The 55,602-nt window shown below is 67.1% G+C and carries 55 protein-coding genes and 1 pseudogene (1 of these 56 only partly in view); 24 read left to right on the forward strand and 32 right to left on the reverse strand.

All coding sequences use genetic code 11. The annotated features are described in order from the left end of the window. Both Q0925_RS01945 and Q0925_RS01950 read right to left on the reverse strand, forming a co-directional pair. Positions 1-842, reverse strand: a pseudogene (locus Q0925_RS01945) (NAD(P)(+) transhydrogenase (Re/Si-specific) subunit alpha); the annotation flags it as partial. 185 nt (positions 843-1,027) lie between these two features. Further along, on the reverse strand, positions 1,028-2,266 hold the full coding sequence (locus tag Q0925_RS01950) for an NAD(P)/FAD-dependent oxidoreductase (protein WP_299331294.1): 1,239 nt from the start codon (positions 2,264-2,266) through the stop codon (positions 1,028-1,030). A 106-nt stretch (positions 2,267-2,372) separates the two neighbouring features. Between Q0925_RS01950 and Q0925_RS01955 the strand changes: the two genes are divergently transcribed. After that, positions 2,373-2,972: a DUF6149 family protein gene (locus tag Q0925_RS01955; protein WP_299331296.1), complete on the forward strand. Its 600-nt coding sequence runs from the start codon at positions 2,373-2,375 to the stop codon at positions 2,970-2,972. Here the strand turns inward: Q0925_RS01955 and Q0925_RS01960 are convergent. Beyond that, positions 2,969-4,279 (reverse strand): NAD(P)/FAD-dependent oxidoreductase, encoded by a 1,311-nt coding sequence (locus Q0925_RS01960; RefSeq protein ID WP_299331298.1) that lies wholly within the window; start codon positions 4,277-4,279, stop codon positions 2,969-2,971. The genes Q0925_RS01955 and Q0925_RS01960 overlap by 4 nt on opposite strands. A 205-nt stretch (positions 4,280-4,484) precedes the next feature. After that, the gene (gene gatD, locus Q0925_RS01965) at positions 4,485-5,729 is read right to left on the reverse strand and encodes a Glu-tRNA(Gln) amidotransferase subunit GatD (RefSeq protein WP_299331300.1); all 1,245 of its coding nucleotides are present in this window, start codon (positions 5,727-5,729) and stop codon (positions 4,485-4,487) included. An 82-nt stretch (positions 5,730-5,811) separates the two neighbouring features. Here gatD and Q0925_RS01970 point away from each other — a divergent pair, with 82 nt between their 5' ends. Further along, positions 5,812-6,258: a hypothetical protein gene (locus tag Q0925_RS01970; RefSeq protein ID WP_299331303.1), complete on the forward strand. Its 447-nt coding sequence runs from the start codon at positions 5,812-5,814 to the stop codon at positions 6,256-6,258. A 1-nt stretch (position 6,259) separates the two neighbouring features. Here Q0925_RS01970 and Q0925_RS01975 read toward each other — a convergent pair whose 3' ends face one another. Beyond that, complete coding sequence (locus tag Q0925_RS01975; protein WP_299331305.1) at positions 6,260-6,913, reverse strand: ArsR family transcriptional regulator; 654 nt, start codon at positions 6,911-6,913, stop codon at positions 6,260-6,262. Positions 6,914-7,442: 529 nt separating this feature from the next. On the opposite strand from Q0925_RS01975, the gene Q0925_RS01980 reads away from it, so the two are divergent. Next, on the forward strand, positions 7,443-8,102 hold the full coding sequence (locus Q0925_RS01980) for a nitroreductase family protein (RefSeq protein ID WP_299331308.1): 660 nt from the start codon (positions 7,443-7,445) through the stop codon (positions 8,100-8,102). A gap of 1 nt (position 8,103) precedes the next feature. On the opposite strand, the gene Q0925_RS01985 is transcribed toward Q0925_RS01980, so the two are convergent. Then, positions 8,104-9,156 (reverse strand): KaiC domain-containing protein, encoded by a 1,053-nt coding sequence (locus Q0925_RS01985; protein ID WP_299331311.1) that lies wholly within the window; start codon positions 9,154-9,156, stop codon positions 8,104-8,106. Between the two features lie 141 nt (positions 9,157-9,297). On the opposite strand from Q0925_RS01985, the gene Q0925_RS01990 reads away from it, so the two are divergent. Beyond that, on the forward strand, positions 9,298-10,119 hold the full coding sequence (locus Q0925_RS01990) for an NAD(+)/NADH kinase (protein WP_299331314.1): 822 nt from the start codon (positions 9,298-9,300) through the stop codon (positions 10,117-10,119). A gap of 33 nt (positions 10,120-10,152) precedes the next feature. Here the strand turns inward: Q0925_RS01990 and carB are convergent, their stop codons facing one another. The 12 genes from carB to Q0925_RS02050 form a co-directional block, all read right to left on the reverse strand. Then, entirely contained in the window at positions 10,153-13,389 is a 3,237-nt protein-coding gene (gene carB / locus Q0925_RS01995) for a carbamoyl-phosphate synthase large subunit (RefSeq protein WP_299331316.1), read from the reverse strand. A gap of 151 nt (positions 13,390-13,540) precedes the next feature. Further along, a complete protein-coding gene (locus tag Q0925_RS02000) occupies positions 13,541-13,753 on the reverse strand; it encodes a hypothetical protein (protein WP_299331318.1) in 213 nt (70 codons plus the stop codon). 96 nt (positions 13,754-13,849) lie between these two features. Continuing rightward, positions 13,850-14,389 carry a DUF5815 family protein gene (locus Q0925_RS02005; RefSeq protein ID WP_299331320.1) on the reverse strand — a complete coding sequence of 180 codons (540 nt, stop codon included), beginning with the start codon at positions 14,387-14,389 and terminating at the stop codon, positions 13,850-13,852. A 49-nt stretch (positions 14,390-14,438) separates the two neighbouring features. Further along, the gene (locus Q0925_RS02010) at positions 14,439-14,690 is read right to left on the reverse strand and encodes a hypothetical protein (protein WP_299331322.1); all 252 of its coding nucleotides are present in this window, start codon (positions 14,688-14,690) and stop codon (positions 14,439-14,441) included. Between the two features lie 60 nt (positions 14,691-14,750). Further along, positions 14,751-14,972: a hypothetical protein gene (locus tag Q0925_RS02015; RefSeq protein WP_299331323.1), complete on the reverse strand. Its 222-nt coding sequence runs from the start codon at positions 14,970-14,972 to the stop codon at positions 14,751-14,753. Between the two features lie 65 nt (positions 14,973-15,037). Next, on the reverse strand, positions 15,038-15,466 hold the full coding sequence (locus Q0925_RS02020) for a type IV pilin N-terminal domain-containing protein (RefSeq protein WP_299331325.1): 429 nt from the start codon (positions 15,464-15,466) through the stop codon (positions 15,038-15,040). Further along, positions 15,466-15,882, reverse strand: coding sequence for a type IV pilin N-terminal domain-containing protein (locus Q0925_RS02025; protein WP_299331327.1), 417 nt, complete (start codon positions 15,880-15,882; stop codon positions 15,466-15,468). Before Q0925_RS02025 ends, Q0925_RS02020 begins: the two co-directional genes overlap by 1 nt. Positions 15,883-16,089: 207 nt before the next feature. Next, a complete protein-coding gene (locus Q0925_RS02030) occupies positions 16,090-17,931 on the reverse strand; it encodes an FAD-binding protein (protein WP_299331329.1) in 1,842 nt (613 codons plus the stop codon). A 2-nt stretch (positions 17,932-17,933) separates the two neighbouring features. After that, positions 17,934-18,818, reverse strand: coding sequence for a succinate dehydrogenase/fumarate reductase iron-sulfur subunit (locus Q0925_RS02035; RefSeq protein ID WP_299331330.1), 885 nt, complete (start codon positions 18,816-18,818; stop codon positions 17,934-17,936). Continuing rightward, positions 18,815-19,195 (reverse strand): succinate dehydrogenase hydrophobic membrane anchor subunit, encoded by a 381-nt coding sequence (locus tag Q0925_RS02040; protein WP_299331333.1) that lies wholly within the window; start codon positions 19,193-19,195, stop codon positions 18,815-18,817. The genes Q0925_RS02035 and Q0925_RS02040 overlap by 4 nt, the downstream gene beginning before the upstream one ends. Further along, the gene (gene sdhC / locus Q0925_RS02045; protein WP_299331335.1) at positions 19,195-19,623 is read right to left on the reverse strand and encodes a succinate dehydrogenase, cytochrome b556 subunit; all 429 of its coding nucleotides are present in this window, start codon (positions 19,621-19,623) and stop codon (positions 19,195-19,197) included. Before sdhC ends, Q0925_RS02040 begins: the two co-directional genes overlap by 1 nt. A 127-nt stretch (positions 19,624-19,750) precedes the next feature. Next, positions 19,751-20,749: a succinylglutamate desuccinylase/aspartoacylase family protein gene (locus tag Q0925_RS02050; RefSeq protein WP_299331337.1), complete on the reverse strand. Its 999-nt coding sequence runs from the start codon at positions 20,747-20,749 to the stop codon at positions 19,751-19,753. A 283-nt stretch (positions 20,750-21,032) separates the two neighbouring features. Here Q0925_RS02050 and Q0925_RS02055 point away from each other — a divergent pair, with 283 nt between their 5' ends. Both Q0925_RS02055 and hflX read left to right on the forward strand, forming a co-directional pair. Next, the gene (locus Q0925_RS02055) at positions 21,033-21,257 is read left to right on the forward strand and encodes a YgaP family membrane protein (RefSeq protein ID WP_299331339.1); all 225 of its coding nucleotides are present in this window, start codon (positions 21,033-21,035) and stop codon (positions 21,255-21,257) included. A gap of 193 nt (positions 21,258-21,450) precedes the next feature. Next, positions 21,451-22,746 (forward strand): GTPase HflX, encoded by a 1,296-nt coding sequence (gene hflX, locus Q0925_RS02060; RefSeq protein WP_299331341.1) that lies wholly within the window; start codon positions 21,451-21,453, stop codon positions 22,744-22,746. Here hflX and moaC read toward each other — a convergent pair. Then, a complete protein-coding gene (gene moaC / locus Q0925_RS02065; protein WP_299331343.1) occupies positions 22,738-23,241 on the reverse strand; it encodes a cyclic pyranopterin monophosphate synthase MoaC in 504 nt (167 codons plus the stop codon). The two genes, hflX and moaC, sit on opposite strands and share 9 nt — an antisense overlap. Further along, positions 23,234-24,673, reverse strand: a complete 1,440-nt coding sequence (locus tag Q0925_RS02070) for an NAD(P)H-hydrate dehydratase (protein WP_299331346.1) — start codon at positions 24,671-24,673, stop codon at positions 23,234-23,236. Before Q0925_RS02070 ends, moaC begins: the two co-directional genes overlap by 8 nt. A 145-nt stretch (positions 24,674-24,818) precedes the next feature. On the opposite strand from Q0925_RS02070, the gene Q0925_RS02075 reads away from it, so the two are divergent. Genes Q0925_RS02075 through Q0925_RS02090 form a run of 4 tightly spaced genes read left to right on the forward strand, consistent with a single transcriptional unit; the run spans position 24,819 to position 29,911 of the window. Continuing rightward, positions 24,819-25,424 (forward strand): ArsR/SmtB family transcription factor, encoded by a 606-nt coding sequence (locus Q0925_RS02075; RefSeq protein ID WP_299331349.1) that lies wholly within the window; start codon positions 24,819-24,821, stop codon positions 25,422-25,424. Between the two features lie 5 nt (positions 25,425-25,429). Next, entirely contained in the window at positions 25,430-27,067 is a 1,638-nt protein-coding gene (locus Q0925_RS02080) for a S8 family serine peptidase (protein ID WP_299331351.1), read from the forward strand. Positions 27,068-27,097: 30 nt separating this feature from the next. Next, complete coding sequence (locus Q0925_RS02085; RefSeq protein WP_299331354.1) at positions 27,098-27,484, forward strand: hypothetical protein; 387 nt, start codon at positions 27,098-27,100, stop codon at positions 27,482-27,484. 42 nt (positions 27,485-27,526) lie between these two features. Next, a complete protein-coding gene (locus Q0925_RS02090; RefSeq protein ID WP_299331357.1) occupies positions 27,527-29,911 on the forward strand; it encodes an ATP-dependent DNA helicase in 2,385 nt (794 codons plus the stop codon). Positions 29,912-29,918: 7 nt separating this feature from the next. Here the strand turns inward: Q0925_RS02090 and Q0925_RS12460 are convergent, their stop codons facing one another. Genes Q0925_RS12460 through Q0925_RS02105 form a run of 3 tightly spaced genes read right to left on the reverse strand, consistent with a single transcriptional unit; the run spans position 29,919 to position 33,291 of the window. Continuing rightward, positions 29,919-30,143, reverse strand: coding sequence for a DUF7576 family protein (locus tag Q0925_RS12460; RefSeq protein WP_422653621.1), 225 nt, complete (start codon positions 30,141-30,143; stop codon positions 29,919-29,921). A 36-nt stretch (positions 30,144-30,179) separates the two neighbouring features. Further along, positions 30,180-31,532, reverse strand: a complete 1,353-nt coding sequence (locus tag Q0925_RS02100; protein ID WP_299331359.1) for a CRTAC1 family protein — start codon at positions 31,530-31,532, stop codon at positions 30,180-30,182. Positions 31,533-31,575: 43 nt separating this feature from the next. Beyond that, positions 31,576-33,291, reverse strand: a complete 1,716-nt coding sequence (locus Q0925_RS02105) for a DNA mismatch repair protein (RefSeq protein ID WP_299331361.1) — start codon at positions 33,289-33,291, stop codon at positions 31,576-31,578. Positions 33,292-33,445: 154 nt separating this feature from the next. Between Q0925_RS02105 and rqcH the strand changes: the two genes are divergently transcribed. Genes rqcH through Q0925_RS02125 form a run of 4 tightly spaced genes read left to right on the forward strand, consistent with a single transcriptional unit; the run spans position 33,446 to position 38,106 of the window. Next, complete coding sequence (gene rqcH, locus Q0925_RS02110; protein ID WP_299331362.1) at positions 33,446-35,563, forward strand: ribosome rescue protein RqcH; 2,118 nt, start codon at positions 33,446-33,448, stop codon at positions 35,561-35,563. A gap of 32 nt (positions 35,564-35,595) precedes the next feature. Continuing rightward, entirely contained in the window at positions 35,596-36,810 is a 1,215-nt protein-coding gene (locus tag Q0925_RS02115; protein WP_299331364.1) for a DUF4013 domain-containing protein, read from the forward strand. 55 nt (positions 36,811-36,865) lie between these two features. Further along, positions 36,866-37,933, forward strand: a complete 1,068-nt coding sequence (locus Q0925_RS02120; protein ID WP_299331366.1) for an mRNA surveillance protein pelota — start codon at positions 36,866-36,868, stop codon at positions 37,931-37,933. A 2-nt stretch (positions 37,934-37,935) separates the two neighbouring features. Beyond that, complete coding sequence (locus Q0925_RS02125; RefSeq protein WP_299331369.1) at positions 37,936-38,106, forward strand: hypothetical protein; 171 nt, start codon at positions 37,936-37,938, stop codon at positions 38,104-38,106. A 4-nt stretch (positions 38,107-38,110) separates the two neighbouring features. Here the strand turns inward: Q0925_RS02125 and Q0925_RS02130 are convergent, their stop codons facing one another. The 3 genes from Q0925_RS02130 to Q0925_RS02140 all read right to left on the reverse strand — a co-directional run bounded on the left by Q0925_RS02130 (position 38,111) and on the right by Q0925_RS02140 (position 40,018). Next, the gene (locus Q0925_RS02130) at positions 38,111-39,112 is read right to left on the reverse strand and encodes an ornithine cyclodeaminase family protein (protein ID WP_299331371.1); all 1,002 of its coding nucleotides are present in this window, start codon (positions 39,110-39,112) and stop codon (positions 38,111-38,113) included. A 43-nt stretch (positions 39,113-39,155) separates the two neighbouring features. Then, positions 39,156-39,437, reverse strand: a complete 282-nt coding sequence (locus tag Q0925_RS02135; protein ID WP_414652084.1) for a hypothetical protein — start codon at positions 39,435-39,437, stop codon at positions 39,156-39,158. 161 nt (positions 39,438-39,598) lie between these two features. Further along, on the reverse strand, positions 39,599-40,018 hold the full coding sequence (locus tag Q0925_RS02140; protein ID WP_299331373.1) for a DUF3054 domain-containing protein: 420 nt from the start codon (positions 40,016-40,018) through the stop codon (positions 39,599-39,601). Between the two features lie 343 nt (positions 40,019-40,361). On the opposite strand from Q0925_RS02140, the gene Q0925_RS02145 reads away from it, so the two are divergent. The 3 genes from Q0925_RS02145 to Q0925_RS02155 all read left to right on the forward strand — a co-directional run bounded on the left by Q0925_RS02145 (position 40,362) and on the right by Q0925_RS02155 (position 43,244). After that, complete coding sequence (locus Q0925_RS02145; RefSeq protein ID WP_299331374.1) at positions 40,362-41,003, forward strand: GNAT family N-acetyltransferase; 642 nt, start codon at positions 40,362-40,364, stop codon at positions 41,001-41,003. Between the two features lie 27 nt (positions 41,004-41,030). Next, complete coding sequence (gene fen, locus Q0925_RS02150) at positions 41,031-42,011, forward strand: flap endonuclease-1 (protein ID WP_299331376.1); 981 nt, start codon at positions 41,031-41,033, stop codon at positions 42,009-42,011. A gap of 63 nt (positions 42,012-42,074) precedes the next feature. Then, entirely contained in the window at positions 42,075-43,244 is a 1,170-nt protein-coding gene (locus Q0925_RS02155) for an AI-2E family transporter (protein WP_299331379.1), read from the forward strand. 15 nt (positions 43,245-43,259) lie between these two features. On the opposite strand, the gene Q0925_RS02160 is transcribed toward Q0925_RS02155, so the two are convergent. Then, positions 43,260-43,535, reverse strand: a complete 276-nt coding sequence (locus Q0925_RS02160) for a PadR family transcriptional regulator (protein ID WP_299331381.1) — start codon at positions 43,533-43,535, stop codon at positions 43,260-43,262. 446 nt (positions 43,536-43,981) lie between these two features. Here Q0925_RS02160 and Q0925_RS02165 point away from each other — a divergent pair, with 446 nt between their 5' ends. After that, entirely contained in the window at positions 43,982-44,683 is a 702-nt protein-coding gene (locus tag Q0925_RS02165; RefSeq protein ID WP_299331383.1) for a DUF7117 family protein, read from the forward strand. A 4-nt stretch (positions 44,684-44,687) separates the two neighbouring features. Here the strand turns inward: Q0925_RS02165 and Q0925_RS02170 are convergent, their stop codons facing one another. Next, the gene (locus tag Q0925_RS02170; protein WP_299331385.1) at positions 44,688-45,575 is read right to left on the reverse strand and encodes a tetrahydrofolate dehydrogenase/cyclohydrolase catalytic domain-containing protein; all 888 of its coding nucleotides are present in this window, start codon (positions 45,573-45,575) and stop codon (positions 44,688-44,690) included. A gap of 105 nt (positions 45,576-45,680) precedes the next feature. Here Q0925_RS02170 and Q0925_RS02175 point away from each other — a divergent pair, with 105 nt between their 5' ends. Continuing rightward, complete coding sequence (locus Q0925_RS02175; protein ID WP_299331387.1) at positions 45,681-46,127, forward strand: universal stress protein; 447 nt, start codon at positions 45,681-45,683, stop codon at positions 46,125-46,127. 4 nt (positions 46,128-46,131) lie between these two features. Here the strand turns inward: Q0925_RS02175 and glyA are convergent, their stop codons facing one another. Then, positions 46,132-47,385, reverse strand: a complete 1,254-nt coding sequence (gene glyA / locus Q0925_RS02180; RefSeq protein WP_299331390.1) for a serine hydroxymethyltransferase — start codon at positions 47,383-47,385, stop codon at positions 46,132-46,134. A gap of 165 nt (positions 47,386-47,550) precedes the next feature. Here glyA and tbsP point away from each other — a divergent pair, with 165 nt between their 5' ends. Together tbsP and Q0925_RS02190 are read left to right on the forward strand one after the other, a co-directional pair. Further along, the gene (tbsP, locus tag Q0925_RS02185; protein ID WP_299331392.1) at positions 47,551-48,369 is read left to right on the forward strand and encodes a transcriptional regulator TbsP; all 819 of its coding nucleotides are present in this window, start codon (positions 47,551-47,553) and stop codon (positions 48,367-48,369) included. A gap of 40 nt (positions 48,370-48,409) precedes the next feature. Further along, a complete protein-coding gene (locus tag Q0925_RS02190) occupies positions 48,410-50,083 on the forward strand; it encodes a YcaO-like family protein (RefSeq protein WP_299331395.1) in 1,674 nt (557 codons plus the stop codon). Here the strand turns inward: Q0925_RS02190 and Q0925_RS02195 are convergent. The 3 genes from Q0925_RS02195 to Q0925_RS02205 form a co-directional block, all read right to left on the reverse strand. Beyond that, entirely contained in the window at positions 50,080-51,216 is a 1,137-nt protein-coding gene (locus Q0925_RS02195; protein ID WP_299331398.1) for a DUF63 family protein, read from the reverse strand. The two genes, Q0925_RS02190 and Q0925_RS02195, sit on opposite strands and share 4 nt — an antisense overlap. Positions 51,217-51,270: 54 nt before the next feature. Next, positions 51,271-51,984 (reverse strand): DUF4013 domain-containing protein, encoded by a 714-nt coding sequence (locus Q0925_RS02200; RefSeq protein ID WP_299331401.1) that lies wholly within the window; start codon positions 51,982-51,984, stop codon positions 51,271-51,273. Between the two features lie 72 nt (positions 51,985-52,056). Next, a complete protein-coding gene (locus tag Q0925_RS02205) occupies positions 52,057-52,464 on the reverse strand; it encodes a CBS domain-containing protein (protein WP_299331403.1) in 408 nt (135 codons plus the stop codon). 128 nt (positions 52,465-52,592) lie between these two features. Between Q0925_RS02205 and Q0925_RS02210 the strand changes: the two genes are divergently transcribed. The 3 genes from Q0925_RS02210 to Q0925_RS02220 form a co-directional block, all read left to right on the forward strand. Then, positions 52,593-53,840 (forward strand): PQQ-binding-like beta-propeller repeat protein, encoded by a 1,248-nt coding sequence (locus Q0925_RS02210; RefSeq protein WP_299331405.1) that lies wholly within the window; start codon positions 52,593-52,595, stop codon positions 53,838-53,840. Between the two features lie 8 nt (positions 53,841-53,848). After that, positions 53,849-54,463 carry a hypothetical protein gene (locus Q0925_RS02215; RefSeq protein ID WP_299331408.1) on the forward strand — a complete coding sequence of 205 codons (615 nt, stop codon included), beginning with the start codon at positions 53,849-53,851 and terminating at the stop codon, positions 54,461-54,463. 99 nt (positions 54,464-54,562) lie between these two features. Next, positions 54,563-55,602, forward strand: partial view of a site-2 protease family protein gene (locus Q0925_RS02220; RefSeq protein WP_299331411.1) — the 5' portion only. 100 nt of this gene lie beyond the right edge of the window; 1,040 of the gene's 1,140 nt are visible here — the first part of the coding sequence; it begins with the start codon at positions 54,563-54,565; its stop codon lies beyond the right edge, outside the window.

Here is a 55,602-nt window from a genome sequence, read left to right on the forward strand (position 1 = left end):
TCGGCGATCATCTCGCCGCTGACGAGTTCCGGCGCCGGCGCGTTGGGAATGGACGCCGTCGTGATGACCACGTCCGACTCCGGAACGACCCGCCCCAGTTCCTTGCGTTGTTGTTCGTAGAACTCCTCGCCCATCTCGACGGCGTACCCTTCATCGTCGCCCGACCCCTCCGTCTCTAGGTCGAGTTCGACGAAGTCGGCGCCTAAACTCTCGACTTCCTGTTTCACCTCTAACCTGATGTCGTAGCCTCGGACGGACGCCCCGAGACGCTCGGCGGTCGAGATGGCTTTCAGTCCCGCGACGCCCGCCCCGATCACGAACGCCTCGGCGGGTTGGACGGTGCCGGCGGCGGTCATCTCCAACGGAAAGAGTTTGGGGAGGCGCTCGGCCGCCACCAGCGTCGCCTTGTACCCGCCGACACTCGCCATCGACGACAGCACGTCCATACTCTGGGCGCGGCTGATCCGGGGCATGAACTCCAGTGCGAAGGCGCTAATCCGGCGGTCACCCAGTTCCGCCCACGTCTCCTCTGCGAGGTCGTAGGGGCCGAGCGTACCGACCACGACCTGTCCCTCGCGGTAGGGGTCCATCGGCTGTTCTGCGTTTGCCGCAAGCGCCCTGACCCGACAGATCACGTCCGCCCGCTCGAACACCGCCTCCCGGTCGTCAACGACCGTACACCCCACCTCACGGTACGCGTCGTTCGACCACTCGGAGCCGACGCCCGCACCGCTCTCGACACACACGCCGACCCCCCGGTCGATCAAGTTCTTTGCCACATCCGGGATGAGTGCGACGCGCGTCTCGTCGACCGCCGTCTCGCCCGGCACACCGACGATCATCCGTCGGTCCTCCGACCCGCAGGAGCCGCCGACGGGCGCGTCTCGCCCTGCCGGACAACGGCATCCCGACATCCGTTACCTCGTCCCATGGGTTCATACACCACGTGCGTGTGGGTCACATATCGTGGAATCTCGGAGTGTTCACATAAAATCTCGGTCGACCCCGGCCTCGGTCGCCGCCTCCCCTACTGCTCCTGTGCAGGTGCGAGGTCGTCGAGGTCGACTGACTGTTTGAGGAGCGCCTCCTTCTGGTCGGCGACGACGCGCTCCTCTTTCATCAGTTTCTTGTAGGCGCTCTGGGGCGAGAGGTCGCCGATCAGAACGCCACCGACGAGTCTGCCGTTCTTGAACGCTAGCCGCCGCCACTCCGTCTCGGAGTATTTTCGTTCGCACTCGTCGTCGCCGATGGTCGGGTGGCCGAACGACAGGAACGGGAAGTCGAAGTGCGTGATCGAGTACGAGGAGACAAACCGGAACGCCTCCGACTCGGGGGCGAGCATGTTCTTCGCGGCGATGGTCCCCTGTGCCTTTGCGCTGTCCCACGATCCGTTCTGTGCGCGTTCCCCGAGGATCGTGTCGTGGTACCGCGTGAGGTCGCCGGCGGCGAAGACGTCGTCGACGTTCGTTTGCATGTACTCGTCGACGAGAACGCCGTCGTCGACCGCGACGTCGGTTCCCTGTAGGATCTCGGTGTTGTAGTTCAGGCCGATGGCGACGCCAACGAAGTCGGCGTCGTAGCGGTCACCGTTGGGGTCGATTGCCGCCGTGACGTGTCCGTCGTCGTCGGTTTCGAAGCGGTCGACACCGCTCTGAAACACCGGCTCGACCCCGCGTTCGCGCATCGCCTCGTGAAGGATCTCCGCGCCCTCCGTCGAGAGGGCGTAGCGCCACCAGCAGTCGCCGCGCATGAGATAGTTGGCGTCGACATCCTGTTCGCCACAGATGGCCGCGAGATCGATCCCCAGCAACCCCGCCCCGACGACGACGCCCGTGTCGGCCGCCCCGGCGTCTTCGCGGATCTCCCGGGCGTCCTGGAACGTCCAGAAGTGGTGCACCCCCTCAGCCTCGCTGTTCTCGACCGGCAGTTCGGTCGGCGTCCCGCCCGTGGCGACGAGGAGTTTGTCGTACTCGATCGTGTCGTCCTCGTGGGTCCGGAGGCGGTGGGCGTCGGTGTCGATGTCGGTGATCAGCGTGTTGAGACGGAGGTCGATATCCCGTTCCTCGTACCACTCGGGTTCATGGATCGAGACGGGCATCTCGGGGAGTTTCCCCTTGGCGAACTCCTTGATCAGAATGCGGTTGTAGAGAGCCTCACCTTCGTCGGTGATGACGGTGATATCGGCGTCCTGCGCTTCGTCACGGAGCGTCTCGGCGGCGGAGCTTCCGGCGATCCCGTCGCCGATTATCACATACGACTCGGTCATATACCGTCCTTTGTGGGTGGGGGTTAATGTCGATTGCTATCCGCGAAATTCGCCGCAATCCCCTCCCACCGGTAGCTTGAAGACCGGGGGGGTCCAACGGCCGGCGATGAAACTCCGCCAGAACGTCCGACACTTCGCCGCCAAACAGGCGCTCACCATGCCGGTCGTCGGCGAGAAGGTCCGTGAGAAACTCGTTGGCCTCCATGTCGATGTCTTCGGCGAGAAGGCCGCCGACGGCCGCCGCACAGAGCGCGAACCGCGCCTCGAGGCCTTCTTCGACCGAACGTTCGACACCTACGTCGACGCCCTCACCGCCGGATTCCCCGAGGCAGAGGCCCGTGAGATCACCCACATCCAGGCCAACTTCGAGTTCTACAACCACGGCTGGACCGAGATGATGGAGTTCCCGGCCGACGAACTGGAGGCCCACCACGACCGTTACGGTGACTTTTTCGACCGACACGGCATCACCATCGCCGACCCACTCGGCGAGTACGGCGGCGACCTTCCCGACGCGCCGTCGACGCCCGAGCGACTCGACGACCCTGTCCACCCACACGCGGAGGGCGGGTTCGCCGACGACGTCTACGTCGAGAACGGCGACGGGGAACCCGTCGTCGGTGGGTGTGAGGAACCCGAGAACGTGGACGTGACCGCCGCCCCTGGTGTCGACGAGGACGACGGCGAGAACGAGGCCCAGGCCTAACCCTCGGCGAACAGATCCGCACACTCGAACCCCGCGACGACCCCGCCGTTGAGACTCCGCTCGGGGTACTGTGCCCGACTCGCCATCCCGGCGTAGTAGACGCCCTCGGCCACCGCCTCGCTCAGGTCGTACGGCACCACCATCTCAAGGTAGCCACGCTCGTACACCGGCGCGACCCGTGGGTTGCGCGCCACGCGGAACTCCTCGACCGACGACCGGCCGAACCCCGGAAACATCTCTTCGATCTCCGAAAGCCACGACTCGCGCAGGGCCGCGTCGTCCATCTGCCACACCGCCTCGTTCCGGTCCTGAACGTAGCTCGCAACGTAGAGTAGATGATCGCCGCCGTATCGCTCCGGCGGTACGAAGTTCGTGTGTTCGATCAGCGCGCCAAAGGGCGCGTCGTGGGCGACGTTGAGCCAGTACGTTTCGGTCAGCGGTTCGGCCATCGTCACCACGGCACACACCGCCCCCTGGAAGTCGATGTCGCAGGTGTAGCCCGTCAACTCCTCCAAAACGTTCGGCATCGTCGCGACGACGACACCATCGGTCGGTCGCGTCTCAGTCCCATCGCCGGTCTCGACGGTGAGCGACTCGACGGTCTTCCCCTGTATCCCGAGGCCGGTCACGCGAGCGCCCGTCCGGACGTTCTCGCGACCCACAGCCTCGACGAGGGCGTCGATCAGCGTCGCGAACCCACCGTCGAAGTAGCCGAGGATCTCGCCGCGTAGGAGGTCACGTTCCCCACGGAATTTGATGCGGCCCAACAGCCACGCCGCGCTCACCTCCTCCTTTCGGTCGCCGAACTTGGCATCCAACAGCGGTTCGAAAAAGTTCTCGTAGACACCACGGGTCGTGTGGTCCAACAGAAACTCCTTGATCGGGACGGTCTCGAAGTCGGCTAGGTCGTCGTATGTGTCGAACCGTGGGCGGCCACCTCTGACGTCGACCTCGAGGGTCAGCAGGCCAAGCCGGAACGTATCGTACAGGCTCAGATGCGGGTACGCGGCGATCTGTGGCAGGGTGTCGAGGGGATGGACGACCCCGTCGACGTAGTAGGCGTTCTTGCCGATCAGCCACTCTACCCGATCGTCGAGCCCCAACTCCTCGGCCAACTCGACGATGGTTTCCTCGGACTTCGAGAGGTGGTGATAGAACTGCTCGATATCGTCTCCCGCCGTCCCGTACGTCGCGGCCAACCCTCCGATGTCGTCGCTCGCCTCTATCACCGTCACCTCGTAGCCGTGGTCTTGGAGTCGGTAGGCGGCGGCCAGTCCCGCGATACCACCACCGACAACGTGGATCATACCACCTCTGTGCCGGGCAGGAGCAAGTGGATTGTGGTCGACCGTAGCTCGGAACTGCTCGGACGCACAGACAGCCTGACGCTCCGACGCGTCCGCCCCGTTCCGGACGACACGCACCGTCTTGTCTGTGACGACCCCCGAGCGGTCGTCCGTTCCACTGTCGGCAACGGACACCGCCACGTTCCGTGGCAACGGGGCATCCCTCTCAGAGCCACGGCACCGATCGCTCCTGTAGTTCCCCGGCCAGCGACTCCTGCATCGCGGCCGCGGGATCCGATCGGTTCGCCAACACCCACATCAGTTTCGCCGTCGCCGTCTCCGGCAACGTGTCGCCGGCCTCCACGACGCCCGCCCCGAGTAGGTCCCGGCCGGTGTCGTACACCCGGTCACAGACGCGGCCGTCGAGACACTGGCTCGTCATCGCGACGACCGTCCCGTCGTCGACGAGGGCCTCGATCCGGTCGATCCAACCGGTTGCGACGTGGCCCAGTCCCGTCCCTTCGATCACGACGCCCGCGGCGTCGTCGAGGTAGGCAAGCGCAGCGGGGTCCATTCCGGGCGTGAACTTGATGAGTTCGACCCCCGTCTCCAACCCGGGGGCGAGAACGAGGTCCGTCCCGCCACGCTCCGGGCCGTCACGCCGGAACGAGACCGTCTCGCTCCCGTAGTCGACGCGACCCACCGGCTCTGCTCCGACCGTCTCGAAGGCGTCGCGACGCGAGGTGTGGTTCTTGCGGACGCGGGTAGCACGGTGGAGCGCACAGGCGTCATCGCTCCCCGACTCGTGCATGCAGACGAGTACGTCCGCCCGGTCGCTTTTGGCCGCCTCCACGGCACACACCGCGTTCATCACGTTGTCGCTTGAGGGTCGATCCGCCGAGCGCTGGCTCCCCGTGAACACGACCGGGACGGGCGTGTCGAGCATGAACGCGAGCGCCGACGCCGTGTACTGCATCGTGTCGGTGCCGTGCATGACGACGACGCCGTCCGCGCCGGCCGCGACCTCCTCGCGAACGGCTTCCCCGAGATCCTGCCACACGCCCGGCGTCATGTTCTCCGAGAGAATGTTGGCGACGACACGGCCGCGGTAGTTGGCCCGCCCAGCGAGGTCCGGCACCGCACGCAGGACGTCCTCAGCGTCGAACTGTGCCGTCACCGCGCCGGTGCGGTAGTCGACGGTTGAGGCGATGGTCCCGCCGGTCGAGATGAGCGAGACGGTGGGGAGGTCGTCGTCGAACTCAATCGTCGACTCGCCGTCGCCGCCGCTACGCCCGTCCACGTCGTGGACGCCCCGTTCCAGCACCTCGATATCGGCGTCGCCGCGGTCGATGCCGACGTTGTAACCGCCGGGTAGCTTCACGACGAAATGCTCGGCCGTGGTCGAAGGCATGAGCACGCCCTCGTTCTCAACGCCGCCGCGTTCGACGCGGACACGGTCCCCTGGGTTCATGCGGCGAGGTACCTGCCGGGTGGACTTGAATCCACCCGTTGCGGGGCGCAAGCCACTTGACCGTCGCCCCCTCAGTCGGGGTATGAGACGACGCGAATCGACGGCCGACGCCGAACAGGCCGACGGATCGACCGGCGGTCGCTCTTGGTTTGGACTCCGCGGCCGCATTCGGGGACTGTTCTCCATCCGACCCTTTCTTCTTGCACTCGTTCTCTCGACCGTTGGCCTCGTCGTTGGCGGGAGTGTCCCCGTTATCGGCGTTGCCGGCCGCTTTCTCGGCATCGCGGTCGCTGGGTTCGTTCTCGCGATCGTCTGGTCGACACGACGCTACGCCGAGGCCGGCCTCGCCGGTGCGCTCGTCGCCGGGTTCGGGTTCGTGTTGTCCTCGCTCGTCACGCCGCTGTTCCCGGTCGTCGCGGAGTACGGCGTTCAGGTCGCCGGTATCGGTACGACCGCCGGCTCGGTCGCGGCGTTTCTCGGGCATTATCTCGGGCGTGACCTGCGGGCCGGAGTGACCCAAGAGCTGTAGCTTACTGCAGTCGCCACTCGCCGTCCATCCGGCCGACCAGACCGCGATCCGCGAGGGTGTTGAGCGCCCCGCGGACGGCGTTTGGCGATGCGTCTGCCGCCTCCGCAACCTCCTCGGTCGTCCGTGCACCCGTCGCCACGGCCGCGAGCACCTCGGCGTGGAACCGACTGTCCGCATCGACCCCGAGATGGTCGGTCAGCCGGTCCAACACCTCCGTGATCCGACCGTACACCCACCGCTGGGCCAATGAGAGTTCGTCCTCGAGGGTCTGTAACCGGTCGAACGCCTCCGCGAGGTCGTCTACCTCGTCGTCGGCGGTCCCCGGCGCGTCCAGCGAGACGTGCCGACACTGGCCGTCCATATCGAGACTGGCACTCGCGGGGTAGGCGCTCTTTGTTCCGAACCCGTACGGCGAGACGCTCACCTCCAACCGGAGGTTGCGCGAGATGTGGAAGTACTTCCGCCGTTGCTCGTCGGTGTGACTCTCAACGAGGCCGGCCTCCTCCAGTTTCTGCAGGTGGTCGATCACCGCCTTCGGGCTGACCCCAAGATACTCGCTGATCTCGGTGACGTAGCAGGGTTTCCGTGCCAAAAGTCGAAGGATGCGCCGGCGGTTCTCGTTGCCGAGGAGATCGAGCAGTACCGCCGAGTCCATGACGTCAGGTAAACGATGGATGCATATAACGACTGTGTATGCCGGAACCGGCCGGTACTGCCGGCCACCGGAGCGGGTGCCCCGGCCCGTGTGCTGGTGTCGCCGTGTCTCCCGACGAAGTAGAGCAACGACCGGGGCGTCTCCACGATCACTGGGGGTGGTCCCGTTCTCGGCATCCTCGGTTTCCCCGTGGCGATAAACCGGGCACGGCTCGTTCTGGCGAACGACCCGGCGGCGTTCCGGCACACTGGGGTGGCCCGGAACGACATGGTTGCGGTGTAGACCACGTGCTCTCTGCCGGAGTGACCGGCGAGACCACCGTCACAGACGGGTCACTCGGGACGACCAACGAACCCTGCACGTTCACGATCAATCCGCGGGAACGTCCGCTGGGTAGCGCCGCTGAGCCCGTTTTCGGCCGGTCGCCAGCCCTGTGATTCGTCCGGTATCGAGACGTGATACCGACCCCCAGCCGGCGAGTTCAGCCGGCTTCACCCGGTTCTTGCCCGCCGAAACCGTACCGTCCTTGATGGAGTTCACAGACCTCACCCGAACCCGCAGATCGGTCCACCAGTACGCCGACACCGACATCGACGACGAGACGCTCGTTGCCGTTTTCGAGGATGTCCGGCGTACACCCTCCTCGTTCAACCTCCAGCCATGGGAGTTTCTCGTCGTCCGCGGTGACGACCTAGAACGGCTCCGGTCGGTGGCGTACGGACAGGAACACGTCACCGACGCGGCGGCCGCCGTTGTCGTTCTCGGGACGCTCGACCCCAGCGACCACGCCGAACGTGTCACCACAGATCTGTTGGAAAAAGGGTATCTCCCGGACGAGGCGGCCGCCGAGGCCCGTCTCGACACCGTCGATGGCCTCGCGGATGCCGACGACGAGACACGGCGCGTCTGGACGGTCCAGAGCTGCTCGCTCGCCGCGATGACGCTCATGTACGCCGCGTGGGACCGTGGCATCGCCTCCTGCCCGATGGGTGGGTTCGACGCCGATGCCCTTCGCTCGGAGTTCGGCGTCCCCGATGACTACGACCCCGTACTGCTCGTCACGCTTGGCTACCCCGCCGCCGACGCCGCCGACATCGAACGCGACCGGAAGTTCCGGCGTGACACCGAGGAGGTCGTCCACCTCGACGAGTTCGACCCCGCCGCCCGCGGGCCGCCGGCCGACGATTAACTCAAAAGATGTTGGCCTGCCGGTAGACGCTCAACCCCTCGCCCGTTATCTCGTACGGCTTTGTCTCCCGGGAGTGGTTCGCGTCGCGGATCTTCTGAATCTCAAGGGCGAGTCGCGTCTCCTGAAAGTCAGACGGGCGGACGTACTGCAGAACGAACACCGCGTCAGCGAGGTACTCGATGATCCCGTAGCGCGAACTGTACGGGTTGTCGCCGCTGGCCTCGCTCGTGACGAGCGTCGTCACCCCGGCTTCTTTCAGCGCACGGGTGAACTGATACACCTCGCTCCGGCGGTCGGAGGGGTGGTCGTACATCATCTCCAACAACGACACAGAGTCGAGAACGAGCCGGTCGGCGTCGAACGCCTTCACCAGTTCGGGCAGATCGCTCCGGATGCTCGTCAGACTGTTCGCCATCTCGATGGGGTCGAGGTGAACGATCGCGAGCCGTCCGTCCTCGGCGTACTCGATGAACGACCAGCCTTTCTCCTCGGCCGTATCGTAGATGCGGTCCGTGCTCTCCTCTAAGGTGATGTAGACACCACGCTTGCCGTTTCGCAGCGCCCGGTCGAGAAACTGCAGGCCGAACGTCGTTTTCCCCGTCCCCGCGGAGCCAATAACCGAGATCAGCGACCGCTCGGGCACCCCCCCGAGGATCATCTCGTCTAACCCTTCGATCCCGAGTTCGATCCGCTCGATCGACGACTCGAACTCCGCGTCGGCGTCGAACCCTTCACCGCCGAACTCGCCCGACTGCCCGCCTTCGCCGCCGAACCCGCCCCCACCGGAACCATCTTGAGGGTCAGGCGCGTTCTCGAAGGCGCTGGCGAAGGTTTCCTCGAACGGCGAGTCACCGTCGGCGTCGTCGCTCCGTGGGGTGCCGCTCTCGGGCACACCCGCACCGTCGTTCTCGGGCACACCGGTCTCCGATCCCACGTCCGCGCCCGTCCCTCCGTCTCCGTCCGCACCCGTGTCGCCGTCGCCGTCGCCGTCGGCGTCGCCATCGTTCTCTCCCGCCCCGAGCGCCCGTTCGAACCAGTCCTCGTCGTCGCTCATCGGCTCTCACGGCCACCCGGGCGTTCGCGGCGGTCGTCGTCGGCCGCTCCCGCGCGGTGCATCATCCTATCGAAGTCCGAACCCTAGTCGCATCAATGTTGTCTCCGGTGCGCTTTTTTTGCCACGGCGCGAGACCGGAGTATGCACGTCGGTCTTGTCGCACAGCGCGACAACGGTCGGGCGGCAGACCTCGCCGCCGACCTCCGGGACCACCTCCACGAGGCGGATGCGTCGGTGGCTGTCGACGCCACCACCGCCGACACTCTCGGTATCGATGGTACCTCCATCGACGCCTTCGACGTCTGCGACCTCGTGGTCAGCATCGGCGGCGACGGAACCTTTCTCTACGCCGCCCGTGGGGCTGACGGCACCCCGGTCCTCGGTGTCAATCTCGGCGAGGTCGGCTTCCTGAACGCCGTCGGTCCGGAGGAGGCGGTCGAGGCCGTTCTCGACGAGGTGGCGGCGTTCCGCAGCGACAGCCTGACCGTCCGCGAGGCTCCGCGACTCGCGGCCCGCGGCGACGGGTGGACGGCGCCCCCGGCCACCAACGAGGTCGTCGTCCAAGGACCGATCCGCGGGCCGGGCGGTGGCGTCGACGTCGACCTCCGGATCGACGGCGCTCGCTACGCCGAGGGTCGTGCCGACGGCGTCCTCATCGCGACGCCGACCGGGAGTTCGGCGTACAACCTCAGTGAGTCCGGCCCGCTGGTCCACCCCGGCGTCGACGGCCTCGTGATCAACGAGATGTGCGCGCGCGAGGGGATGCCACCCCTCGTCGTCGGCACGGACAGCGACATCGCAGTCGACATCACCGGTTCGGACCGGGCGGTCGTCGTCGGCGACGGACGTGTCCTGCACGAACTCGACCCGCCGGCCGAGGTCCGGGTCGGGCTGGCGGACTCGCCGATGCGCGTCGCCGGGCCAGCCACCGACTTTTTCCAGGCACTCGACAAACTCGACTGACAACGGGGACGACGCGGCCCCTCGCGGCGTCGGTTACTCGCCGCCCCAGTCTCGGGTCCGACGGGGGCGGTCCGAGGTGGCCTGTACGTCGATCGGATCGTCGTGGCGGCGCAGGCCCGCAAGCGTCGCCCTCGCGGAGGCGTGTGTCGAGAAGTACGTCACGTCCTCCTCGACGGCGACTTCGAGTGCCTTGCGGTCCCGGGAGACGATGATGTCGACCTCGCCGCTCCGGATCGCGGAACGGAGGTCGTCGAACTCACGGACGTCGAAAAACTCAGCGAAGCCGTCGACCAGTGCCCGCCCCGCCTCGCTGTCGGGGTCGGGGAACTCGTCGGCCGAGAGTTCGACCACAGCCGTCCCCTCCGCGGGGATTGGCTTGCCCGTCGCGGACTGGGCCTTCTCGTAGGCCTTGCCGAACGTATCGGCCGTGCCCATCACCTCGCCCGTCGACTTCATCTCCGGGCCGAGGCGGGGGTCACTCCCCTGCAGGCGGTCGAACGGCAGAACGACCTCCTTGACGCTCACCTTCTCGGGAACCCGTTCGTCGATGTCGAGGTCTTCGAGGGAGTCACCCGCCATCACCTTCGCGGCGAGTTTGGCGATGGGAACCCCCGTTGCCTTCGAAACAAAGGGCACTGTCCGCGACGACCGCGGGTTGGCCTCGAGAACGTACACCGTGTCGTCTTTAACGGCGAGTTGGACGTTCAACAGGCCCACGGTGTCGAGTTCGCGGGCGATCTCGAGGGTCACCTCGCGGACGCGGTCCATCACGTCCGTCACCGCGTCCGCCTGTGGCGGGATCATACACGCCGAATCGCCCGAGTGGACGCCCGCGCTCTCGACGTGTTCCATCACGCCGCCGATCAGGACGTCCTCGCCGTCGGCGACGGCGTCGACGTCCAGTTCCACGGCGTTGTCAAGGAACTCGTCGATGAGGATCGGTTTGTCGGGCGAGACCCGCACCGCCTCCTCGATATACGTTTTCAGGTCGCCGTCGTCGTACACCACGTCCATCGCGCGCCCCCCCAGCACGTACGACGGCCGGACCAGCACGGGGTAGCCGATGTCGCCCGCCAGTTCGAGGGCCTCGGCCTCGCTTGTCGCGGAGCCACCCTCCGGTTGCGCGATGCCGCGGTCGGCCATCAGGCGGTTGAACCGGTCGCGGTCCTCGGCGAGGTCCATCGCGTCGACGCTCGTCCCGAGGATCTCACAGTCGAGTCCGCGGCGCTCGATCTCCGCTTCGAGCGGGTGGCCGATGTTGACCGACGTCTGGCCGCCGAACTGCACCATCACGCCGTCGGCGTCCGCGGCCTCGACGACGTCGGCGACCTCCTCGGCGGTGATCGGCTCGAAAAAGAGGCCGTCGGAGGTGTCGTAGTCGGTCGATACCGTCTCTGGATTGTTGTTGACGACGTGGGCGTCGATCCCCTCCTCGCGGAGCGCCTGGATGGCGTGGACCGAACAGTAGTCGAACTCGACGCCCTGTCCGATCCGGATGGGACCGCCGCCGACGACGACGACGCTCTCGACGTCGCGGTCGACGCGGAGTTCGCCTGCGGCCGCGTCGCCCTCGAACGGCCCGGTGACGAACTCCGGTTTCCGCGAGGAGTAGTAGTACGGCGTTTGCGCGGCGAACTCGCCGGCGCAGGTGTCGACCTGCTTGTACGTCCGGCCGGGGACCGCCGTCTCGACGGTTCCGACGTCCGACCCCGCGACGGCCGCAATCTCGGCGTTGGTGACGCCTTTCACGGCCGCGTCGGTGAAGTCGCCCTCGGCGGCCGCGGCGACCGACTCGGAGACGCGCTTGAACCGCTCGACGTACCACTCGTAGATGCCGGTCAGGTCGACGACCTCCTCAACCGTCCACCCCCGGTCGAACGCCTCGAACATCGCGTACGGGCGGTCCGGCGTTGGCCGCGTCAGATACTCCGCAGTCAGGGTCTCGTCGTCGACCTCGGCCCAGTCGACCGCGGGGTCGTACTCCGTCGAACGCAGCGCCTTCAACAACGACTCCTCGAAGGTCCGCCCGATCGACATCGCCTCGCCCGTCGACTTCATCGCCGGGCCGAGAGTGAAGTCCACGTCGTCGAACTTATCGATCGGCCACCGGGGCACCTTCGTCACCACGTAGTCGATGGCCGGTTCGAACGCCGCCGTCGTCTCGCCCGTGATCTCGTTGTCGATCTCGTGGAGGCGTTTACCCAGTGCGACCTTCGCGGTGACGCGGGCGATCGGATAGCCCGTCGCCTTCGATGCCAGCGCGGAGGACCGCGACACCCGCGGGTTGACCTCGACCACCCGGTACTCGCCGCCCGGGGTGCCGTCGTCGTGCCACGCGAACTGGATGTTACAGCCGCCTTGAATCCCGAGTTCGCGGATGACCCCGAGCGCCGCGTCGCGCATCTCCTGGTGGCCCTCGTCGGGGATCACCTGCGACGGTGTGACGACCATCGACTCGCCCGTGTGGATGCCCATCGGGTCGAGGTTCTCCATGTTACAGATGATGATCGTCGAGTCGTCGGCGTCACGCATCACCTCGTACTCCAGTTCGACCCACCCGGCGATGGACTCGGTGATCAACACCTCGTCGTTCCGGGAGAGGCGCAGTCCCTGCCGGACGCGTTCGACGAGGTCGTCCATGTCGTCGACGACGCCCGACCCCGACCCACCGAGGGTGTAGGTCGTCCGTGCGATCACGGGCAGGCCACCGACCTCGTCGACGGCCGCCTCAACGCGTTCCCGGAGGGTTGTCTCGTCCATGTCGGCCGCCGACTCGTCGTCGTCGAGTGTGATCGTCGTCGACTGTGGCATCGGCTGACCGATCTTCTCCATGCGCTGGCGGAACAGGTCGCGATCCTCGGTCGCGTAGATGGTATCCAGCGGCGTCCCCATGATCTCCACGTCGTGGTTCTCGAGAACGCCCTCCTCGGCGAGTTCCGCGGTTACGTTCAGCCCGGTCTGGCCGCCGAGGCCCGCGATCACACCGTCCGGCTTCTCCTTTCGCACGATCTCGGCGATGGCCTCCGTGGTGATGGGTTCGATGTACACCCGGTCGGCCATGTCGGGATCGGTCATGATGGTCGCGGGGTTCGAGTTGACGAGGACGACCCGCGCACCCTCCTCCTGCAGCGCTCGGCAGGCCTGTGCGCCCGAGTAGTCGAACTCCGCGGCCTGTCCGATCTGGATCGGGCCGCTACCGATCAACAGTATCGTCCGGTTCTCGGATTCGGTGGCGGGTGGGGTGTCCGCCACGGTGGCCTCGTCGGTCATCGTCGAATCGCAGTTCGCACATCGTAATAAGCCCGACGAAACGGTACGAGATGCGAAACGAAATTACGGATTTCGAAACGCGCCTGAGACGAGGTGTTTCTGAGACCCGTTGTCGCCGACCGACCGCCGAGACGCATCGTCGCCGACGTGGTCAGTTGTTCAGGCGGTAGCGGTACGGGGTTTCTTTGAGTACCTCCACGTCTCCCCGGTCGGCCCAGCGACCGAGAATCGTCGCGACCCGGTGTGCGCTCTCGAACGCCTCCTGTCGATCCAGCAGCGACAGGATCTCCCGTGCGGTCAACGGCTCGTCGGCGTTCGCGAGCACGCCCCGGAGTTGCTCGTACTCCGTCGGTTTGGGGCGCATACGTCTCACAACGGCCGGGAACGACTTAGTGTTCAGTGAGACGACCGTCCGACGGTTGTCGGACGCGACGGCGTGTTCGGCGCTCGTGGGGGCCGCTCAAGCGCTCCGATACACGTCGTCGGCGTCGAGGTCCCGTTCGGCCCGGTACTGATCGACAAACGCCGACACGTCGAAATCGACCATCTGACGCTCGAACTCCTGAATCGTGGCGTCGTCCTCTGCGTGGCTGACGGCGTGTTCCATCAACTCCACCACGAGTTCGACGACGATTTCGTGGAGCCGGCGGGCGTCGAACGCCGTCACCCACAGGAGCGCGTACCCGACGTCGCCGTCCTCGCTCAGATCCGCGGTTGCCACCCGGTCGGGAAACTCCTCCAACACGACGCCGAGCAGGTGGGGGGTGTCGAACTCGGGCATCTCCTCGCTCGTCGTCTCGACCGTTTCTTTCAGAATTTCCACCAGAAAGTCGGGAAGAAACCGTTCCGGCGGGTGGACGTCCATCACGACGGCGTGGGCGTCCCCGCAGGGACAGTCGAACTCCCGCATCCCGAGGTCAAACTCGGTGTCGCTGACGGTTTCACCGCAGGGCAAGTCGAGTGCCCGCGTTTCACCGCCGGACACGCCGGGACTCGTCATAGATTCGTTTGTGGTTTCGGTCGCTTAAACGTCGCGTTCCGGTCCGACGTCACCGCTCGGCCGTCACCCACAGCACCGGCCCGACGACCAGCATCGCGATACCGAGAAACAGGTAGTGAACGGGCGCGAGCGACTGCGGCGTCATGATGAACACGAGCCCGAACACCGTCGTGTTGATGGCAACGAGCCGACGGGACTTCAACGGAAGCGCCCCGACAGTGGCGAGGACGAAGACCAACAGCAGCGCCTGCCCGACGTTGTAGTTGAGCAGGAAACTGTCGATGACCTGTAACGGGAGCATTCGTACCCACAACTCGCCCGGAATCGGGCATTAAAGTTCCGTTTACGAGCCGGCCGGCCGCTACCGGCCGCTCGGGCCGGTGATGTCGAGTGGCCTAACCCACCCGTACCACAACAAAAACACCATCGTGCTGTACCCGACCACGAACACGAGCGACCCGACGGCTCCATACCCCCGTTCGGCCAGCATCCCTCGGGTGATGCCCGAGCCGCCGATGCCGACCATCAAAAGCAGGAGTATCAACAGCGTATCGCGGCTCAGAAACGCGTCGATATCGACCATACCCCGCGTTCGAACGCGTCGCTACTGAATGTCCCGGTTCACAAAAAATGGAACTGCGGTGCCGACTACGACGGCGTGGTTGACTGGGCGACGGTCGCGGATGTCTCGCCGTTGGGCGAGGTCCAGATGACACGGACATCCGTCGACGACCCGACAGAGTCGATACGCGCCGAATCGCCGGACGAAACCGGTGTCCCGTACGTCGACGAGATCCCTGCACCGTTGGTCAGGTTCAGTTCTTCCGTGTTGTCGTCGTTGAACGTATCCCCACCGTCGTGGGTTGCGGTCACGTTGTAGTCACCACCACCGCCGGTGTCCTCCTCGTAGTCGAAGGTGAACGTGGCCTGTGGCGCGGTTTCCCGGACCTGGTTGCCGAGTCCGAGAACAAACGTGCCGATGACGGCAGCGAGAATGACGGTGATTGCCACCATCAGGATCACGCCGATAACCGGGCTCACCGCACGGTCATCAGTGATGAGATTCTTGAGATTCATTATGATGGCGTGCTGGACCGGGCGATGGTCGCGGAGTTCTCGCCGGTGGGCGAGGTCCAGATGACGCGGACGTCAGTCGCCGACGAGACACCGTTGAGTGTCTCTGCCGTCCCCGATGACACCGGGAGACTGTATCCCACGGTATTGCCGTCCGCGTCGGTCAGGTTTAGTGCGTCTGAGTTGTCCGAGTCAAACGTGTCACCGCCGTCGTGGGTCGCGGTCACGTTGTAGGGCCCACTACCTTCGTAGTCGAAGCTAAACGTCGCCTGCGGTGCGGTGTCTTGGACTTGGTTGCCGAGCCCGAGAACGAACGTGCCGATGACGGCGGCGAGAATGACGGTGATTGCCACCATCAGGATCACGCCGATAACCGGGCTTACTGCGCGGTCGTCGGTCAACAGGTGTTTGAGTTTCATGGATGTGTTGACACGCCGGGCCGGAGACGAGGGGTTCGTTCCCGCACGGTTGCACGTCGGCGTGCTTAGCCTAGCCGAACCCGACAACACGCATAAATCAATTGGCCAATCATCGAATATGATAACTGAGGCCGACCTATGCCTCTCAAACGGTGCTCGAAACGGTGCTAAGAGGCCGAACGCGGGCCCTCTGTCGTACTTGGGCGGTCAGTAGCTCCGTTCTTTCGGCTCGTAGGTTTTCGCCTCGCCTCTGAGAACGGCCGGCTTGTACCAGATCTCCGGCGACCCGTCCGACCACGACACCATCGTGTGTTTGAGCCACTCGTCGTCTTTCCGTTCTTGATGTTCCTTGCGCCAGTGTGCGCCCCGGAACTCGTCGCGCGCCAACGCGCCGACCGTGATCATCTCGGCGATGTCGAGCAGGTTCCGTGTCTCGATCGTCTGGATCAACTCGGTGTTGTACGTACTGGAGGGGTCGGCGACGTACACGTCACGGTACCGCTCCCGCGCGGCGTGGATATCGACGAGCGCCTCTTTCAGTGCGCTCTCCTCGCGGAACACGTTGACGTTCTCCGTCATCGTCCGCTGGACGGCCGCCCGGATGTCTGCGTGTTGTGTCCCCTCGTCGCGGTCACGGAGCCGCTCGACACGCTCCCGTTCCCGTTCAAGCGTCCGTTCGACGACCGTGGTTGCGGTCGCAGTGTCGGCTGTCGCTCCGCCGTCCGCGACGGCGTCGCCTCTGGTCGCCCACGGTTCGCCGAGCGAGACCGGTGTGTCGACCGACGCGGCTTCTGCGTCGGGTGTCCACCCGGCGGTCACCTGCGGATCACCGAGGTCCTCGCCGGCGACGTGACGGCCGGCGCGTTTCCCGAACACGATGAGTTCCGGCAGGGCGTTGCCTCCCAATCGGTTCGCTCCGTGGACGCTTGCACAGGCACACTCGCCAACGGCGTAGAGGCCGTCGACACAGGTCTGACCGAACTCGTCGGTTTCGATGCCACCCATCGCGTAATGTTGGCCGGGCTTGACCGGCATCGGCTCCTCCAACCCGTCGACGCCCTCGAAATCCTCGGCGAGGTGGAGAATGTTCTCCAAGCGGTCGACGATGCGTTCCTCGCCCAAGTGACGCATATCGAGGTGAACGTACTCGTCTTCGATCCCCCGACCCTCGTTCACCTCGGTCAGTTCGGCCCGCGACACCACGTCCCGGGAGGCGAGTTCGCCGTCGTTGTTCGCGTAACCGCGTTCGAACAGGAACCGCTCACCGTCGTCGTTGTAGAGGATGCCGCCCTCGCCGCGGACCCCTTCGGAGATCAGGACCCCCGTCGAGGGGAGCGTGGTCGGATGGAACTGGATCATCTCCATATCCTCGACGGGAACACCGGCACGGTAGGCCATCGCGACGCCGTCGCCCGTGTTTGCGACCGCGTTGGTGGTGTGGTCGTACACCTGCCCGAGACCGCCGGTTGCGAGGATGACGCCGTCGCGGGCGCGGAACGCCTCGACCTCCCCGGTCGCCGTCTCGTAGGCGACGACCCCATGACACGACCGTTCCCCCGGGTCGGCATCGTCGGTGGTCGCGAGGTTCAGCACATACCACTCGTCGAACACCTCGATGCCTCGTTTGACCACCTGTTCGTACAACGTATGCAGGAGGTGATGCCCCGTCTCCGCGCCAGCGTACGTCGTGCGCGGGAAGGACAGTCCGCCGAAGGGTCGTTGCGAGACACGGCCGTCGTCGTCGCGTGAGAACGCCATCCCCCAGTGTTCGAGTTGGATCACCTCCTCCGGACTCTCCTGGGTGAGTGCCTCGACGGCGGGCGCGTCGGCGAGGTAGTCCGACCCCTTCATCGTGTCGTAGGCGTGCATCTCCCAGTCGTCGCCGTCGCGCAGGGCGGCGTTGATCCCGCCCTCCGCCGCGCCCGTGTGGCTTCTGACGGGGTGGAGTTTCGTGACCATGGCCACGTCCGCTCCCGCTTCCTGTGCTGCGATTGCCGACCGCAGGCCGGCGCCGCCCGCGCCGACCACAATAACATCGTATTCGTGCATGGTTACCAGAATTTCAGGTTGCTCTTGACCGCTTCCCGCTTCAGTTCCTGGATGTGTTCGGTGAGGGGGATGTCCTTCGGACACACCTCCGTACAGGAAAACTGGGTCTGACACCGCCAGACGCCGTGTTCCTGTTCGATGATCTCCAACCGACGTTGTTTCACCTCCTCGCCCTCGCGTTCGTCCATCGCGAAGCGGTATGCCTTGTTGATCGCCGCCGGGCCCAGATACTCGTTGTCGCCCGCCGCGACGTTGCACGAGGACATACACGCCCCACACCAGATACACCGGGTCGATGTCTTGATCTGCTCCCTGTTTTCGCGGCTCTGCCGTTGTTCTTCGAGTTCCCCCTCCGGCCGGTCGGTCGTCTGGAAGTACGGCTCCACCGACTCCATCTGGTCGTAGAAGTGTTCCATATCGACGACCAGATCCTTCACGACCTCCTGATGCGGAAGCGGTTCGATCCGAACCGGTTGGTCGAGGTCGGAAAGCTGGGTCTGACAGCCGAGTCGTTGCCGGCCGTTGACGAACAGGGCGTCCGAGCCACAGATCGCCTGCCGACAGGAGTGGCGGAACGTGAGGCTGACGTCGAACTCGTCGCGGGCGTAGATGAGTGCGTCAAGAACGGTCATCCCTTGTTCGTAGGGGACGTGGAAGTCATCGAACCGCGGCTCCTGTTTCCCCTCGACCTCGGGGTCGTAACGGAACACCTTCAGGTGGTAGCGTTCCGCATCGGCCGTGGCCCGTTCGTTCTCTTTGACTCGTTCGCGCTCGCGTTGCTCGGCGCGGCGCCTCGCCACCTCGTTGCGCTCGGTTTCGGTCTCGGTGTCGGCTTCGGCTTCCGCGTTGTCCGTCTCGGTCTCGGGGTTCTGTCGTTGTGTGCTCATAGTATCGGGAGGAGGTCGATGCCGGCCCACGCGTTCGCCGTTCGGACACCTTGGACGAGAAGGAGGAGGCTTGCGACGCCCAGAACGACCTGGATGACGCGTCGCTTTGCGCCCGTCAGGCCCGCGTTGACGAGGGCGTTGTAGACGCCGTTAACGCCGTGAAACGTCGCCGTCACGAGAAAGAGGATCATCAGCGAATAGTAACTCCACTGTTGCATCCGTCCGGCGCTCATCGCGAAGGTCACCTCATCCGCGTGGTGGACGAAGTGGAGGAGAAAAAAGTGAAAGGCGAGCACGACGATCAGAAAGGCGGCGGTGATGCGCTGCCAGAGCCACAGGCGACCACCCTTCGTGAACGAGGAGTAGCGCTCCGCCATCAGAGCGACACCCCTGCGAGAAAGGTCGGGACGCTCGCGACGACGATGGCGCCCGTCAGGATGAGCGACGCGTAGAAACTCCGATCCTGGGACCCGAGTCCGAGGCCGAGGTCTACCAACAACAGCCGGGTCCCGTTCAGGATGTGGAACACCGCCACCGCAAGCAGGCCAACCTCGAGAATGCGAACGATCAACAGGCTCTCCAGTGCCTGAATCGTCTGCGTGTAGAGGTCCTGATTCGCCGCGACCGTCGCGGGGTCGGCGCTCGCCGACGTGAGCGCCGTGCTCAGAACGGCGACGTGGGTGAAGAGGTATCCGATCAGCACCCACCCGGTGAACTTGTGAAAGATCCAGGCCCACATCCCGGCCGAAAACTCTCGCCACCGGCCGAAATCCTCGATAAGACCCCGGTCGTAGGACTGACTCATGCTCACCGGAGCGTCGGGTCCGGCGGGGTATAGAAGTTACGTACGCGTCGGTCGGTCGAGACGCCACAAATCCGCTCGTTGATCGCTATATTCGTCGATCGTCACCTCACGGCTCGTCATCCGTCGGTCACCGGCCGCCGGCCCGGCGCTCGACGATCCGCGCCGTTCCCTCGTCGAGTCCGGCGAGGTGACAGACCGGGTTTCCGGGAGCCACCACCGGATTTTCGAGAACACTCAGCAACACGCCCGTGAAAGGGGCCTCGGCCGACGTCCCGTCGGTTTTGAACGGGTCGGTGATGGTGTAGAGGCGGTCCCCCTCGTGTACCAGACCGCCGCGCTCGTGATGGAGATCGACCAGCCCACCCGCCTCGGCCCGGATCCACACCCTCTCGGTCACCACCGCCCGCCATCCCGGCCAGCGAACGGCACCCCTGTCTTGGAGGCCGAACTCGGTGAAGACGCTTTCGACACCGTCGAGTGCGTCGTCGATCAGGCGCCGTTCGAACCGGTGGGCCTCACCCATTTCGACCGTGATCGTCGGGACGCCCGCACGCGTCGCTTCACCACGGAGCGTTCCGTCGCTTCCCGCACCGTCGACGATCACGCTCGCGCCGAACGCGTAGGCCAGTCGTGCCACCGCCTCTCTGGTCGTGTCGGCTCGGACGTGGAGCATGTTCGTCCGCCCGCGTGTCGAAGTGTGGAGGTCGAGTCCGAAATCACAGGGCTCGACGAAGTTGCGGAAGATTCGGCCGGCCATCCGCTTGGCCCCCGTCGACGACGCGTTCCCCGGAAACGACCGGTTGAGGTCCCGGTCGTAGATCGGCAGATACCGTTGTTGGGTGAGAAAGCCGGGGACGTTCAACACGGGGAGACAGACGACGGTCCCCGCGAGGTCCGTCAGGTCCCACTCGAAGGCCACCTCCCTGACCACCTCGACTCCGTTGAGTTCGTCGCCGTGGACCGCCGCCGAGAGAAACACCGTCGGCCCCGACCGCTCGCCGTTGATGATCGTGACGGGGATACGAACCGGGTCGCCGAGATACGTCTCGCCGACGCGATACCGGAGATTGCACCGCTCACCCGGGGCGACCGAGCCACCATCGTACCTGAAAGCCCCGGCGGCCATACCCGTCACTCCGTGACTGGAACAGTTAAATCGTCGAACGCCGTCAAGCCACCGTCCGCACCCGGGCACGGAGCCGACCCACGGCCGATAGGCGGTGCGAATCCGAGCGGTCGATGAACCGTCGTTCGACCCGATAAGAGGAGTACCGATCGGCAAACACGTTCGGCCTCACCGACCGGAACTCCGTTTCAAGCCCTCGCCGTCGCACGGAGACGGCGCTCACGGACGCCACCGTAATCTGTCGTGCGACAGGATCATAAGCACACGAACATTAGTACAGTGTATGGCTCAAAACGTCGGTGCCACGGACGGAACGATCAGAGTTGGACTGGGTGCCATCGCCGGACTCGTCTCGCTCGCGATACTCGCGGGGTCGCTCTCGCTCCCGGCGCTTGCAAGTCCCGTTCTGGGACTCGTCGCGGTGATACTCCTCGGTACGGGGGTTACCGGCGTCTGTCCCCTCTACTCCGTGCTGGGAATGGACACCTGTCCGGCTGACGTTCGGTAACGCCAGCCCCGGACGAGATCGGCGTCGGCCGCCACGCTCCCCGGGATACCCACCGTTTTTTGACCGCTCCCCCCATTGGCCCCCGACCCGACCCGACCGCACGGCGCAAGCGGAGTTTAAGTGGCTCGGGCCCGAATAAGATCGACATAGTGTCGGCATCACACACATCCCCAGTCGGGTCGGAGGTGGAGCCATGAGGGCGGTCGTCGCCAAGCGCGTCGACCGCGGGGACGCCGATCTGACCGAAATCGGCGATCTCGCGCGTGCGGCAGGCTACGAGGTGGTCGGCGAACTCGCCCAGACCCGCAATGAGGACGCCGCCTACGGCTTCGGCGAGGGGAAGGTGGACGAACTGGCGGCCTTAGCGGTCGAGAACGGCGCGGACACCGTGATCGTCGACAACCGCCTCGGCCCGTACCAGACGTACAACATCGGGGGCAAACTCCCCGAAGGAATCGAGGTTGTCGACAGGTTCACGCTCATTCTCGACATCTTCGGCCAACGGGCCCAGACCCGCAAGGCACAGTTGCAGGTCGAACTCGCGGAACTGCGGTACGAACTCCCGCGAGCGGAGGCCAAAACGAGCCTCGCCAAACGCGACGAGCGGCCGGGGTTTATGGGTCTCGGGGAGTACGACGAGAGCCGCGAACGCGACATCAAAAACCAGATCGCGGATATCAAGCGCGAACTCGACTCCATCGCGGACAAGGAGGCGACGCGGCGCGAACGCCGTCGCGAGTCCGGGTTCGATCTGGTGGCGCTCGCCGGCTACACGAACGCGGGGAAGTCGACGCTGATGCGGCAACTGGCGGCCGAACTCGATGTGGACGAAAACGAGGGCCGCCACCCCGACCTGGAGACGACCGCCGAGAGCGAGGACCGTTTGTTCACGACGCTTGGCACCACGACCCGCCGGGCCGACACCGGTAGCCGGGACGTGTTGCTGACCGACACCGTCGGGTTCGTCTCCGACCTGCCCCACTGGCTGGTCGAGTCCTTCGAGTCGACGCTCGACTCCGTCTATCACGCCGACCTCGTTCTTCTCGTCGTCGATGCCAGCGAGTCCAGCGAGGCGATGCGGGAGAAACTCGTCACCTGTCACGACACGCTGTACGAGCGCAACGAGGCCCCAATCGTAACGGTTCTCAACAAGACCGACCGCGTTGACGACGACGAACTCACACAAAAGCGCGAGGCGTTGTCGGCGCTGGCTCCCAACCCCGTCGCCGTCTCCGGTCTCACCGGCGAGAACGTCGGTGCGCTCCGCGACCGGATCGAGCGTGAACTCCCCGACTGGGAGTTCGAACGACTGGTCCTCCCGTTGGACGACGACGCCATGAGCCTCGTGTCGTGGATTCACGACCACGGAACCGTCGAGGAGGAGTCCTACGAGGGCGAGCAGATCGTTCTGGAGTTCGAGGCCCCGCCGTCGGTCGTCGGCCGCGCCAGATCGAAGGCGGGTGACCTCGCGGCCCCCGAGTCAATCTAAGCGGCGTTTCGTCTTCTCGGTCACACGCACATCGTCGATCCCGGTGTCGGGGTACTCGCCGTTCTCGTCTTTCTCTGCCGCTTTCACCATGTCCCAAACGACGTTCAGTCCCGTCGTTACGCCTTCGAGCGCCTCCATCTCGCAGCCGGTCTTGCCGGTCGTCTCGACGGTGACGGTGCAGTCGATCCGATCCTCGCCCACGTCGAACGTCGTCTCGACGTTGGTGATGGGGATCTGGTGACACATGGGAATCGTCTCCCACGTGTGTTTCACCGCCTGCACCGCGCCGACACGGGCGGTCGCCAGCACGTCGCCCTTGCCGATCTCGTCGCCCCGAATCGCCGCCACCGTCGAGGGCTGGAGGTGGATGGTTCCCCGCGCGACCGCCCGACGGGCGGTGTCGGGCTTGTCGCCGACGTCGACCATCTGGACGTTCCCCTCCGCGTCGGTGTGGGTGAGGTCGCCCCCCGAGCCGTTGTCGGGGTCGTCACTCATCGCGATCACCCCACAGCGCCCGCGGCAGTTCGTCCAACAGGTCACTCGCCAACAGCCCGTGCCCCTCGCGGTCGGCGACCCGGTCGCCAGCGAGGCCGGTCGCGTAGGCGGCGAGGCCGCCGGCGTTGAGGGGACCGACGGTCGCGAGCAGTGCGCCTGCCGCGCCGGCAAGCACATCCCCGGTTCCACCGACGGTCATCCCCGGATTCCCCGTCCGGTTCACCCGCCGTCGCTCCCCGTCGGTCACTGCGTCGTACGCGCCCTTTACGAGGAGGGTGTGGCCGAGGTCGGCGGCGAACTCGGCGACCCCGTTGAGGCGCTCGCGCCAGTCGTTGTCGCCGACGGCCGGCCCGCCCATCGCCCGGAGTTCACCCGCGTGAGGCGTACACAGAAGCGTCGCGTCGGTGTCTACCTCCGGAACGACTTCGAGGGCGTCGGCGTCGACGACCGCGCGTCCGTCGTAGCCCGTGAGGAACTCCCGGATGGCCGACAGCGTCGGCCCGGAGTCCCCGAGTCCGGGGCCCACGACGACCGTGTCGTGGCCCGCCGCGAGCGACAGCACACGGTCGAGAATCTCGGGGGTCAGTCGGTCGCCGTCGAACGGGCGGACGATCAGCCCCGCCTCGAACGCCTGCACCTCGCGGGCGACCGATTCGGGACAGGCGACGCGGACGAGGTCGGCCCCGGCGCGCATCGCCGCCTGTCCGGCCAGTGCCGGCGCGCCGGTGTACGGGCCGCCGCCGACCACGAGCACCTCGCCGAACGCGCCCTTGTGGGCGTCGGACGGCCGGGACAGGGGCCGCCGGTCACCCGGGCCGACAAACAGTTCGGCCGTCTCGGGGATGCCGATGTCGGCGACGGTCACGTCACCGCCGTCGAGACCGGGTTTCATATCATGGAAGGTGATAACACGGTCGGCGTCGACAGCGACCCCCGTTGCCTCACCCGTAGCGGCGTCGATACCGGAGGGCACGTCCACAGACACGACCGTCGCCTCGCTCGCGTTGATCCGCTTGGCGGCGTCGCGTTCGGGTTGACGGAGCGCGCCGGTCACGCCCGTTCCCAACATCGCGTCGACGATCACGTCGGGGTCGTTGAGATCGAGGGCCCGGGAGTCCCGGACGACCCGGGCATCGTACTCCGCCGTCCGAAGGGCCTCCCAGTTTTCGCGGGCAATATCGGTCGCGATGCTTTCGGGACGACCCAGTAGGTGGACGGTCGGGTCGTAGCTGTCGAGAAAACGGGCGGCGACGAACGCGTCGCCGCCGTTGTTGCCGCGGCCACAAACCAACGCGACCCTCGCGCCGGGCGTGGCCACCCGCCTTACGGCCGCCGCGACGGCGTTCCCGCTCGACTCCATCAACTGCTTGCGCGGCACACCGAGGGCGGCGGCGTTCTCGTCGACTGCCGCCATCCGATCGGGCGTGATCATGGGGGCGTTTCGACCCGGGTGCCGTTATACTGTACGGCTCGTCCTGTGGTCGACGGTCGACGGTCGGCGGCAGAACATATCAGTAATATTACTGAATGGGATCGTGGCGAAGGGTTTTTATCGTGGATCGGTAACAAACCGCTTGATGTCAGGGTTGTTACCTCGGTCGGAGTCGGACGTGGCCCCGGAGGAGTCCGGTGAGATTCGCGTCCTGTCCCTGACGGACGACGACGCGGAGCGGCTCATCGGATCGATCACGTCCGAGACCGCCCGCTCGATTCTGACCGCCCTCGAAGACCACCCCGCGACCGCATCGGAACTCGCAGAGACCGTCTCGACCTCCCTCCAGAACGTCCGCCACCACCTCGGCAACCTCGAAGAGGCCGACCTCGTTGAGGTGGCCGATACCCGGTACTCGGTGAAGGGACGCGAAATGAAGGTGTACGCGCCGACACAGGACTCGCTCGTCGTTTGTGTCGGCTCCGAGAACGACAGGCAGCGGTTTCTCGACTCGCTGGACCGAACGGTCGGGATCGTGGTGGCGCTCGCCGTCGGGGCTGTCGCCGTCCAGCGGGCGTTCGGCACGGGTGTCGTTGACCTCGGCGGCCCCGGGACGACGCCCCGCGTCGGTGACGCCGTCGGATCGGCGTCGACCCCACTTTTTGGGCTCGTCCCGCCGGGTGCCGCCTTTCTCGCCGGCGGCCTTCTCGTTCTCACCCTTCTCACCGCCTGGAACCGGTACGCCGACTGAACACAATGCCGGATGCCCTCCACCCTCGTCTCGTCGCGGTTACCGTTCTCGTCGTTCTCGCGACGGTTCAACCGGTCCCGGGACCGGATCCGGACGACACGAGCCTCGCCTCGGACGCCGACATCGAGGCCGTCTCCGGCGCGGCTGCCGCGTCGGCGGTGAATCGCCACCCCTCTAGCGGGAGTGCAACCGCCGACGCCCTCCGGACGGTCCGTGCCGACGCGGCCCACGCGGAGGGACTCACCGGCCACGGCGTCGAGGTGGGTGTCATCGGCCGCGGCTTCGATTCCGGCGCACTTTCCGATCGGGTCGCCGACCGCCGGCAGGTCGGCGAACGACCGGGAACGACCGCCCACGATACCGCCGTCGCCGAGGTGGTGGCTGAGACGGCTCCGTCGTCGGATCTGTATCTGGCCGGCATCGGGCGGACGCCCACGCCCGCGGCATATGCCGCCGCAGTCGACTGGCTGACCGACCGGGGTGTCGACGTTATCGTCGATTCGGGGAGTTACTTCCCGAGCGCCGCCGCCGACGAGCGACGGATCACCGCCGCCGCGACCCGCGCCACCGACCGTGGCGTCGTGTTCGTCACCTCGGCCGGGAACTACGCGAACCGGCACTGGGCCGGTGCGGGGTCGCCCACAGCCGATGGCTGGGTCGAAATCGACGACGGCCGGGCCGCGAACCCGCTTGCGGCCGGTGAACGGCTCCGAGAGCGGGTCACGCTTCACCTGCGGTGGCGCTCCGCCGCCGACTACGACCTCTATCTCTACCGACGGCTGCCCGACGCCCCCGACCGCGTCGTCGCGAAGTCGGCCGCCGAGTCGACCGGACCGGGGCTCACCGTCGAGCGCATCGACGTCGCCGTTCCCCGTGGACGGTACTACGTGGCCGTCTACACGGACGACCCGGCTGTGCCGCCCGGCCGGGTGCAGGTGTTTGCCGCCCGGCACGAACTTGGATACACGACGGCACGCGGGAGCGTGGTCGCCCCGGCGACGAGCGACCGGGTCGTCGCCGTCGGTGCGAGCGCGGACGGCGAGCGCCTGCCGTACAGTTCCCGCGCCGAGAACGGCGATGTCGACGTTCTCGCGCCCGGCGACGCCCGGACGAGCGACGGCACCCTCGCCGGAACGTCCGCCGCCGCTCCATACGTCGCCGGGACGGCGGCGCTGGTGAAATCCGGCAACCGAACCCTCTCGCCCGACGAGGTCGAGTCGATCCTCGAACGCACCGCAGCCGACGGGGACGGGCGGCTGGACGCCCTCGCGGCCGTCGAGGCCGCCCGCGGTCCGACGGCCGAGACGACGACCACTCGCCCCACGACCGGCCGGAGCGACGACGTCTCCCCGACCGACCGTCGCAAACGGGTGACGCGGCCGGATCGGTCGCCGACGACACCGGACGGCTCCGAGGCCGGAGCGGCCGTCGAGTCGGCCCAGGGGTCGGGACAGGCCAGCGATGACGCCCGCAACGTGACCCGATCCGGCGGGCAGGACGACGCTGGCCGCCCCGACGCCGGCTCCGCACCCAACGGATCGACAACGGACACCGACACGAACTCCGAGCGCGACCCCGATTCGGGTCCGGACCGAACCGACACCGCCGACCGCCGGCGGAGCGACGACGGAGCGGGGCCGTGACGCGGCCGGTCGCTCGGGAGCGATCCGCGGATGGCTGAGCCTCAGGCGGTCGCCGAATCGCGCATCGAGGAGTACTGGGACTGGATCGCGGTCGCGTTGTTTCTGTTGCTCGCCGTCGACCTCCTGACGACGCTCGCCGCCGCTCGCGTCGTCGGCGTTGGCGCGGAGAGCAACCCGCTGATGCGGTGGCTGTTGGGCCGTGACATCGTTGTGGTGATCGCCGCCCACCTCGTCGTCGTGGTTCTCGTTACCGGGTGTTTCCGCCTGCTGATCGGCCACCTCCGGCGCACCCCCGCGCCCGCCGACCGGTACTTCGCGCTCCTGATCGAGGCGTGGCTCGGTGTTCTCGTCGCCGTCGGATTGGGCGTGTTCGCGAACAACCTCGCGGTGATCGTCCTGGGACAGAGCCTGCTTTGAGCCGAGCTTTTTATGCGGGGACGCCGCCAGCATCAGAGTAGGATGGAGGAATCGTGGCGGGCGATCTTCGGCCACGACGAGCCATACCCCGAACAGGCGGATGGCATCGAGACGGCTATCGAGACGGCCGAACGCGACGGGTTCGCGGTGATCGAAGGTGCCTGTGGAACGGGAAAGACGATGCTCGCGCTGACCGCCGGCATCGACCGGGTCCGCGACCCGGACTCGGCTTTCGAGCGAGTCGTCGTCCTCACGAGCGTCAAACAACAACTCCGGCAGTTCGAGGCGGACGTGCGCACCATCAACGACGGCTTGCCGGAGGACTGGCGGCCCGTCTCGGCGCTGACACTCGTCGGAAAGGCCGACGTCTGCCCGTACAGCCGCGAACGCGTCGCCCGGATCGACGACGCGAGCGTTTACGACCGTTGTGAGGGGCTTCGCGAGCGCACGCGCAACCTCTCCGGGCGTGACGGCCCGACAACCGCGGCCACTCTCACCGACGAGGCCCGCGGTACACAAACCGGCCTTCTCGATACCGGCTCCGACGCCAGCGTCGAGTATCTGGAGACGGCAGACGAGCCGACGCCGTATCCCCCCGACACCGCGGAGTACGACGGAACGGAGTTTTGTCCGTTCTACGCCCGGTATCTCGACGACCTGCCCGAGGACGGCGACCCCGTCGAAGCGGTCCCGTTCGACTTCGTGGACCGTGGCCTTCTCGACACCGAGGCCCTCGTCTCCCTCTCGGCCGGCCACGGCACCTGCCCCCACTCGATGCTCGGGGCACTCCTCCCCCACGTCGAGGTTGTTATCGGCAACTACTACCACGCCTTCGATCCCCGGACGACCGGGTCGTTCACCGGCGCGTTGCTGGACGACTCGACCTTTGTCGTTTGCGACGAGGCACACATGCTCGAACCCCGCGTTCGGGAGCTGGTGAGCGACGGGGTGGCCGATGCGACGCTCCGAGACGCCGAGTCGGAGTTCACCCGGATTATCCAGGCGGTCGACCTGGCCGACGGGGACCGGCGACCACCGAACGCCCGCCCGGGGTCGGATACCGGCGACCGTGACGCCGACCTCGTCCGTGGCGAACTCGAGGCGGCCGACGTGAGCCTCGACGAACTGAAAACGACGCGGGCGTTCGTTCGGGACCTGCGCGAGGAACTCGACCGGCGGGTGCGCGCCTACCTCGACCGGGAGCGGCCGTCGTGGCGGACGGCGATGGACGACCTACCGGACGACGAGATTCCGCTCCGCGATCCGGAGACGCCGGCACCCGATGGACTCACCGAGTGGGCAGCGGGACGGTACGGGGACGACGTGTGGGTGCGCGCCGAGGCCGTGGGTGCGGTCGTGGCGCGTGTCCTGAACCAACTCCAGGATGCGGACCGCGAGCGCTCGGCGCCAACGGTGGGGCGGGTGCTGGGGAGGTGGTATCGGGCGGATCACACCCGTCACTTCCGGTCGATCGATCTCTCACGAACGTGGAACGAGACGGAGCCGGCGGATTCGTGGCGGCGGGGCTACACCGCCCGGCTGTCGATCCACAACTGCGTCCCCGGCGACGCCATCGCCGACCGTCTCGACGACTTCGGCGGCGGCGTGTTGATGTCCGCGACGCTCGAACCGCTCGACGTGTTCCGGACGGTGACGGGACTCGACGTCCTCGCCGACAACGGCCGGCCCGTCGTCGAGCGCACGTACGGCCTCTCCTTTCCCGAGACGAACCGGGCGAGTTTCGCCGTCGATGCCCCGGCGTTTACGTTCGAAAACCGCGGGCCACCGGGCGCTGAAAACGAGACCCGGCGGGTGTACGTCGACGCCGCCGCCGAGGTGGCCTCGGGTCACGGAAACGTTCTCGTGGGGATGCCCAACTACGCGGAAGCGGAGTGGATGGCGGGTCGTCTCGACGAGCGTCTCGACTCGCCGGTCCTGCTGGACGAATCGAGCGACGACGGAACGACCGAGGCGTTGAAAACGGAGTTTTTTGCCGGCTCGGGGAAGACACTCGTCACCAGTCTCCGGGGGACGCTCACCGAGGGGGTCGACTACCGCGGCGACCGACTCCACGCGGCGGTGGTGTGTGGGGTCCCGCTCGTCGACACGACGCGCCCGCGAACCCAAGCGCTCGTGACAGCATACGACCGGGCGTTCGGCACCGACGGTCCGGGTGGCGGGACGGGCGGGTTCGAGACGGCGCTGACGGTGCCGGCGGTCAGAAAGGCGCGGCAGGCGGTCGGGCGGGTGATCCGTGGCCCCGACGAGCGCGGTGTTCGCGTTCTCGTGGACGCCCGCTACGCCCGCGACCGCTGGGACGGCGTCAGGGAGTATTTCCCGGCGTGGGAACGCGAGGAGTTCGGCGCGGTCAGTCCGGACCTGTTGTCGCTCGGACTCGACCGGTTCGCGGCGAGGGACGGACGCTGAACCGGCGTTAGCGACGGGGCCGGCGACCACTCCAAGCGGAGCGACACTCGTCGTCACAGAAGTGTACGTGTTCGACCGAGCCGTCCTCGACCCACGAGACGACGCGGTGGTCGGTCTCCATAACGATCTTTTTTCCGCACGTATGACACGCCGGCGCGGTACTCTCGTCTACGCGTTCCCCGACATCGGAGGTGGGGTCGATCATCGTTCCAGTCAGTAGCGGGGTTCCCATATTAAATCCCGCTACCTCGGCTCCCGGTCGGGGCGGTCAGCCTCCAGGGTGTGAACAGCGCACCGTGGTCCGAGGATCGGGATCCGTTACGGTCCGCTCGCGACCACCGGGCCAACACACCGTGACCGTTTCCGGGTCGGCGCCGCCGAGACCGAAGTGAGCGACCGGTTCCATCTGACAGAGATAGCCACTCCCGGGGTCGACGACGCGGGTTTGTCGCCCGTTGTCGGTCGTCAGGGTCACCCGTGCGCCGCGGGCCGGTGCGCCGCTGGGCGTGAGCGGGCGAACGCGAAGCCAGCCGCCGTCATTGGGTGCGCTGTAGACCGAGAGCGGCTGCGCGTCGCCCTCGCCGTGGACGACGACGAGTTCAAGCGTTCCGTCCTCGTCGACGTCTGCGACGGCGGCCCCGGTTCCCATCCCCTCGGGTTCGAGAGCGTCGCCGATACCGGTCTGACTCCACCCGCCGTCGTGTGTCAGAAGACGGTTGGGCGCGCCGAGGCAGTTCACGAACAGTTCCTGCTTACCGTCGTTGTCGAAATCGGCGGCGACAACGGTTCGGACCCGCGCCGGGCGCGCGAGTGAAGACGGCGCGGCGTCTTTGAAGGTGTTGTCCTCGCGAACGAACAGACGGTTCTGCCCCTTCCAGTTGCCACAGACGATGTCGAACGACCGCGCGCCGTCGGGGGCGACGAGCGTCGCCCCGCGGGCGTTCTCCTCCGGGTCCGCGACGCCGTACTCCCGGGCCACGTCGACGAACGTTCCGTCGATGTTCCGGAGCAGGAGGTTCGGCCCGCGTTCGGCTCCGAGAAACACGTCCGTCCGATCGGAGAGAATGGGACCGGCGGCAACCGACCGCCCACCGGTAACCACGTTGAGCCCGACGGTTTCGGCGAGATCCGTGACGCCGCCGTCGTCGCCCACCTCGTAGAAGCGGGCGGGTGAGCCGTAGCCGGTGACGAGCATCCCGTACCGGCCGGTACCGAGGCGGTCGACCGCCACGACCGACCGCCCGACGCGGTAGTTCTCACGCCGGCGGTTCACGGGCGCGGAGAACAGGTCGCGCCACCGATCGCCGTCCGGTTCGGGATCTAACAGGAGGTCCGCCTCGGTCGAGGTGCCACCGAAGGCGGCGACGTTGTGGACGTACACCTCCTCGCGGCCGTCGGCGTCGAGATCGGCCGCGGCGACACCGATCGCGTGCCGTCCATCGTCGGCGAGAACGCCACAGGCCGCATCGACGAGTTCGTCACCGTCCCACCGGAGAACCCGGTTCGCGTCGCCGAACCCCGCGACGAACACCAACGGCCCGTCGGGTCCCGGCGTGACGGCCGCTCCGTACCCCCTGAGGGGAGCGCCGCCGGCGAGATCACCCGACCGGTCTCGGAACATGTTTCTCCCAGTCGGTGCGGGCTTAAGAGTTGTACGCTCCGGCTCAGTCCCACGCGTCGGCGAGGGTGGCTTGAACGGCCTTTTCACCGACCGCGGCCGCGAGGCGCTCGAACCCGCTCCGCTCCCGGCGGTTGTCCGCGTTCGCGACAAGACGCGAGACGATGAACTCCGGTGTCGACTTGCCGACCGTCCCGAACCGGGGTTGATAATCGACCCGGAGCTCGAGATCCGGGGTCAACCCCTCGGCGAAGATGCCGTCGATCCGGGCGTTCTCGGGAAGCGGACTCAGGTCGTCGGCGAGGTGGGTGACGTAAACGCCGACTGCGCCGCGGTCGACGGTGAGTTCGACGAGTCCGTTCAACAGGTCCGCGGCGCGACCTGGTTCGGTGATCGCCTCGAACTCGTCGACCAGCATCAGCGTCCGGCCGTCGTCGGTCAGCGGGGGGACGATCGACTTCAGCGTCGATTCCAGCACACCGGCGTTGAAACTGGCGTGACGCCGGTGGAAGACGATCGAGTCGAACCGACCCACCGCGGCGTGGTCGGCCGGGACCGGAAGTCCCATACTGGCCAGTAGAGCGACCGCACAGCAGGTCTCCAACAACGTCGTCTTCCCGCCGCTGTTCGCGCCGGTGAGTACCGCCACACGGTCGCCCGGCCGTGGCGAGCGGTCGTGATCGCCGACCCCGTAATCCACCGGGTCCGGGTCGTCGAGAAACGGGTTACGGGCCGACTCGACCGCGAGCCCATCGCCGCCGACGACCGGTCGGGTGAGGCCGTGGGCGGCCCCGAAACGCGCGAGCGACAGCTCGAACGCCACGTCGTCGACGGCTTCGGCCGCCCGGTCCACGTCGCCGCGGGCGTCGGCGATGGACGCCCGGAGGTCGGCTTCGACCTCCCGCTCCCGTTCGGTCACCCGGCGCTCGTGTTCGTCCACCAGCGCCCGGAGTGCCGTACTCGCGAAGTCGGCGGCGTCGCGGGCGTCATCGGGGACGGCCTCCTCGACCGCCGACCGCGGGAGCCGAGTCTCGCTCGCAACGTAGTCGGCAAAGGCGTGCCGGAAGTCCGAGAGGTCGCGCACCCCGGTCCCGCGAACGTCATCGAGAACGTCGAACGCGGAGTTCTCCAGGTCCCGGGCATCGGCGAGGCGGCCCCGAAGGTCGTCGAGTCGGTCGTCGGCCCCCTCGGCGACCCCGTCGGCGGTCACGTCGCCAAGCGCCGTCGCAGCCTCCCGGATCGCGTCGGGATCGATCTCGCCGAGGGCGTCGAACGTCGATCCGTCGAGTCCCGCCTCCCGGAGCGCGAGTGCGGCGTCGACGGCGGCACGCTCCGTCCCGCTCGCGGCGTCGTAGTCGTCGAACGCCGCCACGACCGCGTCCCGTCCCGCCTCGCTCAGCCCCGTCCACGCGTCGCGGGCCGCCTCGACGGCGTTGAGGCGCGCCTCGATCGCCTCCCGAGACGTGAGTGGGGTCAACACGCGGATCCGGTCGCCCGCGTGCCGGGTGAGGGCGTACTCCCCGGCTACGCTCAACAGATCGTCGTACACCTCGCGCGTATCCCGCGTTGCGAGAACGTCCATCCCCGCGTCGGCGGTTGCCCGGCGGAGGATCCGCGTCGCCCGCCCGGCCGTGATCCCCGCGTCGGTCAGCGCCCGCACGTCCGCGGACTCGATGGCCTCGACCGCCCGTTTCTCGCCCAGACGGTCACGGAGGCGGTCGCTCGTCTTCGGCCCGACGCCCCAGTAGTCCTCCAGTCTCATACCCGAGGGAGTCACCCGGAGGGTTTAGTCGTTTTCCGGCCCGCCCCCGACACCGTTGAACGAGGGCACCGGTCGGTCCGCTCCCCGCCGTCCGAAGTGGTCCGACCGCCGCGACAACGACACGCCTTTTCGGCCCCACGAGGAATAGAACGGTATGGACGCGAAGCGGGAACTGACCAGCGTCGACCTCGCGGCCCTCGTCGCCGAACTCGGCCGGTACGAGGGGGCGAAGGTGGATAAGGTCTACCTCTACGACGACGACCTCCTGCGGTTCCGGATGCGCGATTTCGACCGCGGCCGCGTCGAACTGCTGATCGAGGTGGGCGAGGTGAAACGCGCTCACGTCGCCGACCCGGAGCGTGTGGCCGACGCGCCGGAACGCCCACCGAACTTCGCGATGATGCTCCGGAACCGGCTCTCAGGGGCCGACTTCGCCGGCGTCTCGCAGTACGAGTTCGACCGCATCCTCAGGTTTGAGTTCGAACGCGACGACGAGGACACCACGGTCGTCGCGGAACTGTTCGGGCAGGGCAACGCCGCCGTTCTCGACGAAAGCGGCGAGGTCGTTCGGAGTCTGGAGACCGTCCGCCTGAAATCACGCACCGTTGCCCCGGGATCGCAGTACGGCTTCCCCGACTCCCGCGTTCACCCCCTGAGCATCGGCTATGACGCCTTTGTCCGCCGGATGGACGAGTCCAACACCGACGTGGTGCGGACCCTTGCGACCCAACTCAACTTCGGCGGCCTCTACGGCGAGGAGGTGTGTGCCCGTGCGGGCGTCGAGAAGACCCTCGACATCGCCGACGCGGGTGAAAACGAGTACGAGGCCCTCTACGACGCGATTGGCCGGATCGCCGACCGCCTCGAAACCGGCGACGTCGACCCGCGCGTGTACCTCGACGACGAGGACCGCGTCGTCGACGTGACGCCGTTCCCCTTGGAGGAACGGGCGGACCTCTCGGCGGACGGCTTCGACTCCTTTAACGCCGCCCTCGACGACTACTTCGACCGATTGGAGCGCGACCCCGACGAGGAGGCGACGGGCACCGATCGCCCTGACTTCGAGGCCGAGGTCGCCAAACAACAACGCATCATCGAACAACAGGAGAATGCGATCGAGGGGTTCGAGGAGCAGGCGGCGGCCGAACGTGACCGCGCCGAAGCGCTGTACGCCAACTACGACCTCGTCGACGAGGTCATCTCGACGGTCCGGGCCGCCCGCGAGGAGAGCGTCCCGTGGGACGACATCGAGACGACACTCGCCGAAGGGGCCGAACGGGGCATCCCTGCCGCGGAGGCAGTCGTCGACATCGACGCCGCTGAGGGAACCGTAACCGTCAACCTCGATGGGACCCGCGTCACCGTCGATCCGTCCACGGGTGTCGAAAAGAACGCCGACCGCCTCTACACCGAGGCGAAACGCGTCGAGGAAAAAAAGGAGGGTGCACTGGAGGCCATCGAGAACACGCGCGAGGAACTGGCGGCGGTCAAGCGCCGCCGCGACGAGTGGGAGGCCGTCGACGCGGACGACGAGACCGAGAACGGTGACGGGACAGAGAACGACGACGAGACCGAGAACGTCGACTGGCTCTCGCGGTCGTCGGTCCCGATCAAACAACCCGAGCACTGGTACGAGGAGTTCCGCTGGTTCCACACGAGCGACGGCTTTCTCGTCATCGGCGGCCGGAACGCCGACGAGAACGAGGCCATCGTCAAGAAGTATATGGAGCGCAACGACCGCTTTTTCCACGCACAGGCCCACGGTGGCCCGGTGACGCTACTGAAGGCGACGGGCCCGAGCGAGAAGGCCCGGGACGTGGATTTCCCCGACTCCAGTCTCCGCGAAGCGGCGCAGTTCGCCGTCTCCTACTCGTCGGTCTGGAAGGATGGCCGTTTCGCCGGCGACGCGTACATGGTCGATCCCGATCAGGTGTCGAAAACACCGGAAAGCGGCGAGTATATCGAGAAAGGCGGGTTCGTCATCCGCGGCGACCGGACCTACTTCCGTGACGTGGGCGCGAGCGCCGCCGTCGGTATCCAGTGTGAACCGGAGACGCGGGTGATCGGCGGGCCGGCGAGCGCCGTCGAACCGCGTGCGGCCACGTCCCTCCGTCTCGAACCCGGCAAGTTCGCCCAGAACGACGCCGCAAAGCGGTGTTACCGACGGTTCAAAAAGCGGTTCGCGGACGACTCCTTCGTCCGCAAGGTGGCGAGCCCGGATCGGATTCAGGAGTTCCTGCCGGCCGGCAGGAGTAGCATCGTTGAGGGGTAAGGTGGATGAACGGAGCGGACAGGACGGGGGACGTGTCCGACCGATCGCCCGCCCTCCGTGCCTCCCTGCGCTACCTCACCACGAGTGACGACTGGATCAAGACAGCGGCGATCGGTGGCTTCCTCACGCTGTTCGGCGTTCTGGTCGTTCCGGCGATTCTGGCCACGGGCTACTTCGTCCGCGTGCTCCGGGCGGCAACGGACAACGACGACCCACCGGCCTTTGATGACTGGAGCGACCTCGCGGGCGACGGCGCTCAGGTGGCTGTCATCGGACTGGTGTACGCGGTCGTTCTCGCCGTCACCACGTCGGTGCTTGCCGGGGCTGCCACCGGAGTCGGTGGCGAGGACGCCGGATCGGCGGTCGGCGGGTTGCTCGCCGTGGCCGCGACTGCGGCGTTCGCCTACGTCTTCCCGGCGGCGGTCGTCGCCTACGCCGAACGCGGGACGGCCCGGGCCGGGTTCGACGTGGTTGCGTTGCGGACGGTCGTCTCGACCCGTGCGTACGCCGGGACGTGGCTGCGGATGGTCACCGTCGTGGTCGTGACGGGCGTCGTCGCCGGGCTACTCGGCGTCATCCCATTGCTAGGTGCCGTCGCCGGCGCCGTCGTGAGCTTCTACGGTGCCGTGGTGGCCTGTCACTTTCTGGGTGGTGCGTGGGGCGACATCCGCGAGATGGAGGCGGCCTCGACCGACTCGGCGACCGCCATCGGCTGGGCGGCCATGCGGCGACGGGTGCGTCGGCTGTGGACGGAAAACGGGGACGCCGCGTCGGCCGGAGTAGGGGACCTCGTCGACCTCGGGGCCGTCCGCGAGCGGATCGGTGAGAGCGGAGACGCCGACTCGGCGGGACCGGCCGACCCCGTCGCGTGGAACGAAACGCCGGAGACGGGGCGTATGAGCGAAGGCGAGAACACGACCGTGGTGAAAAACGGCGGCGACCACGCCGATGCCGACGCCGACGTGACGACACGGCCGGTTTCGGTGGTCGCGGCGCGACCGATCGAGACGTTCGACGCCGCCGATATCGACACACTCGTCTCCGGACTCGACGCCGGCGACCCGGAAACCGTGGTGATGGCGACGCGGGCTCTCATCGAGACGGCGGGTGAGCGCCCGGGACTGCTCGTTGACTCCGACTCCGACGCGATGTCTCGCCTTCGCGACCTGCGACTGTCGGAGACACAACAGGTCCGGACCGTGGCCACAAAGGCGGTTCGACGGTTCGAGGCGGCGGGGCTCTCCTGACCGCCGATCCGTGTGGAATGGCAAGGCATGAGTCGCTGGACGGCGAGATGTGTGTATGCGAATCCAGAGCCGTGGTCGCGGCGAGGAGGGACGCACCCGGCTGACGGTCGTCCCAGAGAACGTCGACGACCTCTGGCACCTATCCTACGTTCTCGAACCCGGTGACGACGTGGCGGGCGACACGAGTCGCCGGATCCAACGCGACGACGACAAGATGCGCGATACCGGCGGCGAACGCGAACACCTCCACGTCACCCTCGATGTCGAGGAGGTTGAGTTTGCCCGGTTTGCCAACCGTCTGCGGGTGGGTGGCGTTATCGTCGGCTGTTCCCGCGAGGACCAACTCGGTCACCACCACACCCTCAATGTCGAGGAACACGACGAACTGACGATAATCAAACAGTTCAAACCGGATCAGATGGAACGAATCGAGGAGGCCGAGGCGGCGGCGGAGAACCCCGACGTGGCCATCGCCACCGTCGAGGAGGGTGAGGCCCACGTCCACACCGTTGCCCAGTACGGCACCGAGGAGTACGCCTCCTTCACCCGCCCGACAGGCAAGGGGGAGTACGCCCGGCCTCGATCCGAACTGTTCGCCGAGTTGGGCGAGGCGCTGACCCACCTCGACCCCGACGCGGTGATCCTCGCCGGTCCCGGCTTCACCAAACGCGACGCACTCGACCATCTCGAGGCGGAACACGCCGACGTAGCCGGGAGGACAACCACCGTCGACACCGCCGGTGTCGGCGACCGGGGCGTCCACGAGGTGCTCAAGCGCGGCGCACTCGACGAGGTCCAGACCGAGACGCGAATCGCGCGCGAGGCCGAACTCATAGACGACCTGACCGAAGAGATGGCGACGGGCGAGAAGGCCACCTACGGGGCTGAGGCGGTTGCCGAGGCCGCCGAGTACGGCGCCGTGAAGACGCTTCTGGTGCTCGATGACCGCCTCCGTGAGGAGCGACAGGGGCGGGGTGACTGGACGGTCGACGCCGACGAGATGGTCACCTCGGTGGAGCGACAGGGCGGCGACGTCGTTGTCTTCTCCGGCGAGTTCGAACCCGGACAACGGCTAAAGAATCTAGGCGGTGTTGCCGCCTTGTTGCGCTACCGACTGGAGTGAGCGTGCGCCCGATTCGCCTCGCCGGCCAGACCTTGCTCGCCGTCGCCACCGTTCTCTTTCTCGCCGCTGCGGCCGGAACGATCACGGGTCTGATCGGCGTCGGCGAGTCGGTTCCGGTCGTCGGTGCTGCGGTATGCTGTGTCGCCGCCGGCGGGATCCTCGCGCGGTCGTAGCGCGTTACTCGCGGCCGGTCAGCGCCTCGCTCGCCGGGGCGAACGGAACCGACTCGCCCAGCCCGGCCGCCGCGGCCTTCTCATAGAGCATCGCGGCGGCGGCCACCGTCTCGACCCCCGTCCCGCCGCTGTCGAACACGGTGACCTCGTCGGCGTCGGTCCGGCCGGGTGTCTTGCCCGCGACCACCTCGCCGAGTTCGGCGTGGCAGTGGTCGGCGTCGACCGCTCCCGAGTCGACGGCGTGTCTGTACGACCCTGCGTCCTTATCCAGCCGCCCCCGGAGGTCGACCACGTACGTCGACCGCGCGACGGTTGTGGTGTCGAGTTCCCGCTTCTCGGGGTGGTACTGCCCCATAGCCGTCACGTGCGTGCCGGGATCGAGCAGGTCACCGTCGAACACCGGGTCCGAGGCGTCCGTCGCGGTGACGACGATATCCGCACCCTCAACGGCCGCGTCGGACGAGGAGACCGCGGCGACGCTTGCGTCGAGGCGGCGGCCCATCTCGCCGGCGAAGGACTCGCGATGCTCCTTGGTCGGCGAGTACACCCAGACCGTCGTCAGGTCACGAACCGTCGCGACGGCGCGGAGCTGGCCGCGGGCCTGTGCGCCCGACCCGAAGACGGCGACGGCCGACGCGTCCGGGCGGGCGAGAACGTCGACGCCGACGGCTCCGGTTGCCCCCGTTTTGAACGGGTTCATACTCGCCCCGTCGAGGAGCGCGAGCGGTTCGCCCGACGCGGCGTCGTACAGCGGCGTGATGAACCACGCGTCGTTCTCGCCGAAGCCGGCGCTGTACATGTACCCGCCCATCACCCCGTCGTCGGGCAGGACGGCCGAGTAGGAGGTGAACAGCCCCGGCGGTTCCTCGTTGTAGAGCGCCGTCCGCGGTTCGGCGGGCGCGCCCTCGCCGCGTTGACGGTACCCCTCGCGGACGGCGTCGACGTACTCGGCCGGCGTCGCCAGTCCCGCAACGTCCTCGCTCGTCAGAAACAACGTCTCGGTCATGCCTCCGATTGCGGGCGGCTGGCAGTTATACCATTGCCCCGCCTCAGTCGGCGTTCATCCGAGGGCGTTCCGCCGATCCGCCAGCTGTCTCGTGTTCCGTAGCCACCGGACCGTTGACGAACAACGCGTGCCCGGCGACGAGGGCAGCCACGGCGGCCCCGACCGGCATCGCGATCAGCAGGTCCATACCGGCGGCGATCAGGAACGCGGTGAGACCGACGAGCGCCCCGGGGATCAGCCCAAGAACGTAGTCGTAGTATCCGATCATGACTGTTTCTATTCTACTGTGACACTCGCAGGCGACATAACTGTTTCGCGTAGCCACAAAGAAACGACGATACAATACACTCAAAACTTTTCTATAACTTATGATTCGTCCGATGGGGTTCCGTTGTCGCACGGCACATCTCGGACAACGGGTCGGAACGGCCACCGGATCCGTCGCCTCTCGGTGTCGTCGAACACCCACCCGACCGATCGACCACGCTACCGCAGTTTGAACAGAAGTGCCCGCCAGAGTGACAACCCGACGACCCCGACGCCCAACGAGACGAGAACGAACGTCACCTGGACACCGCCGCGAACGAACGGTGCCGCCCGAAGCCCCATGGCGATGGCGTCGGCAAGGAGCCACGACCGAATCGCCAACGGGATGGCCGCTTTCGACGACTCGGCCGCCCCAGGGGCGTACGCGCCAAGAAGCGGTGCGGCGACGACCCACCCCACAAAGAACGGGGCAATGGTGCCGGCGAGGTAGCCGGGATTCGAGACGACAAAGCCCACGCCGTTGTGGTGGACGGTTCCCGCGCTGAACAACGCGGCGATGACGAGCAGATCACCCACCGCCATCGGGACGGTCCGGCCATCCAGCCGACGGTGGAAAAAGTCAGCGACTGCGTTTGCCATACCCGCGCGTTCGAACGGCCCCCTAATGGCTCCCTCGCTTCGCCCCGAGAACCCTGAAGCCGAAGCTCCGGTCGAGGACCGCCGCGTCCGCCCCGGCGGCGACGGCAGAGGCCGTCGTACCGCCCCCGGCACGTCGAGTCGAGCCCGCCCGTCCCGTGCCGCCCGCGAGGCCGGCGTCCCGGCGCGGACACCCCCCCACAGATCGGCTCCGGATCGGTCGCGGGTCCGAGGTGGCCGTAGAATCCCGCGACACCCCGGAACACCCGAACGTCAGGATGCTGTGCGTTGGGACACCTGCGTCATGGAGGGTCAACGGTTTCCGGGCCGACGACGTGGGTCACCCATGGAGTTCGCCCTGCTCGGCTGGTCATCCGACGGCCCAACACTTCGCCTCGACCACCGGCGGTTCGCCTACGCTGGGAAGTTCGTCGTCGGGTCGACCGGGAAGGCGGTCGGACGAGCGACGACGAACGAGGGCGACGCGCCCGACACGACCGGAGCCCCGAACACGAACCGGCCCCCGAACGCGGCCGTCGACACCGACTACGACGACGACGTACTCGCGGCCGCGTCGTTCAGCGCCGACCGCACCGATCACGACCGCCTGTGTATCCGGTATGTCACCGTCCGGTCCGACCGCCGTGGCGAGGGTCTGGGCTCTCGACTCCTCGCGTTCGTCGCCGCACGCGCCGCCGACCGTGGGTACGACCGCGTCCGCATCGCCGTCAACAACCCCGCGGCGTACCGGGCGGCCTACCGCGCCGGGTTCGCGTTCACCGGGGCCGAGACGGGCCTTGCGGAACTCGTCTGTGAGCGTCCCGCCACCCGGCCCACACCCCGAGACGCCGACATCTACCGCAATGGCTTGGACCGCTACCGCGAGCGCGAGCTGGACGACGAGACGGCCGCCGAACTGGCGGACGCGCGGGCGGCCGGCCCCCCGGATGTCGTCGACCCGCCGGGCGGCACCGAACCCGGACGTTGAAATCGGTCGCCACCGTAATCGCTTGCGATGGGCAACGCAGACCTGCGAGGACTCGCTGTTCTCTCCGAGGTGTCGTGGGACGCGGTGTCTGGTAGCGTCGTCGCCGTCGACGCGCACAACTGGTTGTACCGTTATCTCACCACGACGGTCAAGTGGACGAACGACGAGGTGTACACGACCGAGGCGGGCGAGGAGGTCGCGAACCTCGTCGGCGTCGTACAGGGGCTTCCCAAGTTCCTCGATCACGACCTCACACCCGTGTTCGTCTTCGACGGCGGCGTCACGGGACTGAAAGACGACGAGGTGGCCAGGCGTCGCGAACAGCGTGAACGCGCCGAAAAGCGACTGACCGACGCGAACGAACGGGGCGACGCCGTCGAGGCCGCCCGCCTCGAAGCGCGAACCCAGCGGCTCACCGACGTGATCCTGAAAACCACCCGAGACCTGCTCGGCCTCCTTGACGTACCGGTCGTCGACGCGCCCGCGGAGGGTGAGGCGCAGGCGGCGTACATGGCCCGTCGGGGCGACGTCGACTACGCCGGGAGCGAGGACTACGACAGCCTGCTTTTCGGCGCGCCGTTGACGCTCCGCCGGTTGACGAGCAAAGGGAAGCCGGAACTGATGGACCTCGACGCGACGCTCGACCACCACGGGATCACGCTGGAGCAACTGATCGACGTCGCGGTCCTCTGTGGCACCGACTTCAACCCCGGCGTCGACGGCGTCGGCCCGAAAACAGCGCTTCAAGCCGTCGAGACCCACGGCAACCTGTGGGGTGTTCTCGACGCCGAAGGATGGCAGGTGGAACACGCCGACCGGGTGCGCGACCTGTTTCGCGATCCGCCGGTGACCGACGACTACGCCGTCGACACCGACCTCGACCCCGACGTCGCGGCCGCCCGGACCTACGTGACCGAGGAGTGGGGCGTCGACGCCGACGAGGTGGCACGTGGCTTCGACCGGATCGAGTCGGCGCTGGTTCAGACCGGATTGGACCGCTGGACCTGACGGTCCGTCGGCCCGTTTCGGTTGCGCGGCAGGTTTTTCCCTCTGGTCGTTCGTGTCACTCACATGTCTTTCCTGAACATCGGTCGCTACCGACTCGGTTGGTGGGGGTTCGGGGTCGCTCTGGGGGCCGCTCTGACATACGTTGTCTACTCCTTTGTCGGAACGTTCGTTTTCGGCGTGTTCATCTACTACGCCACCAGACCGATCTACCGCCGGGTCCGGCGGGTGATCCGACAGCCGAGCCTCGCGGCGGCCGTCTCCCTTCTCGCGCTCACCCTCCCTGCATTCCTGCTCGTGGCGTACGCCCTGAGTATCGTGTTGAATCAGCTCCGTCGGTACGCCGGCGACGGCACCGGACTGGTGTCGACCCTGCCGTTTGTCGACTCGGCGCTGATCAGGAACGTCGCGGATCCGGCCACGCTTCTCGAACTCGACCCGACGGAGTATCTCACCGGCGACGGCATCGCGTCGGCGCTCGCGTCGCTCGGTTCGGCGGCCGACACGGTGGCGTTTCTCGGCGTCGGTGCGATTCACCTGTTCGTGATGTTTGCGCTCGCGTTCTACCTGCTCCGCGACGGGAGTCGGCTCTCGCGGTGGTCGGTCAACCGATTCGGCGACAACCGCGGACTCCTGCGGTCGTACGGCGAGGCGGTCGACCGCGATTTTAAGGCCATCTTTTTCGGGAACATCCTCAACGCGGTGTTCACCGGAACCATTGGCGTTCTCGTCTACTCCGTATTGAACGTTTACGCACCGGCGGGTGTCGCGATTCCAGCCGCCGCCCTTGTTGGCCTTCTCGCCGGCGTCGCAAGCCTTGTCCCCATGGTCGGGATGAAACTCGTCTACGTCCCCGTCGCCGCGTATCTCGGCGTCGCGAGCCTGCTGAGCGATCCGAACACGCTCTGGTTTGTCGCCGTCTTTACGATTGTCTCGTTTGTTGTCGTCGACACCATTCCAGACCTCCTCCTGCGGCCGTACGTCTCCGGCCGGAGCCTCCACGTCGGGAGCCTGATGATCGCGTACACGCTCGGACCGCTGTTGTTTGGCTGGTACGGCATCTTTCTCGGTCCGATGCTTCTCGTGACGATCATCCACTTCTCGCGGACCGTTCTCCCGGAACTCATGACCGCCGATCCGGTCCGGCCGTTCGCCGTTGACCCCGGGACGTTCGCCCCGTCGGACGGTCTTGACGACGCAACCGCCGAGGACGCCGCCGGGGGAGCGGGGGACTGACGCGCCCGGCCCCGCTCAGCCCTCTGCCTGCCTTCGCTCCCAATCTCGCCGCGCCGCGAGTTCGCGCCGGCCACGTCTGGTCACCGAGTACGCGTTCGTTCGGCGGTCCTGGGTGCCCTTATCGATCAGCCCCTTCGAGACCAGTGTGTCGAGATTCGGATACAACCGCCCGTTGTGTATCTCGTCGTCGTAGTAGTCCGACAGCTCTTCTTTGATCCCGAGGCCGTGCGGATCGTCGAGCCCCGCGACGACGTACAGTAGGTCGCGCTGGAATCCCGTCAGATCGTACATCTCCCGGTCGAACCGGATATTCCTACAAAAATAAATATGATGAATACGGCACTACTACCTGCCGCTGTGTTCGGGTACGGCGCTCCAGTGTGTCGGTTCCGACGGGCGGCACGGCCGCTCACGAACACGATCTATCAGGAAAAGGAAAGCAAGCCACGCGAAACCCGCGTGGCGTTGCCGCCCTGATTGGTCCCCGCTGACGCTTCGGCCCTCCAGACGAAGCGTCATTGATTGTTCACTGGTGGCAAAATATAAAACTACCGCCTGTCGGTCGGACGTGTTCCACCCCAACACCCTCGTGATTCGGTTCCGTCTCGGTTGGCTGTGATCGGAGGACGACGTATCGTTCTCCGCCCGTCGATCCGTCACACATCCCCGTCGATCGTCGTTCGGAGCCGTACGTCCGGGAGCGCCGTGTTTTTATCCGCCGCGAGCGAACGACGGACATGAAAGTTCGCGGCCGGCGGGAGTGTCAGGCGTGTGGCTGCCGGTGGTCGTACTACGAAACCGGGAGCGTGGCGTGCCCAGACTGTGAGAGCCTCCGGAGTGTCGGTGTTGACGACCGTACCCTCCACACAGACGCGCCCGCGACCATCGATCTGACACCGTATCGCACCGCCGAACACGAGGGGTCGTTGTCGGATGCCGTCGACGACTGCAAACAACACCTCCGGGCGTACGTCCGGCGTCGTGGCTTTATCCACGGCGGCGAACTCCAACCGCTCGATGACACGTTTCTCGCGGCGACCGAACTCCTCCAGGTGGTCGACGCGTACCACCGGGAGCGCGACCCGAGCGACGCCGACCGACACTACCTGTTGCTCCTACTCCGGGGGGCCGACGACGGGGAGCGACCGCCACCCGACGCCGTCCCTAACACGCTAGCCCCGGCCCGCGGGCTGGCGTACGCGAACGCCGTCGCCGACTACCGCCGTGGCCTTCTCGACTGGCTGGACGAACACCCCGACGAGGCCGCCCGAGGACCCCTCGGGTCGATCCACGAACGCGCAAAGCGGGTGCGTGCCCTCAACGGCGACGTGTCGCCGGCCGACGCCGAGTCGCTGGTTCGGGCGATCCGTGAGGTCGGACGGTATCTGACCGACGGCGACGAATCGTCGCTGGCGGCCGCCGAGTCGCTGGTTCGGTGACCGACTACGGCAGGTCGACGGACACGTCGGTCTGCCGGCCCGTCGCCATAACCGTGTTGTACAGGAGCATCGCGCGGGTCATCGGACCGACGCCACCCGGCACCGGCGTGATGGCGCCGGCCACCTCCTTTGCGCTCTCAAAGTCCACGTCGCCGACGAGCGTCGATTCGCCGTCGCGGTCGACCCGGTTGACGCCCACGTCGATAACGACGGCCCCCTCGGTGAGCATCGACCCGTCGACGAGTTCGGGCACGCCGGCGGCGGCGATCACCACGTCCGCCCGCCGGGTCTTCTCGGCCAGGTCGTCCGTCCGGGAGTGACAGAGTGTCACGGTCGCGTTGCCGTAGTCTGCCTTCTGGACGAGGAGGTTCGCAAGGGGCTTGCCGACGATGTTCGACCGCCCGACCACGGCCACGTCCGCACCTTCGGTTTCCACGTCGGCGTCTTCGAGAAGTTTGAGAACGCCGTGGGGTGTACACGGCTTGAACACGGGGTCGCCGGCGACCAAGCGGCCGACGTTCTCAGGGTGGAAGCCGTCGACGTCCTTCGCGGGGTCGATGGCCCGGATCACGTCACGGTTCGAGACGTGGTCGGGGACGGGCATCTGGACGAGAATGCCGTTGACGTTCGGGTCGGCGTTCAGATCCTCGACGGTCCCGAACAGTTTCTCGGCGGGTGCGTCGGGATCGAGTTCCACGTCCAGTGCCTCGATACCGACCTCCTCACAATCCTCCTGTTTCATCGAGACGTACGTCTCGCTTGCGGGGTCGTCGCTCATCAGAACGGTCGCGAGCGTCGGCGTGACGCCATCGTCCTCGAGTGTCGCGATGGCGTCGCCGAGCCCGTCGCGAACGTCGCTGGCGACGTCGTTGCCGTCGATGATACGAGTCATGTCCTGACAGGCGTGACCGACCGTCTTCAACGCTCCGCTTGGCGCAGTATCGACGTTCGAGAGTCATCGGGAGCGCTTTTGACGCGTCGTGTCGAACGACTACCCATGTACGACGACATCCTGCTTGCCACGGACGGCGAGGTCGGCTCCGAGAACGCGACGACACACGCCATCCGACTGGCATCGCTCCACGACGCCATGCTCCACGCCCTCTTTGTCGTCGACGAGGCGGTGTACTCGGCGTACAGCGGCGACGAGTACGTCGACGAACGCGAGGGGCCCGAACACGGGTTGGAGGAGGTCGGCGAGAACGCACTCGCGGCGGTGCGCGCACGGGCGGCGGACGACGGCGTTGAGACGGTCGAGACGCTCAGACGCGGCCGGCCACACGAGGTGATCGTCGACTACGCCACGGACAACGACGTTGATCTGATCGTTCTCGGAACGCGCCGTCACCCCGAGGAGTACCGTAGCCTCCTCGGGAGTGTCACCGACCGCGTGGTTCGTCTCTGTGAGAGACCGGTGACGGTCATCAAAACGACCGTCGAGTAGCGGCTCACTCCGCCTCGTACAACGGATGGGCGGCACACAATTCGTCGACGGTGTCGCTCACCTCGGTCAAGACGGCCTCCTCGTCGGGCGCGTCGAGAACGCGCGCGATCAGGCCGCCGACCGTCTCCATGGCGGCCTCATCGAAGCCACGCGTGGTGAGTGCGGCCGTCCCGGCGCGGATCCCACTGGGGTCGAACGGCGACCGGGTTTCGCCGGGGACGGTGTTGCCGTTGAGGACGATGCCCGTCCGTTCCAGCGCCGCCTCTGCGTCGCCGCCGGAGAGATCCGGGTGGGAATCCCGCAGGTCGACGAGAACGATGTGGGTGTCGGTGCCGCCCGAGACAACGGAGAGGCCGTGGTCGGCGAGCGTCTCGGCGAGCGTGCGGGCGTTCGCGACCACCGTCTCGGCGTACGACTCAAACGATGGGTCGAGTGCCTCGCGGAACCCGACGGCCTTGCCAGCGATGTTGTGCATCAGCGGTCCGCCCTGGACGCCGGGGAACACCGCGTTGTCGATAGCGTCGGCGTGTTCCTCGCTGCACATGATCATCCCGCCGCGGCCGGCCCGGATCGTTTTGTGGGTGCTGCCGGTGACGAAGTCGGCGACGCCGACGGGCGAAGGATGGACGCCCGCGGCCACGAGACCGGTGATGTGGGCGATGTCGGCGATGTGGTATGCACCGACGGCGTCCGCGACGGCGTCGACACGCTCCCAGTCGACCCGCCGCGGATACGCCGAGAACCCGGAGACGATGGCGTCGGGATCGAACTCGTCGGCGGTGTCGGCCAGCCCCTCGTAGTCGAGATACCCCGTCTCCGGGTCGACACGATAATGTTCGACATCGAAGAGTTGGCCGGCGAAGTTCGCCGGGTGGCCGTGACTGAGGTGGCCGCCGTCCTCCAGTTCGAGCGAGAGAATGCGGTCGCCCGGATCGAGAACGGTGAAGTAGACGGCCATGTTGGCCTGTGACCCACTGTGTGGCTGGACGTTGACGTGTTCGGCCCCCCACAGTTCTTTGGCGCGTTCGATGGCGAGTTCCTCGGCGACGTTGGCGAACTCACAGCCCGCGTAGTAGCGCTCGCCGGGATACCCCTCGGCGTACTTGTTCGTCAGAACGCTTCCCTGTGCCTCGATGACGGCCCGACTCGCGTGGTTCTCCGAGGCGATCATCGAGAGGGTCGTCCGCTGGCGATCCGTCTCGTCGTCGATGGCGCCGGCCACCGCCGGGTCGGTGGCTCGAACGTGGCTGTAGTCCATACCAACTCGCGGTACAACGGAGGCATAAACCTGTCTCTCCATCCCCCGGTCACCGCCCTCCTCCGGCCCCCGTTCGGATAATTCACACAACGAGACTGGTAAACAAACTCTGTTACGAACCGACACCGGCGTTAAAATTAAATACGAATAGTCTGATATCCAACCATGGTTGCCGGGTCGAATCTGCACGGGGAAACCTTCGAGGGGGTGCTGGAGGCGGCGCTTGAATCCACGGACGACCTGTTGCTGGTCGATCCGACCGCGGAGGCCGTCGAGGCACTCACCGCCGTCGCCGCGGCGGCCGAGACACCGCCCACGGTTCGCGTACTGGCGGATGCGGTTCTGTTGAAGGAGGTGATGGACGATTTCGTCGTGGCGAGCAACGCGGCCGATCTGATCGAATCGGGCGTTCTCTCGGTCCGGACGGGGACGGCGGTCGACAGCGGCAGTCTTCTCGTCACCGACGACGCCGTGTGGTCGGTCGTGTCGGTCGGTGACCGTGTTGCCGCCCTCGGCGACGACGACGAGGCGTTCGTTGAGGCGGTCACCGAAACCTACGACACCAAGTGGGACGTTGCGTCGGTGTTCGACCTCCGGACACCGCCCCTGTCGCGGGTCCGCGAGACGCTCGGCGCCGAAATCGGTCGAAAAACCCGTGCCGACTTCGACGACGCCCTCGACGCCGTCGAGTCGGCCCGTGAAACCGCCGGTGAGTTCGACGAGGTGACGCTCACCCTCCTCGTTGCGGGGCACAACGATGTGTTGCTGTACGACATCAGCAAGTGGGGTGAGGACGTCGGCATCGCGAGCAAGGCGACCTTCTCACGGACAAAGACCGCCCTCGAGGAGGAGGGGCTCATCACCACCGAGAAGGTCCCCATCGACGTGGGACGCCCACGGCTCCGGTTGAAACTCAACACCGACCGGTTCGACGAGGTGTCTGCGGCCGAACTCGCTGCCGTGACGCTCAGCCAGTCGGCCTGACGACCCACAGTTTTTGCTCGCGGAGCGTCTCGGCCGTTGCATGGATATCGGTATCGCGGGGAGCGGGCCGGCCGCCGAGTCGGCCCGTGCCGCCTTTGAGGACACGGACGCGACAACGACGGCGCCGGCCGAACTCGGCTCCCATCCACTCGGGGTCGTTATCGCCCCCACCGGCGCGCCGGCGTTCGAGGCAGCCGACGACGTGGCGACACGCTGGCTCGCCGTCGAAATCGGCGGGCTCGGTGGATACGCCCGGCCGGATCTCGACGCCGCAGTCAGCGTCTTCGCCGACGGCGTGGGGTATCGCGACCTCCGGGAGCGCGTCGACTCGGCCGCCGACGGGCCGCCCGACGACGGCGACCCAACGGGAGGTCGCAGCGCCGTCCGCCTCGCCGGCGCGGTGGCCGGTCACCGCGCCGTCTCACTGTTGTCCGGGGCGGACGTGGCCGGAACGGTCGTCGAGGTGCCGGGCGAGGAGCGCGAGTTGCTCGCGGCCCCGTATCCGGCGGACCGCGACCGCAACCTCAGGCGGACGACCGTAGACCGAAGCCTCGCCGACGCCATCGACCACGCGGAACGCGCCGTCGACGACCGTCTCGGTCTCCTCACCGGCGTGGGCGAACGCGAATCCTTCCCCGTGCCGTACTACATCGCGGCCACCGCCGACACGACCGTGTACAGCGACGCGCGGGCCGGCTCCTTTGCCGCCGGTGTCGACACCGACTGGGACCGAGCGTTCATGAAAGCGCTCGGCGAGGGACTCGAGCGCTACTGCGCCGGCGTCTACCGCGGGGCCGAGTTCGACGCCGAGGCGGGCACCCGCGCCGTCGACCCCGGGTCGTTCGTCGCCCCCGACGACCGCTCGTCCGCCGAGGGGGCGACCGCGTGGGTGCCCGGTGAGAACCTCTCGACCGGTGCCCCCGTGTCCCTTCCCGCCGAGTTCGTCCACTACCCGCCGCCGGAAGCGCGCCACCGGCCGGCGATCACGACCGGCCTCGGCCTCGGCACCGACGGCCTCGACGCTCTGCTCTCCGGGCTGTACGAGGTGATCGAGCGCGACGCCGCGATGCTCTCGTGGTACTCGACGTACGAGCCGTTGGGGCTGGTCGTCGACGACGAGCGGTTCGAGGCGCTCGTTGCCCGCGCCCGCGCCGAGGCGCTGTCGGTCTCGCCCGTTCTCATCACCGCCGACGTGGACGTGCCCGTCGTCGCCGTCGCCGTCCACCGCGACGGCGCGTGGCCCCGTTTCGCCGTCGGGTCGGGGGCCGACCTCGACGCGACGGCGGCGACCCGGTCGGCGCTCGCGGAGGCGCTCCAGAACTGGATGGAACTCCGGGCGATGGGCCCCGACGACGCGGCCGACGAGGAGGGGGCAATCGCCCGCTACGCCGAGTTCCCGCCGGCGGCGCGGGAACTGACGGCCCCCGACGACGGGGTCCCGGCCGCGAGTGTCGGCCCCGAGACGATCCCAACGGCCGAGGCCGAACTCGACGCTGTCGTCTCACGGGTCGTCGACGCCGGGTTGTCTACCTACGCCGCCAGGATCACGACGGCCGACGTGGCCGACCTCGGATTCGAGGCCGTCCGTGTCTGCTCCCCGACCGCCCAGCCGTTGTTCGTCGGCGACCCGTACTTCGGCGGGCGAGCGGAGACGGTGCCTCGTGACCTCGGATACGAACCCCGACTCGACCGCCCGTTCCACCCGTACCCCTAAACGCCGAACGTCGCCCGGAGCATGTCCCGCGTGCCGGGCCCCAGCCCGACTGCGAGAATGGCAACGAGAAGAAGGATCGTGTACTGTGGGCTTTCCGCGAAGATCCGGTCGTCGAACAGCCAGACGACGGCCGTCGCGGCGACGAGTTTCACGACGAGAAACGGCCACGTGTCGCCGACGACCGCGAGAGCCGACGCGGGGAGTGTCGCGGCTGTAATCTCGACGATGGCGCGGTTAACCGGGTGTTTTGGGACGAGGTTCGGTCCAGCACCGAGTGCGACCATCCAGTCCAAGCCGACGACGTTGGCGACGCCGTCGATGGCGTGGCCCCAGATGACGACCACCCCGACCGTACCGGTCCCTGCGTTGATCTCGGGCGCGAACCGCTTTATTACCCCCCAGGTGAGGCCGGCCGACGCCGTTGCGCCGACGAGGATGACGGCCAACACCTGCGGGTGGAACGTACCCGGCCGGTCCGGCGAGACTGCGGTCCAGACGAGAAAGCCGAGGCTCGCTGTGAGCACCGCGCCACCGCCGATCAAAAGCGGCCGCGTGTACCGGTCAACGAGGCCCCATTGGGCGAGCGCCACGCTCGCGAGCAGAGCGAGAAGCGTCACGGCGAAGACGGTGAAGTAGATGACGGGGCTGATGATGAGCGTGTTCAGCGGGTATGTGAGCAGGGCATCCGCTCCGCCCGTGTCCGTCGCGTCCTCGACGACGCGGAGTGCGCCCCCGAAAAAGACGAACGGGATCAACGCGTAGAACAGTCCGGGATCGGTGCCGACTTCCAAACGCCTGAGCAGAAAGACGAGGCCGGCGAGTGCAATCAGCAGCACAACGACATAGCCCACCTCGGAGACGAGCGTGTAACCGGGGTACGCGACGGGTTCGGCCGCCGCGGAACACGCCGCCGTGTCGAAGAGATACCGGGTCGTCCCGCCCTCGCGGACGGCACAGACCGCGGCGTTGGCGTCGGCCTGCACCGGCCCCCAGAAGTAGTGCCAGATGAAGCCGTCGTAGACGGTTCGCGGGAAGGCGAGCGATCCGCTGATCAGCGCAACGAGAAGGCCGAGGACCGTCCCGACCCAGAGCCGTTCCGGGTCGGTGCCGAAGCGGTCGGCGACCGTGGACATACTCCTACGCCGTCGGGACCGCGCTTCAGCGTTGTGGTTGGCGGTCGTCCGTCGTCAGACCCACACCGGACCGTCGCCGTCGTTCGTCCCGGTCGCGCCGCCGACCCCCATCGCGTCCGCGAACCTGTTCCCCCAGAGCCACGCCGCGATGACCTGTCCGTAGAAGGTGACGAACGCACCGGCGACCGCGCCGAGAAGCGGAATGAACCCGATGATCCCCGAGACGACCGTCGCGCCGATCAGGACGCCGACCCCGTAGAGCCACCCGACGGTGTAGTCGCTGTCGACCGCGGCCGTCCGGAGGACGCTCACCTCGAAGGCCGCCCCGACCGTTCCGACGTGCGCGTAGTTCGCAAGCGCAATCAGTGTCAGATAGCCGAACGCGAGTGCGACCAGCCCCGACAACGCCAGCCCGGTGACCACACCGACGATACCGATGGCTCCGCCGACCTCCGACCCGGTCCCGAGGGCGACGAGCGATCCGCCGACGGTCACGGCCGCGACGAGCAACGGGACCAACTGGTAGACCAACAGGATCCCGACCGCCACCACACCCTCTCGGAGCAGTGTGCCCCAGTCGTCGAAGGCCGGTGGCTCCGTGGCCTCGTTGATCCCCGCACGGAGCACCCGGACCAGGTAGCCATACAGGAAAAATGCCGGGACGATCAACACCGCAAACAGCGTGAGCAGGCCGCCGATGAGGAGGGTCTTGACCCAGTCGTCCGACTCCGTCGGGTACGTCAGGGCACCTTCGATGTCTATCGCCATGCCGGTCTCTCGGCACACTACCCGGTAAACGTTATCCCACAGGGGGATGGCTCCGCTCGTCCGGGCGTCCCGTCACCCGGACTGTACGGGCGCGTCCGTCGCCGACAACGCCTCGGTCAGGTCCGTCGTCGTCAGGATGCCGACACCGTTTCCGTTCGCGTCGGTCACGGGACAGTGGCTAATACCGCTTTCGACCATCCGCCGGGCAACGACGGGGATCGGTTCGTCCGGCGCCACCGTCTCCACGGGCGTCGTCATATACTCCTTGACGGTGGCGTCGGTCGGGGCGTGGCCGTCGGCGGCGACGCGAAGCACGTCCGTCGAGGTGAAGATGCCCTCCGGGCGGCAGGCCTCGCCGGTAACCACGACCGACCTGATTCCCGCCTCCGCCATCCCTTGTGCGGCCTCGGCAACGGTCGTCTCCGCATCGAGCGTGAGCATCGGCGTGGTCATGACATCGCTGACCGGCGTGTCTGTCATACACTCCCGTAGCGGGCGTGGTGCTTAACCGTTTGTGGTCGCCGCCGGTCACCGCCAGGTCCTTCGATCACCGCCCCTGTGATTCCGAAGCGAGGGAATTTTGATTCCGGTGTTGTAATCTCCGGTCGATGTCCTCGCCCTCCATCGACCGCAGAACCCTTCTCGGGACGTTCTCGACCGGGGTCGTTCTCGGTTTCGCCGGGTGTTCGTCGTCGTGTCCGGACTCCGACTCGCCGGATCCGGACGTCGTGTTCGGCACCGGCGACGTCGGCTCCGGCTTTGACCGTCTCCCCGACGGGTCGTGGCCGACCCTCCGCTTCGACGCCGGCAACACCGGCAACGCGCGACCCCACCGGACGCCGACGGACCCCCTGTCGCTCCGCTGGCGAACGACACTCCCGAAGCCGGACACCGAGTCGGTGAACGCCGGAACGAGTCCACCTACCGTCGCCGATGGTCGGGTGTATCTCGTGACCGGGATGGGTGCCACCGCCCTCTCGTTGCGTGACGGATCGACCAGCTGGCGGAACACGGACGTGGGTCGTCCGGTCGGCGAGGGCCGCGAATTCGCACCCCCCGTCGCCGGCGACGATGCCGTTTTCGTGGCGACAACGGACGGCCTCTTTGCTCTCGCGCCCGACGACGGCACGGTAGACTGGCGGTACGCGGCGTCGATGACGGGGCCGCCGACGCTTGTGGACGGCGGGCCGGTTCTCCCCACCGCCGACGGCGTCGTCGCCCTGACCCCTGGCGGGAACGAGCGCTGGTCGGCCACCGCCGGCGCGGTGAGCGAACCGCCCCTTGCAGCCGCCGACGGCACCGTCGTCGCCGTCGGGGACGGGGTGACCGCCGTCGACGCGGCGACCGGCGACCGCCTGTGGGAGGCTCCCGTCCGCTCCCGATCCTACCCCGTCGTCAACGACGGGACCGTCTACCTCGGCACGTACGAGGGACTCGTCGGTCTCAGCCTCAACAACGGGACGGAGCGCTGGACCGCCGACCGCGGTTCGGGACGTGCGTTCTCCGCGCCGGTCGTCACCGACCGGACGGTGTACGCCGTCGAACGGCCCGCAGAGGCCGGCGACGCCACCTTTGCCTTCGACCGTACCGACGGCGGGTCGCCCTCGCCGCGGTGGTGTTCCTCCGTTGGCGAGGGAGCCGTCGCCGCCGCCGCCGACGGACACGCCCTCGCCGTCCGGTCCGGTGACGATCTCAGCGGGGGCTCATCAGCCCGTCTGGTCGCGTTTACGCAACGGTTCGGCGAGGCGACGTGGGCCTTTGCGAGCGCCGGGCGGACGCTCCCGCCGGCGGTTCTCGACCGGGCCCTCGTGGTTGCGGACCGACTCGGAACCATCACTGCTGTCGGGGGTGCGTGACCGTGTTGGTGTCCGGTCACAGGGTCGCCGGCGGTGTGTCCGTTCTCGGCGGTGTCTGTGTCGTCGCCGCGTCGATCCCCGCGCGCTGGTTCGGGCCGATGCCCACCGACTCCTACGTCTTCGATCCCCTGACGTACAGTCCCCTGTGGATCGAACGGACGGTCATCCCTGCCGTGTCGACCGCCGCGGTGCTTCTGACACTCGCCGGACTGGTTGCGCTTTTCCACCGCGACCGGGAGCGGATGGCGCGGTGGCACCGCTGGTTCGCCGTTGTGGCGCTTGTTGGCGCGGCGCTCGTGGGGTTTACCACCGTGTTGCTCGCCTCGAACGGCGAGGGTGACCCAACCGGCACGCTGAATGTCCTGTTCGCCGTTCTACTCGGACTCATCGGGCTTGTTCTCGCCGGTCCCGGCCTGCTTGCGTGGGGGATCGGCTACCTCCGGACGGGGCGTCGACCCCTCGGGGCCGTGCTCGCCGGCGGGGTGGCCGTTCCTGTTGTTCTCGTGGTCACGGCCGTCGCACTCGATGCCGACTTCGGGGGTCTCGGCGGGATCCCGGTATCGCTTCCGGTTGCGCTGCTTGCCGTCGGCGTCGGCTACGATCTGTGGGTCCGGGCGGTCTAAGAGCCTGCGACCGGTGACGCCGCGTCGCCGTTCGGTGGCCGCGTTCCCCCGGCTTTCCGGGTCCCGTCGAACTAACCGTCCCGAGCCCCACTACCTCATGTGCGTAGTTATACGATCACGACCATCTGGGACATCCCGATCCGGGTCAACACCTCGTTGTTACTCTTTCTTCCGATCCTCGCGTGGCTCATCGGAAGCGGCCAACAGATCGAACTGTACGCCGGCCTCATCGAGCGGTCCACCGGAGTCGGGTTCGACCTCACGCGACTCCGTGCGGGCGCGACGCCGTGGTTCATCGGCGTCGTGGCGGCGGTCGGCCTGTTCGTGAGCGTCACCATCCACGAACTCGGCCACTCGTGGGTCGCTCTGCGGTACGATATCGGGATCGAGTCGATCACGCTCTGGATTCTCGGTGGGATGGCGGCGCTGGAATCGATGCCCAAGGAGTGGGACCGCGAGTTCTGGATCGCCATCGCCGGCCCGGTCACGAGCGTTCTCGTCGCCGGCGGTTGTTACGCGGCCGGCCTCGTCGCGCCGATGGCCCTACAGGTCCCCCGCTTCGTTCTCGGCTACCTGGCGCTCACGAACCTCCTCCTCGCGGGGTTCAACCTCCTGCCCGCGTTCCCGATGGACGGCGGCCGGATCTTCCGTGCGCTCCTCGCCCGTAACCGTCCGTACGGCGCCGCGACCCGCATCGCCGCCCGCGTCGGCGTCGCCTTCGCCTTCCTCTTCGCCATCGTCGGGGTTCTCAACTTCCAACTCATCCTCATCCTCCTCGCCTTCTTCATCTACGGGGCTGCGACGACCGAGTCCCGAAGCGTCCTCCTTGACGAACTGCTCGACGGCATCACCGTCGGCGACATCATGACGCGCGACCCGGCGACCGTGTCCGCCGACGCGACACTCGAAGCGTTCGGCGACCGGATGCTCCGGGACCGAAACACCGTCCACTTCGTCACTGACGACGGTGGGGGCGTCGTCGGCGTCGTCACCCTCGACGACCTGAAGAAGGCCCGAAACGGGGACCACGGGACGACCCGTGTCGCGTCCATCGTACGGGAGGTTCCCCGAGTCGAGTCGACGGCCGACGCCTTCGACACGTTATCGTTGTTGAACGGGGCCGGGACGATGACCGCATT

This window comes from Haloplanus sp. (genome assembly GCF_028275055.1).
Taxonomy (GTDB): domain Archaea; phylum Halobacteriota; class Halobacteria; order Halobacteriales; family Haloferacaceae; genus Haloplanus.

What these genes read in the sequence shown, in the direction of transcription:
- Q0925_RS02070 (WP_299331346.1), bottom strand. Translation starts at nt 24,673, where the DNA reads ATGATCACGCCCGATCGGATGGCGGCAGTCGACGAGAACGCCGCCGCC.
- Q0925_RS02080 (WP_299331351.1), top strand. Translation starts at nt 25,430, where the DNA reads ATGCCGGATGCCCTCCACCCTCGTCTCGTCGCGGTTACCGTTCTCGTC.
- Q0925_RS02000 (WP_299331318.1), bottom strand. Translation starts at nt 13,753, where the DNA reads ATGCGCCCCAAACCGACGGAGTACGAGCAACTCCGGGGCGTGCTCGCG.
- Q0925_RS02120 (WP_299331366.1), top strand. Translation starts at nt 36,866, where the DNA reads ATGCGAATCCAGAGCCGTGGTCGCGGCGAGGAGGGACGCACCCGGCTG.
- Q0925_RS02155 (WP_299331379.1), top strand. Translation starts at nt 42,075, where the DNA reads ATGTCTTTCCTGAACATCGGTCGCTACCGACTCGGTTGGTGGGGGTTC.
- sdhC (WP_299331335.1), bottom strand. Translation starts at nt 19,623, where the DNA reads ATGAGTCAGTCCTACGACCGGGGTCTTATCGAGGATTTCGGCCGGTGG.
- Q0925_RS02015 (WP_299331323.1), bottom strand. Translation starts at nt 14,972, where the DNA reads ATGGTCGATATCGACGCGTTTCTGAGCCGCGATACGCTGTTGATACTC.
- Q0925_RS02175 (WP_299331387.1), top strand. Translation starts at nt 45,681, where the DNA reads ATGTACGACGACATCCTGCTTGCCACGGACGGCGAGGTCGGCTCCGAG.
- Q0925_RS01990 (WP_299331314.1), top strand. Translation starts at nt 9,298, where the DNA reads ATGCACGTCGGTCTTGTCGCACAGCGCGACAACGGTCGGGCGGCAGAC.
- Q0925_RS02085 (WP_299331354.1), top strand. Translation starts at nt 27,098, where the DNA reads ATGGCTGAGCCTCAGGCGGTCGCCGAATCGCGCATCGAGGAGTACTGG.
- Q0925_RS01980 (WP_299331308.1), top strand. Translation starts at nt 7,443, where the DNA reads ATGGAGTTCACAGACCTCACCCGAACCCGCAGATCGGTCCACCAGTAC.
- Q0925_RS01955 (WP_299331296.1), top strand. Translation starts at nt 2,373, where the DNA reads ATGAAACTCCGCCAGAACGTCCGACACTTCGCCGCCAAACAGGCGCTC.
- rqcH (WP_299331362.1), top strand. Translation starts at nt 33,446, where the DNA reads ATGGACGCGAAGCGGGAACTGACCAGCGTCGACCTCGCGGCCCTCGTC.
- Q0925_RS02035 (WP_299331330.1), bottom strand. Translation starts at nt 18,818, where the DNA reads ATGAGCACACAACGACAGAACCCCGAGACCGAGACGGACAACGCGGAA.
- Q0925_RS02005 (WP_299331320.1), bottom strand. Translation starts at nt 14,389, where the DNA reads ATGACGAGTCCCGGCGTGTCCGGCGGTGAAACGCGGGCACTCGACTTG.
- Q0925_RS01970 (WP_299331303.1), top strand. Translation starts at nt 5,812, where the DNA reads ATGAGACGACGCGAATCGACGGCCGACGCCGAACAGGCCGACGGATCG.
- Q0925_RS02160 (WP_299331381.1), bottom strand. Translation starts at nt 43,535, where the DNA reads ATGTACGATCTGACGGGATTCCAGCGCGACCTACTGTACGTCGTCGCG.
- gatD (WP_299331300.1), bottom strand. Translation starts at nt 5,729, where the DNA reads ATGAACCCAGGGGACCGTGTCCGCGTCGAACGCGGCGGCGTTGAGAAC.
- carB (WP_299331316.1), bottom strand. Translation starts at nt 13,389, where the DNA reads ATGACCGACGAGGCCACCGTGGCGGACACCCCACCCGCCACCGAATCC.
- fen (WP_299331376.1), top strand. Translation starts at nt 41,031, where the DNA reads ATGGGCAACGCAGACCTGCGAGGACTCGCTGTTCTCTCCGAGGTGTCG.
- Q0925_RS02030 (WP_299331329.1), bottom strand. Translation starts at nt 17,931, where the DNA reads ATGCACGAATACGATGTTATTGTGGTCGGCGCGGGCGGCGCCGGCCTG.
- Q0925_RS02075 (WP_299331349.1), top strand. Translation starts at nt 24,819, where the DNA reads ATGTCAGGGTTGTTACCTCGGTCGGAGTCGGACGTGGCCCCGGAGGAG.
- moaC (WP_299331343.1), bottom strand. Translation starts at nt 23,241, where the DNA reads ATGAGTGACGACCCCGACAACGGCTCGGGGGGCGACCTCACCCACACC.
- Q0925_RS01960 (WP_299331298.1), bottom strand. Translation starts at nt 4,279, where the DNA reads ATGATCCACGTTGTCGGTGGTGGTATCGCGGGACTGGCCGCCGCCTAC.
- Q0925_RS02210 (WP_299331405.1), top strand. Translation starts at nt 52,593, where the DNA reads ATGTCCTCGCCCTCCATCGACCGCAGAACCCTTCTCGGGACGTTCTCG.
- Q0925_RS12460 (WP_422653621.1), bottom strand. Translation starts at nt 30,143, where the DNA reads ATGGGAACCCCGCTACTGACTGGAACGATGATCGACCCCACCTCCGAT.
- Q0925_RS02205 (WP_299331403.1), bottom strand. Translation starts at nt 52,464, where the DNA reads ATGACAGACACGCCGGTCAGCGATGTCATGACCACGCCGATGCTCACG.
- Q0925_RS02165 (WP_299331383.1), top strand. Translation starts at nt 43,982, where the DNA reads ATGAAAGTTCGCGGCCGGCGGGAGTGTCAGGCGTGTGGCTGCCGGTGG.
- Q0925_RS02195 (WP_299331398.1), bottom strand. Translation starts at nt 51,216, where the DNA reads ATGTCCACGGTCGCCGACCGCTTCGGCACCGACCCGGAACGGCTCTGG.
- Q0925_RS01975 (WP_299331305.1), bottom strand. Translation starts at nt 6,913, where the DNA reads ATGGACTCGGCGGTACTGCTCGATCTCCTCGGCAACGAGAACCGCCGG.
- tbsP (WP_299331392.1), top strand. Translation starts at nt 47,551, where the DNA reads ATGGTTGCCGGGTCGAATCTGCACGGGGAAACCTTCGAGGGGGTGCTG.
- Q0925_RS02105 (WP_299331361.1), bottom strand. Translation starts at nt 33,291, where the DNA reads ATGAGACTGGAGGACTACTGGGGCGTCGGGCCGAAGACGAGCGACCGC.
- hflX (WP_299331341.1), top strand. Translation starts at nt 21,451, where the DNA reads ATGAGGGCGGTCGTCGCCAAGCGCGTCGACCGCGGGGACGCCGATCTG.
- Q0925_RS02010 (WP_299331322.1), bottom strand. Translation starts at nt 14,690, where the DNA reads ATGCTCCCGTTACAGGTCATCGACAGTTTCCTGCTCAACTACAACGTC.
- Q0925_RS02200 (WP_299331401.1), bottom strand. Translation starts at nt 51,984, where the DNA reads ATGGCGATAGACATCGAAGGTGCCCTGACGTACCCGACGGAGTCGGAC.
- Q0925_RS02170 (WP_299331385.1), bottom strand. Translation starts at nt 45,575, where the DNA reads ATGACTCGTATCATCGACGGCAACGACGTCGCCAGCGACGTTCGCGAC.
- Q0925_RS02055 (WP_299331339.1), top strand. Translation starts at nt 21,033, where the DNA reads ATGGCTCAAAACGTCGGTGCCACGGACGGAACGATCAGAGTTGGACTG.
- Q0925_RS02025 (WP_299331327.1), bottom strand. Translation starts at nt 15,882, where the DNA reads ATGAAACTCAAACACCTGTTGACCGACGACCGCGCAGTAAGCCCGGTT.
- Q0925_RS02130 (WP_299331371.1), bottom strand. Translation starts at nt 39,112, where the DNA reads ATGACCGAGACGTTGTTTCTGACGAGCGAGGACGTTGCGGGACTGGCG.
- Q0925_RS02090 (WP_299331357.1), top strand. Translation starts at nt 27,527, where the DNA reads ATGGAGGAATCGTGGCGGGCGATCTTCGGCCACGACGAGCCATACCCC.
- Q0925_RS02100 (WP_299331359.1), bottom strand. Translation starts at nt 31,532, where the DNA reads ATGTTCCGAGACCGGTCGGGTGATCTCGCCGGCGGCGCTCCCCTCAGG.
- Q0925_RS02050 (WP_299331337.1), bottom strand. Translation starts at nt 20,749, where the DNA reads ATGGCCGCCGGGGCTTTCAGGTACGATGGTGGCTCGGTCGCCCCGGGT.
- Q0925_RS02020 (WP_299331325.1), bottom strand. Translation starts at nt 15,466, where the DNA reads ATGAATCTCAAGAATCTCATCACTGATGACCGTGCGGTGAGCCCGGTT.
- Q0925_RS02140 (WP_299331373.1), bottom strand. Translation starts at nt 40,018, where the DNA reads ATGGCAAACGCAGTCGCTGACTTTTTCCACCGTCGGCTGGATGGCCGG.
- Q0925_RS02190 (WP_299331395.1), top strand. Translation starts at nt 48,410, where the DNA reads ATGGATATCGGTATCGCGGGGAGCGGGCCGGCCGCCGAGTCGGCCCGT.
- Q0925_RS02145 (WP_299331374.1), top strand. Translation starts at nt 40,362, where the DNA reads ATGGAGTTCGCCCTGCTCGGCTGGTCATCCGACGGCCCAACACTTCGC.
- Q0925_RS01985 (WP_299331311.1), bottom strand. Translation starts at nt 9,156, where the DNA reads ATGAGCGACGACGAGGACTGGTTCGAACGGGCGCTCGGGGCGGGAGAG.
- Q0925_RS02040 (WP_299331333.1), bottom strand. Translation starts at nt 19,195, where the DNA reads ATGGCGGAGCGCTACTCCTCGTTCACGAAGGGTGGTCGCCTGTGGCTC.
- Q0925_RS01950 (WP_299331294.1), bottom strand. Translation starts at nt 2,266, where the DNA reads ATGACCGAGTCGTATGTGATAATCGGCGACGGGATCGCCGGAAGCTCC.
- glyA (WP_299331390.1), bottom strand. Translation starts at nt 47,385, where the DNA reads ATGGACTACAGCCACGTTCGAGCCACCGACCCGGCGGTGGCCGGCGCC.